Annotated in this window: 54 protein-coding genes (1 of these 54 cut by a window edge); 8 read left to right on the forward strand and 46 right to left on the reverse strand. The window is 41.4% G+C overall.

All coding sequences use genetic code 11. From position 1 onward, the window contains the following. From ABT997_RS00295 to lepA, 25 genes are all read right to left on the reverse strand, one after another. A partial coding sequence (locus ABT997_RS00295; RefSeq protein ID WP_350018482.1) for a CshA/CshB family fibrillar adhesin-related protein occupies window positions 1–3859 on the reverse strand: 3859 nt, incomplete at its 3' end. A gap of 237 nt (window positions 3860–4096) precedes the next feature. Beyond that, window positions 4097–4936, reverse strand: coding sequence for a thymidylate synthase (locus tag ABT997_RS00300; protein ID WP_350018483.1), 840 nt, complete (start codon window positions 4934–4936; stop codon window positions 4097–4099). A 94-nt stretch (window positions 4937–5030) separates the two neighbouring features. Beyond that, on the reverse strand, window positions 5031–5990 hold the full coding sequence (locus ABT997_RS00305; protein ID WP_048716086.1) for an ROK family glucokinase: 960 nt from the start codon (window positions 5988–5990) through the stop codon (window positions 5031–5033). 135 nt (window positions 5991–6125) lie between these two features. Then, window positions 6126–6656 (reverse strand): DUF308 domain-containing protein, encoded by a 531-nt coding sequence (locus ABT997_RS00310; protein WP_223363723.1) that lies wholly within the window; start codon window positions 6654–6656, stop codon window positions 6126–6128. Window positions 6657–6666: 10 nt separating this feature from the next. After that, window positions 6667–8538, reverse strand: a complete 1872-nt coding sequence (locus ABT997_RS00315) for an ABC-F family ATP-binding cassette domain-containing protein (RefSeq protein WP_350018484.1) — start codon at window positions 8536–8538, stop codon at window positions 6667–6669. Further along, window positions 8535–9755 (reverse strand): CCA tRNA nucleotidyltransferase, encoded by a 1221-nt coding sequence (locus tag ABT997_RS00320; RefSeq protein ID WP_350018485.1) that lies wholly within the window; start codon window positions 9753–9755, stop codon window positions 8535–8537. Before ABT997_RS00320 ends, ABT997_RS00315 begins: the two co-directional genes overlap by 4 nt. Next, a complete protein-coding gene (gene dapB, locus ABT997_RS00325) occupies window positions 9752–10519 on the reverse strand; it encodes a 4-hydroxy-tetrahydrodipicolinate reductase (RefSeq protein ID WP_154852992.1) in 768 nt (255 codons plus the stop codon). The genes ABT997_RS00320 and dapB overlap by 4 nt, the downstream gene beginning before the upstream one ends. 9 nt (window positions 10520–10528) lie before the next feature. Next, the gene (locus ABT997_RS00330; protein ID WP_154852995.1) at window positions 10529–11377 is read right to left on the reverse strand and encodes a DegV family protein; all 849 of its coding nucleotides are present in this window, start codon (window positions 11375–11377) and stop codon (window positions 10529–10531) included. A gap of 3 nt (window positions 11378–11380) precedes the next feature. Further along, complete coding sequence (locus ABT997_RS00335; RefSeq protein ID WP_006596301.1) at window positions 11381–11755, reverse strand: DUF1149 family protein; 375 nt, start codon at window positions 11753–11755, stop codon at window positions 11381–11383. 297 nt (window positions 11756–12052) lie between these two features. Next, the gene (locus tag ABT997_RS00340) at window positions 12053–14023 is read right to left on the reverse strand and encodes a PTS fructose transporter subunit IIABC (RefSeq protein ID WP_154852998.1); all 1971 of its coding nucleotides are present in this window, start codon (window positions 14021–14023) and stop codon (window positions 12053–12055) included. Next, window positions 14020–14931, reverse strand: a complete 912-nt coding sequence (pfkB, locus tag ABT997_RS00345) for a 1-phosphofructokinase (RefSeq protein WP_154853000.1) — start codon at window positions 14929–14931, stop codon at window positions 14020–14022. Before pfkB ends, ABT997_RS00340 begins: the two co-directional genes overlap by 4 nt. Beyond that, entirely contained in the window at window positions 14928–15671 is a 744-nt protein-coding gene (locus ABT997_RS00350) for a DeoR/GlpR family DNA-binding transcription regulator (protein ID WP_006596298.1), read from the reverse strand. The genes pfkB and ABT997_RS00350 overlap by 4 nt, the downstream gene beginning before the upstream one ends. Before the next feature lie 234 nt (window positions 15672–15905). Beyond that, complete coding sequence (locus tag ABT997_RS00355; protein WP_350018486.1) at window positions 15906–18113, reverse strand: coiled-coil domain-containing protein; 2208 nt, start codon at window positions 18111–18113, stop codon at window positions 15906–15908. A 132-nt stretch (window positions 18114–18245) separates the two neighbouring features. Next, window positions 18246–18962, reverse strand: a complete 717-nt coding sequence (trmD, locus tag ABT997_RS00360; protein WP_154853006.1) for a tRNA (guanosine(37)-N1)-methyltransferase TrmD — start codon at window positions 18960–18962, stop codon at window positions 18246–18248. Continuing rightward, the gene (gene rimM, locus ABT997_RS00365) at window positions 18952–19470 is read right to left on the reverse strand and encodes a ribosome maturation factor RimM (RefSeq protein WP_023023341.1); all 519 of its coding nucleotides are present in this window, start codon (window positions 19468–19470) and stop codon (window positions 18952–18954) included. The genes trmD and rimM overlap by 11 nt, the downstream gene beginning before the upstream one ends. Window positions 19471–19506: 36 nt before the next feature. Next, complete coding sequence (locus ABT997_RS00370; protein WP_350018487.1) at window positions 19507–20289, reverse strand: alpha/beta fold hydrolase; 783 nt, start codon at window positions 20287–20289, stop codon at window positions 19507–19509. Window positions 20290–20364: 75 nt separating this feature from the next. Next, a complete protein-coding gene (locus ABT997_RS00375) occupies window positions 20365–20697 on the reverse strand; it encodes a MazG nucleotide pyrophosphohydrolase domain-containing protein (RefSeq protein WP_154853013.1) in 333 nt (110 codons plus the stop codon). A 42-nt stretch (window positions 20698–20739) separates the two neighbouring features. Beyond that, window positions 20740–20979 carry an RNA-binding protein KphA gene (gene kphA / locus ABT997_RS00380; RefSeq protein WP_003001620.1) on the reverse strand — a complete coding sequence of 80 codons (240 nt, stop codon included), beginning with the start codon at window positions 20977–20979 and terminating at the stop codon, window positions 20740–20742. A gap of 19 nt (window positions 20980–20998) precedes the next feature. Beyond that, window positions 20999–21271 carry a 30S ribosomal protein S16 gene (gene rpsP / locus ABT997_RS00385; protein WP_006596292.1) on the reverse strand — a complete coding sequence of 91 codons (273 nt, stop codon included), beginning with the start codon at window positions 21269–21271 and terminating at the stop codon, window positions 20999–21001. A gap of 123 nt (window positions 21272–21394) precedes the next feature. Continuing rightward, window positions 21395–22144 (reverse strand): hypothetical protein, encoded by a 750-nt coding sequence (locus ABT997_RS00390; RefSeq protein WP_154853016.1) that lies wholly within the window; start codon window positions 22142–22144, stop codon window positions 21395–21397. A gap of 50 nt (window positions 22145–22194) precedes the next feature. Next, window positions 22195–22881: a pyrimidine 5'-nucleotidase PynA gene (pynA, locus tag ABT997_RS00395; protein ID WP_154853019.1), complete on the reverse strand. Its 687-nt coding sequence runs from the start codon at window positions 22879–22881 to the stop codon at window positions 22195–22197. Further along, window positions 22881–23375 carry a YkgJ family cysteine cluster protein gene (locus tag ABT997_RS00400; RefSeq protein ID WP_154853022.1) on the reverse strand — a complete coding sequence of 165 codons (495 nt, stop codon included), beginning with the start codon at window positions 23373–23375 and terminating at the stop codon, window positions 22881–22883. Before ABT997_RS00400 ends, pynA begins: the two co-directional genes overlap by 1 nt. A gap of 257 nt (window positions 23376–23632) precedes the next feature. Next, complete coding sequence (locus tag ABT997_RS00405) at window positions 23633–24274, reverse strand: hypothetical protein (RefSeq protein ID WP_006596288.1); 642 nt, start codon at window positions 24272–24274, stop codon at window positions 23633–23635. Window positions 24275–24557: 283 nt separating this feature from the next. Further along, the gene (locus ABT997_RS00410) at window positions 24558–25217 is read right to left on the reverse strand and encodes a hypothetical protein (RefSeq protein WP_350018488.1); all 660 of its coding nucleotides are present in this window, start codon (window positions 25215–25217) and stop codon (window positions 24558–24560) included. Window positions 25218–25356: 139 nt separating this feature from the next. Then, window positions 25357–27180, reverse strand: a complete 1824-nt coding sequence (gene lepA, locus ABT997_RS00415; protein WP_350018489.1) for a translation elongation factor 4 — start codon at window positions 27178–27180, stop codon at window positions 25357–25359. 192 nt (window positions 27181–27372) lie between these two features. Here lepA and ABT997_RS00420 point away from each other — a divergent pair, with 192 nt between their 5' ends. The 3 genes from ABT997_RS00420 to pepT are packed head-to-tail and all read left to right on the forward strand — an operon-like array spanning window position 27373 to window position 30175. After that, window positions 27373–28125 (forward strand): LexA family transcriptional regulator, encoded by a 753-nt coding sequence (locus tag ABT997_RS00420; protein ID WP_350018490.1) that lies wholly within the window; start codon window positions 27373–27375, stop codon window positions 28123–28125. Further along, window positions 28122–28940 (forward strand): Cof-type HAD-IIB family hydrolase, encoded by an 819-nt coding sequence (locus ABT997_RS00425; RefSeq protein WP_350018491.1) that lies wholly within the window; start codon window positions 28122–28124, stop codon window positions 28938–28940. The genes ABT997_RS00420 and ABT997_RS00425 overlap by 4 nt, the downstream gene beginning before the upstream one ends. Window positions 28941–28954: 14 nt before the next feature. Then, complete coding sequence (gene pepT / locus ABT997_RS00430; protein WP_350018492.1) at window positions 28955–30175, forward strand: peptidase T; 1221 nt, start codon at window positions 28955–28957, stop codon at window positions 30173–30175. Between the two features lie 208 nt (window positions 30176–30383). Here pepT and ABT997_RS00435 read toward each other — a convergent pair whose 3' ends face one another. The 16 genes from ABT997_RS00435 to ABT997_RS00510 form a co-directional block, all read right to left on the reverse strand. Then, window positions 30384–32108 carry an ATP-binding protein gene (locus tag ABT997_RS00435; protein WP_350018493.1) on the reverse strand — a complete coding sequence of 575 codons (1725 nt, stop codon included), beginning with the start codon at window positions 32106–32108 and terminating at the stop codon, window positions 30384–30386. Continuing rightward, entirely contained in the window at window positions 32105–33202 is a 1098-nt protein-coding gene (locus ABT997_RS00440) for a carbamoyl phosphate synthase small subunit (protein WP_350018494.1), read from the reverse strand. Before ABT997_RS00440 ends, ABT997_RS00435 begins: the two co-directional genes overlap by 4 nt. Window positions 33203–33292: 90 nt before the next feature. Beyond that, entirely contained in the window at window positions 33293–34210 is a 918-nt protein-coding gene (locus tag ABT997_RS00445; RefSeq protein ID WP_350018495.1) for an aspartate carbamoyltransferase catalytic subunit, read from the reverse strand. Window positions 34211–34303: 93 nt separating this feature from the next. Continuing rightward, window positions 34304–34825 (reverse strand): bifunctional pyr operon transcriptional regulator/uracil phosphoribosyltransferase PyrR, encoded by a 522-nt coding sequence (pyrR, locus tag ABT997_RS00450; RefSeq protein WP_006596278.1) that lies wholly within the window; start codon window positions 34823–34825, stop codon window positions 34304–34306. A 244-nt stretch (window positions 34826–35069) separates the two neighbouring features. Further along, window positions 35070–35708 carry a Pr6Pr family membrane protein gene (locus tag ABT997_RS00455; protein ID WP_350018496.1) on the reverse strand — a complete coding sequence of 213 codons (639 nt, stop codon included), beginning with the start codon at window positions 35706–35708 and terminating at the stop codon, window positions 35070–35072. Window positions 35709–35757: 49 nt separating this feature from the next. After that, complete coding sequence (locus ABT997_RS00460; protein WP_154853060.1) at window positions 35758–36093, reverse strand: zinc ribbon domain-containing protein YjdM; 336 nt, start codon at window positions 36091–36093, stop codon at window positions 35758–35760. A 128-nt stretch (window positions 36094–36221) separates the two neighbouring features. Beyond that, window positions 36222–36974, reverse strand: coding sequence for an HAD family hydrolase (locus ABT997_RS00465; RefSeq protein ID WP_350018497.1), 753 nt, complete (start codon window positions 36972–36974; stop codon window positions 36222–36224). Continuing rightward, window positions 36949–37353: a PaaI family thioesterase gene (locus tag ABT997_RS00470; RefSeq protein ID WP_350018498.1), complete on the reverse strand. Its 405-nt coding sequence runs from the start codon at window positions 37351–37353 to the stop codon at window positions 36949–36951. The genes ABT997_RS00465 and ABT997_RS00470 overlap by 26 nt, the downstream gene beginning before the upstream one ends. Before the next feature lie 105 nt (window positions 37354–37458). Then, window positions 37459–37926 (reverse strand): 8-oxo-dGTP diphosphatase, encoded by a 468-nt coding sequence (locus ABT997_RS00475; RefSeq protein ID WP_433916219.1) that lies wholly within the window; start codon window positions 37924–37926, stop codon window positions 37459–37461. Window positions 37927–37952: 26 nt separating this feature from the next. Continuing rightward, window positions 37953–38384, reverse strand: a complete 432-nt coding sequence (locus ABT997_RS00480) for a hypothetical protein (RefSeq protein WP_350018499.1) — start codon at window positions 38382–38384, stop codon at window positions 37953–37955. A 19-nt stretch (window positions 38385–38403) separates the two neighbouring features. Further along, window positions 38404–38757, reverse strand: coding sequence for a diacylglyceryl transferase (locus tag ABT997_RS00485; protein ID WP_350018500.1), 354 nt, complete (start codon window positions 38755–38757; stop codon window positions 38404–38406). 103 nt (window positions 38758–38860) lie between these two features. After that, window positions 38861–39484, reverse strand: a complete 624-nt coding sequence (locus tag ABT997_RS00490; protein ID WP_350018501.1) for an NAD(P)H-dependent oxidoreductase — start codon at window positions 39482–39484, stop codon at window positions 38861–38863. A 12-nt stretch (window positions 39485–39496) separates the two neighbouring features. Then, window positions 39497–41485, reverse strand: coding sequence for an excinuclease ABC subunit UvrB (gene uvrB, locus ABT997_RS00495; RefSeq protein ID WP_350018502.1), 1989 nt, complete (start codon window positions 41483–41485; stop codon window positions 39497–39499). A gap of 446 nt (window positions 41486–41931) precedes the next feature. Continuing rightward, window positions 41932–42621 carry a hypothetical protein gene (locus ABT997_RS00500; protein WP_350018503.1) on the reverse strand — a complete coding sequence of 230 codons (690 nt, stop codon included), beginning with the start codon at window positions 42619–42621 and terminating at the stop codon, window positions 41932–41934. After that, window positions 42605–43414 (reverse strand): hypothetical protein, encoded by an 810-nt coding sequence (locus ABT997_RS00505; protein WP_350018504.1) that lies wholly within the window; start codon window positions 43412–43414, stop codon window positions 42605–42607. The genes ABT997_RS00500 and ABT997_RS00505 overlap by 17 nt, the downstream gene beginning before the upstream one ends. Before the next feature lies 1 nt (window position 43415). Then, window positions 43416–44126 carry an ABC transporter ATP-binding protein gene (locus tag ABT997_RS00510; RefSeq protein WP_129299205.1) on the reverse strand — a complete coding sequence of 237 codons (711 nt, stop codon included), beginning with the start codon at window positions 44124–44126 and terminating at the stop codon, window positions 43416–43418. 158 nt (window positions 44127–44284) lie between these two features. Here ABT997_RS00510 and ABT997_RS00515 point away from each other — a divergent pair, with 158 nt between their 5' ends. Both ABT997_RS00515 and ABT997_RS00520 read left to right on the forward strand, forming a co-directional pair. Then, on the forward strand, window positions 44285–44956 hold the full coding sequence (locus ABT997_RS00515) for a response regulator transcription factor (RefSeq protein WP_350018505.1): 672 nt from the start codon (window positions 44285–44287) through the stop codon (window positions 44954–44956). After that, complete coding sequence (locus ABT997_RS00520) at window positions 44941–46014, forward strand: sensor histidine kinase (RefSeq protein ID WP_350018506.1); 1074 nt, start codon at window positions 44941–44943, stop codon at window positions 46012–46014. Before ABT997_RS00515 ends, ABT997_RS00520 begins: the two co-directional genes overlap by 16 nt. A 107-nt stretch (window positions 46015–46121) precedes the next feature. Here ABT997_RS00520 and ABT997_RS00525 read toward each other — a convergent pair whose 3' ends face one another. Then, entirely contained in the window at window positions 46122–47069 is a 948-nt protein-coding gene (locus tag ABT997_RS00525) for a CPBP family intramembrane glutamic endopeptidase (protein WP_350018507.1), read from the reverse strand. Window positions 47070–47334: 265 nt separating this feature from the next. On the opposite strand from ABT997_RS00525, the gene ABT997_RS00530 reads away from it, so the two are divergent. The 3 genes from ABT997_RS00530 to ABT997_RS00540 all read left to right on the forward strand — a co-directional run bounded on the left by ABT997_RS00530 (window position 47335) and on the right by ABT997_RS00540 (window position 51742). Next, window positions 47335–49539 carry an ABC transporter substrate-binding protein/permease gene (locus ABT997_RS00530; protein WP_350018508.1) on the forward strand — a complete coding sequence of 735 codons (2205 nt, stop codon included), beginning with the start codon at window positions 47335–47337 and terminating at the stop codon, window positions 49537–49539. After that, window positions 49539–50279: an amino acid ABC transporter ATP-binding protein gene (locus tag ABT997_RS00535; RefSeq protein ID WP_350018509.1), complete on the forward strand. Its 741-nt coding sequence runs from the start codon at window positions 49539–49541 to the stop codon at window positions 50277–50279. The genes ABT997_RS00530 and ABT997_RS00535 overlap by 1 nt, the downstream gene beginning before the upstream one ends. Before the next feature lie 308 nt (window positions 50280–50587). Then, window positions 50588–51742 carry an MFS transporter gene (locus ABT997_RS00540; protein ID WP_350018510.1) on the forward strand — a complete coding sequence of 385 codons (1155 nt, stop codon included), beginning with the start codon at window positions 50588–50590 and terminating at the stop codon, window positions 51740–51742. A gap of 38 nt (window positions 51743–51780) precedes the next feature. Here ABT997_RS00540 and ABT997_RS00545 read toward each other — a convergent pair whose 3' ends face one another. From ABT997_RS00545 to asnS, 4 genes are all read right to left on the reverse strand, one after another. Further along, entirely contained in the window at window positions 51781–53517 is a 1737-nt protein-coding gene (locus tag ABT997_RS00545) for an ABC transporter ATP-binding protein (RefSeq protein ID WP_350018511.1), read from the reverse strand. Further along, entirely contained in the window at window positions 53514–55250 is a 1737-nt protein-coding gene (locus tag ABT997_RS00550) for an ABC transporter ATP-binding protein (protein ID WP_350018512.1), read from the reverse strand. Before ABT997_RS00550 ends, ABT997_RS00545 begins: the two co-directional genes overlap by 4 nt. Window positions 55251–55366: 116 nt before the next feature. Further along, window positions 55367–56566: an MFS transporter gene (locus ABT997_RS00555; protein WP_350018513.1), complete on the reverse strand. Its 1200-nt coding sequence runs from the start codon at window positions 56564–56566 to the stop codon at window positions 55367–55369. A 224-nt stretch (window positions 56567–56790) separates the two neighbouring features. Further along, window positions 56791–57671, reverse strand: partial view of an asparagine--tRNA ligase gene (gene asnS, locus ABT997_RS00560; protein WP_023023415.1) — the 3' portion only. It continues 463 nt past the right edge of the window; the window shows 881 of its 1344 coding nt (coding positions 464–1344); its start codon lies off the right edge, out of view; its stop codon occupies window positions 56791–56793.

Here is a 57671-nt window from a genome sequence, read left to right on the forward strand (position 1 = left end):
CTGGTACAAATGTAACAGTACCGTCTGGAGCTACTGTGTATGTACCAACACCTTCAACGGTCTTAGTTGTTGAACCGTCATCGAATGTTGCTGGAACATCTTCGTTGATTTCAACAGTCTTTTCAACGCCATCAACCGTTACAGTTCCACCCTTAAATTCAGGTTTACCTGTTTGAGTAGCACCTTGGATGTCTTTTGTTTCAGCTGGTGTTGCAGTTGGTGTTACTGGAACAATCTCTGGAGTGTAAGTTGTATCAACCTTGATTCCGTTTGAGCTTTCAGCTTGAACCTTAACAGGCGTTACTTTACCTGTGTAAGACTTATCAGTTGGTGTGAAGGTTACAGTTCCAGTTGCTGGGTCGATCGTGAATGTACCGATTGGTGTTGTTCCATCTTCCGCGTAAGCTGTTGTAGTTGAAACTTCGTTACCATCTTTATCCAAAAGTTTGTAGCTGTTATCTTTAATAGTGATTTCTTTGTCTTCACCATTTACAGAAACAGTTGTACCCGCAAAGGTTGGTTTACCTGTTTGAGTAGCACCTTGGATATCTTTAGATGTAGCTGGATCTGCTGTTGGCACAGCTGCTTTTACAGTAGGTGTGTAGCTTGCATCAGAAGTGATAGTTGCAGTTTTACCATTAGCATTTGTAACAGTCGCAGTTGCTTGGACTTTAACACCTTTAGCAGTTCCGACAAAGTCTTTCTCAGGAGTGAAGGTTACCGCACCTGTAGTAGGATCAATTGAATATGTTCCTTCACCTTCTACTGTCACAGTAGTTTCATCAGTAGGTTGACCAGTTGCTGGATCTACCAATTTCTTACTTGTGATTTTCGCAGTCTTGTCGTTGCTCAACTCAAATGTAGGAGTTTGAGTTTGTGGAACATTTTGGATATCCTCAGAAACCTTGTCTGTTGGAGTGATGGCAATTGGAGTTACAGTTGGAGTGTACTTAGCTGTAGCTGTCTTGATGTATTCCGCTTGAACCTTACCGTCTTTATTGCGACCAACTGGCGCTGACAATGTAACTTCCACACCTTTTGCAGTACCAGTGAAGCTAGGATCTGGAGTAAAGGTTACTTCGCCCGTTGTAGGATTGATCGTATATGTTCCTTCTCCATCTACTGTTACAGATGGTGCATCAGTAGAAAGTCCTGTTGCTGGATCTACTAACTTAGCAGGGTATTCTGCACTTGGAGTGACCGAAATCTTATCTCCATTTGCGTTAGTTTCAGTTGTGTTAAAGGTTGGTGTTTCTTTTTGAGTTGCACCTTGAACATCAGTCGATGTCTTGTCAACAGCTTCAATATCAATAGGAGTAACTGTTGGGATGTAAAGACCATCCATGGTATTCAATTGACCATCAATGTTTGGTTCTTGGTCTGGGAATTTTGTTGACCAACCAGTATCATAGCCATTATTATCTGAACGACGGATAGAAATACCATCTGCAGTTCCAAGGAAGTTATCTTCTGGGATAAACTCAACATCTACGTCTTTACCGTTGGCAGTTATCTTGTATTTCCCTTGACCTGGAACTACGTAATAACCATCCGCATCAAGGGTTGCACGATTGCCATCTTTATCAACGATGTATGGTTCTACAGTTTCGTCGATAACTGCCTGAGAGTTACGTTGATACTTGTGTTCTCCTCGTGCTGTAAAGGCTACAGTTGCTGTTTGTTTGGCACCTTGAGGGCCAGAAGTTTCCTTGAATTCCCCTTTTGGTGGGTGGGTGATTTGAGTCTTGAAGTCTTCCACTTCCCCTGAGAAAGCCATACCCGTTGGGCTTTCAATCTCAGTTGCTTTCTTAGCAATCCGGACACGAGCACCTAATTCGTTGATACTTGGATCAATAAAAGTCTTACTGTTTGCGAAGGTCAACTCAACAGTGCCATCTTGTGTGATTGTAGCGAGATTTGAGCGTTCATCCTCATCGAATTTACCATTTTGGTTAAAGTCTACCCAACCATAGATATTTGCTTCTGAAGCTCCATCCAAATGGGCTTGAACTGACATTTTGTAGTTCCCTGGGCGTGTACGATCCATCTTGATCATCTCATTGGTTGTCCCTTTGAGTTCATCTGGAAGTAATTGGTCAATTCCTTCATCGGCCGTAGTTGCCTTATCATCACCGAACCAGTCAAGAGTCGTGTTTTCATCCATATCAGGACTCACGTTACCAAGATACGGTTGATTTACTTTAGCTCCAGTAACACCGTCAACAGTTGCAATGGTATGGACTGCTTTACCATATGACTCAGGAGCATCCCCTTCATCAAGTGGGAAGAACCCTAGCATAGCAGACTGTTTACCACCCGAAGCGATGTAAAGTCCCACTTCAGATGCTCCACGCGTCATAACAAGGGGAACAGAGGAAACGCCTGCAGAAATATTTGGCCCAAAGACACCAGTCCCAAGACCACCAGTTACTTGGTCAGGGTTTCCAAAATACTTCCAAGCGACTGGTTTCTTATCTGGGCCAACTAAAGTAGACCCGCGAAGTTGGTTAAGGTTAATTCCGTAGAATGATTTACCATTAATAGTAGTAGTAGGGTTAGGGCCAAAAAGATTATCCGTATCTTGTATCATGTACGGTACACTATCTCTTTTATAATCTTTTTTCCATTCTCCAAGATGTTGCCAACCTTCTCCGTTGGTAGTGAACATAACAAATTCACCAGGGTTGGCAGACTCTCCATCAGCCATAACAATAGCTGGCTTAACTGTCTTACCACGGAAGGTTGCAGAGATTTCAAACTGAACTCCGATATTTCCACCATTTATCGCTGAAGCAATGGTTGTCTTCTTGGCTTTGGTATCAATTCCTTCATGTCTAATTTCGGTATAACCATTTTGAGGCTCTGCGGTAATCATGGCCTCATCACCGTTATTGAAATGTAACTTAGAAGTAGGTGAACTTGAATTATTGACAAAACCGTTTCGAGCATTTGGATCATAGGTTGCTTTTTCTGCGTCAGTAGCTCCTTGGCTTTCTAGTCGCTTCTTATAGATTTCTGTTGCTTGGAAGGGTTTCAAAGACTTAACTTTGATGGTTACCACATATCCAGGCATGATTTCCTTAGTATAGGTAGCCCCAACTTGAAGAGCCATTTTCTCTTGTAAGTTTTCAGTTGGTTTAGTTTCGGCGGCAGGTACTAATGTCGTAGTGGTTCCTGTCCAGTTGGCTACATCTCCAAAGTCCAACCATGTAATCTGGCTAGTCAAAGATTTTGCGTCAAGGTCTGTTGTATATCCTGGTTTTTCAACCTTTGGAGTTGATGTTGCGTCTTCAACGTCATCCCCAATCAAACTTGGATCATTTGCGTCACCGAGAGCACGACGAGTACGGCGTTTGCCAGAAGTTTCTGCTGTTACAGCAGGAGTTTCAGTAGCTGGAGCTGCGACACCTGCAGCCACTTCTTCTTTCTTATCTGTTGCAGCTGCTTCAGTTGCCTTGTTGTTAGGGTTTGTTGAAGCTTCTGTTGCTGCAGGAGTTGCTACAGCCGCTTTATCTTCAGTAGTAGCTGCAGTTGTTGGTTCAGTAGTTGTTGCTGGTGCAACACCTGCTGCAGTTACTGGTGCTTCAGCTTTATAAGTTGTAGCTGAAGTTGGAGCTTCACTTGTTGTAGCGGGTGCTTCAGTTGTCGTAGAAGCAGCAGCTTCTGTTGTTGTAGCAGGTTGAGCCCCTTCTTCTGTAGCCTTTGCAACAGTTGCTGGGTTCTCTGCGTTTTCTTCGGCTGCAACGCTAGACGCTGTACCAACCATAACGAGTGTTCCTAAAAGGACAGAGCAAACTCCGACATTCAATTTACGAATCGAAAATCTGCTAATGCGATCATTAAATAAATCTTTGCCCATATTTTCCTCCATAATTTTTTACAATTAATAAGCTAATTTATTGGCCTATATTTTAAACCTTATATATTCTATCAAATTAGTTAAAAATATCAAAGTGAAATGACTCAAAAAACTAATCATTTTTAAAATTTTTGATGATATTACTAATCATTAAATTTAAATAATAGGAAGTATGGTTCATTTTTATGAAAAACCTAAACTTTCTTCCTATCTAAATAGTGATTATTTGTTTAAAGCCTAAATAGCCAAATCAAACTTCAATTGAGGTTTGACTGGATCATAATCTTCCAAAACAAAGTCCTCGGCTTTAATCTCAAAGAAATTGGTGCCATCTGGTACATTCAATACCAAACGAGGCTGGCAATCAGATGGCTCGCGCCGAAGTAATTCTTCTGCCTGTTCGAATTGGTTATCATAGATGTGGAGGTTGTTAATAAAGTAAAAGAACTTGCCAACCTTCCAGCCAAAGTGCTTGGCAATCATCATTTGAAGAGCCACGTATTGCATGGCATTGATATGGTGAGCCACCAACATATCGTTGGAACGTTGGGTCAAGGTCGCATCCAGATAGATTTCCCCATCTATACGGCGCACATCAAACATGGTTTGAAAAGCACAAGGTAAGAGTCCTTCGCTCTCCTCAAAGGCTTGGTAGTCCCATAGAGAAATGATATTACGACGATTCCAGGGATTGGCTTCCAGCTGTTTGAGAATTTTGTTGATGATGTCGTGCTTTTTAACGACCGCACCATAACGCTCTCCAATCGTTCCCGTATCCCCAACTTCCCAGTCATTCCAATAATGAACTTGGTACTTGTTATTTAGGAGTTCCAGACTATTGGACTGGTCCTGGTAGATCCAGAGCATCTCCTTGATGGCTGACTTGATGGCGATAGGACGAAGGGTCGTAATAGGGAACTCGCCCTTGGCCAGATCAAACTCCATAAAAGCTCCAGTGATGTACTTGGAATTGGCTGTTGTGCCATCCTTGTACTTGGGCCGAGCTTGCTCAGACCAGACGCCTTCTTCCATAATTCTTCGAATATTTTCTTTAAAAAGGATATCTGCTTTTGTCATTCAATCTCCTTAAATACTGTAATACCTACATTATAACACAGGATAAAAGAAAAGAGTTCCAAATAATTCAATTTAGAACTCTTTCTGTATGATTCTATTGTAGGACAAGTGACGCAGCTCCAATGACACCTGCATCATTTCCAAGATTAGCAAGCACCAATTGGGTTGACGTACGGACTTGTGGGAAGGTATTCTCGTCAAAGACCTTTTGAACCCCATCCAAGAGGAATTGGCCTGCTGCTGATACACCACCACCGATGACAATGTTGGCTGGGTTCAAGACACTAGCGATGTTGGCGCAAGCAATACCCAAGTATTGAGAGAAATGACGGTAGACAATCAAGGCTAACTCATCTCCATCTTTAGCAAGATCAAAGACTGTCTTAGCTGTGACTTCTTCGCCATCATCAATGAGACGTTTCAAGGTCGCATCTCCTGCGTATTCATCTGCATAACGGCGGGTCAAATTGACAATACCAGTCGCTGAAGCTACTGTTTCCAAGCAACCTTTCTTCCCACAGGTACAATCAAATGGACGATCAAAATCAACTGTGATATGGCCAAGTTCACCAGCAACACCACCTGCACCGTGCAAGAGTTTTCCTTCTGCTACGATACCGCCACCAACACCAGTTCCAAGTGTCATGAAGACGACATCCGGTTGGTTTTCACCAGCACCTTTCCAACGTTCACCAAGGGCAGCTACGTTGGCATCATTATCGATGAAGAAAGGAATTCCCAAGGCAGATTCAATATCTTTCTTGATAGGCTGTACAGTTTTCCAGTTGAGGTTGTAGGCTCCAACAACAGTTCCTTCAAAACGATCCACTGCACCAGGAGATCCCATACCGATTCCAATAAAATCTTCTGCGGATAAGTTTAACAACTCCAAGCGGTGTTTGATGGAAGCAATGATATCAGGAACGATGTGACTTCCTTCGTCAAGGATGTTGGTCTTGATAGACCACTTCTCTTGAATCTCTCCTTCTTGCGTTAAAATGGCAAATTTGACAGATGTTCCACCTAAGTCAATACCAATAATTTTTTTGGACATTTTATACTCCTTTGTTCCTATTCTCTTGACACTAGTATACCAAAATGTGAAAAGGGTTTCAATTGTTTTTCAAGAATTCTCTCAATTTCATTTGCAAAAAAAGAACCCTGTCTGCAAAAACACAGACAGATTTCTTTACTCTTCGTTATGTAGTTTTAAAAAGAGTCTCAAGGATTGAACGCCAATTATGAAAAAGAACAATCCCAAAATATGTAACAAGAAGACACTAATAGATAGAGGACTAACAATGAGAAACAATCCTGTAAACAGTTGAATCAACCCCCAAAAAGTAAACTTCTTGGATAATTCTTCAGATCGTTTGGAAAGATAGTGAGCCTTACGCAAACTCAAAGCAGACTTATATAAGAGCCAAATTCCAAGTGTAATCGGAAAGACAATCGGCAAGGTCTTATAGCCATATAACAAGAGATAGACTGCAAAGACTAGCGAAACCACACTTTGAAATAAATAGGGATCCGACAAGGTCGCTTGGGTCCGTAGACGGTAGTAACGTGATAAGCGCGAAACGGAAATCAAGAAAAAGCCCAGAGAAATCAACCAACTAAAGGTGGCAATTTTTTCGATTGGATTCACAAAGAGAATAAAACCAATGCCACAAAATAAAAATGATGACAATAACAGACTGTATTTGCTAATATGATGCATTCTTCCTCCTTTAGTTTTCTGCCAACTCACTCAAGTACTCATACCGTTCATACTTGGCTAAGAGCCGCTCGTTTTCTTCATCCATCTGACGTTGGAGACTGGCCAACTTACCGAAGTCAGAACCATTCTCATTCATCTCAGTCTCAATGGCTGCGATTTTGTTTTCAATCTCTTCAATCTCACTCTCAATGGTCGCCCACTCCTGCTTTTCTTGGTAGCTCATCCGTTTCTTTTCTTCGCGGATTTTGACCACCTTTTCTTTTTCAGGTTTGCTACTTTCGGCAACCATTTCTAGCTCAAACTTTTTCTCATCTAAGTAATCCGTATAATTTCCAAAAAACTCACGAATGACACCATTTTCAAAAGCTAGAATCTTAGAAGCAACCTTGTCTAGGAAATAACGGTCGTGACTAACCGTGATGACCGGACCGCCGAATCCTTGTAGGAAGTTCTCTAACACTGTCAAGGTCGCGATATCCAAATCATTGGTTGGCTCGTCTAAGAGCAAGACATTTGGTTTTTCGATGAGAAGTTTCAAGAGATAAAGACGCTTCTTCTCCCCACCAGAAAGTTTCTCAATCAAGGTGCCATGGGTCGAACGCGGAAAGAGAAATTGTTCCAGCAGCTCCGCAATCGATGTAGATCCCGCACTAGTCCTGACTTCTTCTGCTACTTCTTGTAGGAAGTTAATCATCCGCTTACTTTCATCTAAACCTTCGATCTGCTGCGAGAAGTAAGCAATTCGCACCGTTTCTCCGATAACGACCTTTCCAGCAGTCGGTTGGAATTTCCCGGCAATCAGATTGAGCAGAGTTGATTTCCCAACACCATTATCACCCACAATTCCAATCCGATCCTTGTTTTGAACCAATAGGTTAAACTGCTGCAGAATCGGCCCTTGGTCATAAGCGAAATCGACATCTTGAAATTCAATGACTTTCTTACCGATCCGACTGGTTTCAAAGGACATTTCCAAATCTGTTTCTGTCGTCTGGTGAGATAAATCCTTCTTGAGGTCGTGGAAACGATTGATCCGCGCCTGTTGCTTGGTAGCACGCGCCTGCGGTTGCCGACGCATCCAGGTCAACTCTTGCTTATAGAGCTGCTGCTTCTTGTGAAGAAGAGCCGCATCTCGTTCGTCCTGCTCAGCTTTCAAGCGGACATAATCCTGGTAGTTCCCTTGGTATTCAACTAATCCAGCACGATCCAATTCGAAAATACGAGTTGAAATATTATCCAAGAAATAACGGTCATGGGTGATGAAAAGAACGGTTTTCTTAGAGTTCTTTAAAAAATTGGTCAACCATTCGATGGTATCAATATCCAAATGGTTGGTCGGCTCATCTAACAGCAACAAATCATGGTCTCCCAGGAGAACCTGTGCCAGCTGGACACGACGACGCAAGCCACCCGATAAACTACCAACCCTAGCAGATAGATCCTGAATGCCCAGTTTGGTCAGGACTGTTTTGACCTGGCTTTCGATTTCCCATGCATTGAGAGAATCCATCTCCGCCATGACTTTTTCCAGTTTCACTTGCTGACTTTCATCGTACTGGCTCGTCAACAGTTCATACTGACGAATCAATTGGAGTTCTTTCACATCTTCTGACAACACTGTATCGAGGACCGTCTTGCTATCATCAAATTGAGGTTCTTGGGTCAGATAACCAATCTTATAATCATTCTTTGCAGAAAAAGGAGAACGATCTCCGTCATAGCCTGAACGACCAGACAAAACATCTAAGAGAGTTGTTTTCCCTGTCCCATTGACCCCGATTAGTCCAATCCGGTCCAGCTCATGAATGATAAAAGAAATCTCTTTAAAGACCGTCTTATCCCCGACGGACTTGGTTAGTTTTTCAACAATAAAATCGCTCATACTTCCCCCTTCTTGGCTTCAAGATAGCGACTCAAAAAATCTCCAATGGCTTGTTTGTCGTTCTCTAATTCGCCATCTACAATGGCCCATTCAATGGCAGATAGCACTTGTCCTAGACTTGGACCTGGTTTTAAGTCGTATTCCTTCATCAGCATCCCACCATTGACTACAATTTCGTGCTTATCATGAATAGCTAGACTATCATACAATTCTTCGATGACTTGGAAATCTACGGGCAAGCCATGAGCCTGACGTAGTTCTTCCGCTGACAAGAGGAGATTGCGATCGTAACGATACACATCCCGGCGATTTAAGCTGGCCTTTTCACGTAAGCGGTAGATTTCAACCAGCTGTTCTACCTTCTTAGCAAAGTCTCGTGACGTTTTCCATTTCTTGAAAAAAGCAGCAACCTTATTCTCATCTAAGGTTAAGAGTAAGGCAGCCCAAGCTTGTTCTGAACTCGTGAAGGTATAGTCCATCTTCAGTTGGAAAAGTTTCTCTAGTGACAATTGGCTATTTTGTAAGAGAGGTAGATACTGATAGCTCTGGCTAGCAATCACACCCTCCAAGCCCTTGCGCCAAAAAGGAGCTAAGAGGAGCTTATCCAATTCAATAAAGATACGCTCGACAGAGATTTTCTCCAGCAAGGGGGCGCAATCTGCCATGGCCTTAAAGGTCTCTTCTTCTAGATCAAACCCAAGACTGGCCTGAAAGCGAAAACCACGCATGATCCGAAGGGCATCTTCGTTAAAACGTTCTGTCGCTATACCTACAGCTCGTAAAACCCGATTCTCCAAATCTTCTAGTCCGTTGAAGAGGTCAATAATTTCCCCTTCCTCACTCAACGCAAAGGCATTGACTGTAAAATCGCGACGTTTAAGATCTTCCTCCAAGGAACGGACAAAATTAACCGCACTTGGTCTTCGAAAATCGACGTAGACATCCTCTGTCCGAAAGGTTGTAATTTCATATTCTTGATGATTTTCAAGAACCAAAACCGTCCCGTGTTCAATCCCGACATCAATGGTTCGCTCAAAAATAGCCTTGGTCTCTTCTGGGTAAGAGGAGGAAGCGATATCGACATCGTGGATGGGACGACCTAAAATGGCGTCTCTCACAGAGCCACCGACAAAATAGGCTTCATAACCAGCTCTACGAATCTTTTCTAATATTGTCAAAGCCTCCTGAAATTCAGAAGGCAGTTTTTTTAATCTCATAATAGATGTTCTAAACCATAGACAAGCTCATGACGCTTGACTACTTCTTTTACTCCTAGATTGACCCCTGTCATGAAGGACACCCGATCGTAAGAATCGTGGCGTAAGGTCAATCCTTCTCCTTGACTACCGAAAATCACTTCTTGATGGGCTACCAGACCAGGCAAGCGAACCGAATGAATATGCATGCCTTGGTAGTTGGCACCGCGTGCACCTGGAAGGCTTTCTTCTTCATCTGGCGCTCCCTGCTCTTGTGGTTGACGAACCTGACTGATTAGCTCAGCTGTCTTCACAGCAGTCCCACTCGGTGCATCCTTCTTCTTATCGTGGTGCAACTCGATAATCTCTACATTTGGAAAGTACTTGGCTGCTTGCGCTGCAAATTGCATGAGCAATACTGCTCCAATGGCAAAGTTTGGCGCAATGAGACCTCCAAGATTCTTCTCACGAGACAATTCAATCAAGTCAGTGATTTCTTCCGTTGTAAACCCTGTTGTCCCAACTACAGGTGCTAGTCCATGCTCCAAAGCAAAGCGGGTATGTTCATAAGCTACTTTAGGAATGGTGAAGTCAATCCACACATCCGCATCAAGGGACAAAATCCCTTCCTTGGTGGTAAAGATTGGAACACCTGCTAGTTCTTTTTCAGACGCATGGGGATCAATCAAGCCGACTAATTCTAGCTCAGGATCCTCTAACACCATGTGATAAGCCGCTTGGCCCATTCGCCCTTTAAAACCAGCAATCACTACTTTAATCGGCATGTTTTCTCCTTATACTTTCGGTACAAAACTAATAGCAACGCTGTGATTTCCTAAGTGTGTACCAATGACACTGCCAAAAGTCGCAAATGGAATCTCACCAGCAAAACCGTCTTGATGAAGAATATCGCGAAGTGTTTCTGCTTTATCCAGAGCATTTCCGTGAATGATAATGATCTGATAGTCTTTATCCGCAGTTCCTTCTTTGACAATCTCGGCTAAACGTTTGATCGCTTTTTTCTCAGTACGAACTTTCTCATACACTTCAATCACGCCTTCCTCGTTAAAATAGAGGATGGGCTTGATGCTGAGAAGATTCCCAAGGATTGCAGCTCCATTAGAAAGACGGCCCCCTTTGACCAAATGATTGAGATCATCCACCATAATATAGGCAGAAGTCCCATCGATTTGTATCTGAATATTGGCCAGGATTTCATCGAATGATCGACCTTCATCTGCCCATTTGATAGCTTCTTCGGCCATCCACCCAAGTGGGGCACTAGTAATCTTAGAATCTGGAAAAGCAATAGTTAGATTCGGAAACTCTTCCTTCAAATACTGAATATTCTGATAAAATCCAGAAATGCCAGAAGAAAGGAAAATCCCTAAAACATGTGTATAGCCTTTAGCTTCTAGTTGCGGTAAGAGTTCTTCTAATTCCGCGATACTAGGTTGGCTAGTTTTCGGAAGTTCAGACGAAGCTTCCATCTTTTGATAAAACTCTTTTGCTGTCAGGTTTTTACCTTCTACGTAAGATACTCCATCAATGACAACTGGAATATCTAGGACAAATAAATTATCGTGTCCTCTTGATTCATCTGATAGATAGGCAGACGAATCTGTGATGACTGCTAATTTCATGCATTAAAACTCCAAATTGATTCCTGGTAAATCAAGGGCGATTTCAGTAACTTCATAGGTCAGACGGTTCAGCATATTCAAGCAAGGACGGGCTAGTTCTTCTACTTCTTCCTTGCTGAATTCGCTTGGCTCACTGACTAAACGATTGTGAATGTGGTTGATTTGGGTAATGGTCCCGCTGATGACAAAGCCATCAAAGACAATCATATAAGTCAAAATAACGATTAAAGAGGTTGTCTTTAACTCTGTATCACGTTGAATCAATTGAAAGTTGACGTCTACTTTTGTCTCGGGAGTTCCATTTTCTTTTTCCCATTCAAAGTTACGAGCATCATAATGATACTGGCTGACAAATTCTTTTTCACGTTGGATATCCATACTTGTTCTCCTAAAAATAAGCGTTATGAAAATTATACCACAAATTAAATCAAGATTCTATTGCAGAACTATGTCTTTTCACTCTGTTTTCTATCACAGAAAGAAGAAAAGAGAGTGGGACAGAAAGCGGTAATTCGTTAGAATTCGATTTCGTCGTCCCACCTCCGCACAGTTGAGTAGGGCTGTAAAAGCTGATGAAATCAGCGTAGTAGAGCCCACTCAACCACTGCGTCTTGCTCTACAATCAAAAGACAATTGAAAGGCTAGGACTTTTGTCCCAGCCTCTGTTAGATATGATTAATTTTTAGGTTTGCGAAGCAATCCGAACAAGATACCACTTACGACTGCACCGATCAATACAAACAAGATGTAAAGAAGCGGATTTGATGTAAGGGCGATAACGAAGATTCCTCCGTGAGGAGCCATGAGTTTCAATCCTGCAAGACCAACAAGGGCACCTGTCAATGCTGAACCAGCGATGAAGCTTGGGATGGCACGAGCTGGGTCAGCCGCACCGAATGGAATGGCACCTTCTGTGATGAAGGAAAGACCCATGATAATGTTTGTCAAACCTGAGTTGCGCTCTTCTTCTGTAAATTTGTCTTTGAACAAGACAGATGCTACAAAGACTGCCAATGGAGGAACCATACCAGCTGCCATAACGGCCGCCATAACGGTTGAACCACCACTAGTAAGAGCTGAAGCTGTCAACGTACTTGTACCAAATACATAAGCTGCTTTGTTGACTGGTCCACCCATATCGACAGCCATCATACCACCAACAAGGAGACCAAGAAGAACTGCAGAGCTACCTGACAAGCTAGTCAAGAAGTTGTTCAAAGAGGTATTGATCGCTGACATTGGAATATTAATAAGGAACATCAAGAATCCTGTCAAACCAACACCAAGTAATGGCAAGAGAAGGATCGAGCGGATACCTTCGAGTGAACGTGGAAGACCTGCAAGGGCTTTGCGTAGGAAGAGAACGACTCCACCCGCAAGGAAACCACCTACCAAAGCTCCAAGGAAACCAGATGATACGGCGGCTGGCAATTCACCTTTAGCAGCACCGAAAGCGATGTTACCAAATGCTGAACCTGAGCTCGCAATGGAACCAGCAACGAAACCTGCTACAAAACCAGGTTTTTCAGCGATGGAGAATCCGATGTACCCTGCAAGTACAGGAAGCATGAAGCTAAAGGCTGCACCACCGATTGTTTTAAATTGAGCTGCTAATTCATGGTATGAACCAAGTTGAGACAATTGATCTTGAGGCACCCCAAGAATTTGGTCGATCAAGAAGGCAAGGGCAATCAAGATACCACCACCGATAACGAATGGAAGCATTTGAGAAACCCCACTCATCAAGTGTTTGTAGAAGGCTCCACCCAAGCTCAATTTTTCTTGGCTTGCGCTAGCTTCTGCAGCATTTTCTGCGTGGAAGACTTCTGCTTTGCCATCTAAGATGGTTTGGATCAATTCTTCGGTTTGACGGATACCAGCTGCGACTGGTTTAGAGATCAATTTTTTGCCATCGAAACGAGCTGTTTCAACTGCCTTATCAGCTGCAATGATCACTCCTTCAGCTTTGGCGATTTCTTCAGCTGTCAAGCGGTTGCCGACACCGGATGCCCCATTTGTTTCAACACGAACCGTAACACCCATTTCTTCACCTTTTTTGATGAGGGCTTCCTCTGCCATGTAAGTGTGGGCGATACCAGTTGTACATGCTGTAACCGCAACGATCAGCGGTTTGTCAGATGTTGCTGCTTCTTTTACTGCTTCTGCTTTTTTGGCTTCTTCTGCTGCAGCTACTTGCTCCTCCGCATCAAAGGCTGCGATCACTTGCTCAGGTGTGCTTGCTTGGCGCAGTTTATCCGCAAATCCTGGTTTCATCAAGTACTTAGACAATTCAGCAAGGGCTGCCAAGTGAGTGTCGTTTGCTCCTTCTGGAGCTGCGATCATGAAGAACAAATCAGTCGGTTGGCCATCCAGTGATGCGTAATCAACACCTTTGTTTGATTTTGCAAACAAGACCGTTGCTTCTTTGACTGCTTCATTTTTGCTGTGGGGCATGGCAATTCCGTCACCCAAACCAGTTGAAGTTTGTGCTTCACGGTTCATGATACCAGTTTTGAAGGTTTCAAAATCTGTCACCACACCATTATCAACGAGCGATTGGACCATCTCATTGATCACGCCCTCTTTATCTGTTGCCTGAAGATCAAACAACATCACGTTTTTATTTAAAACGTCTTGAATTTTCATAGTTTTTCTACCTCTACTTTTTCATAAGTTTCTTTAATATAGTCAGCTGTCGCTAAATCATCTGAGAAGGTGGTCGCTGTTCCACAAGCCACTCCCCATTTGAAGGCATCGATGACATCTCCTGTCGTTGCGAGCTTCCCAGTGAAGCCTGCTACCATAGAATCGCCAGCTCCGACTGAATTCTTCACTTGACCCTTGATTGGTTTTGCGAAGTAAGTGCCGCTTGGACTGACCAGAAGAGCACCATCACCCGCCATGGAAATAATGACGTTTTGTGCACCCTTTGCCAAGATTTCTTTGGCATAGCGTTCAATTTCTGGCAATTCCGTCAAGGTCACGCCAAAAATATCTCCCAACTCATGGTTGTTTGGTTTGACCAATTGCGGATTAAACTCCAAGGAATCAATCAAAGTTTGCCCTTCAAAGTCGCAAACGACTTGTGCACCTGTCGCACGAGTTGCTGCGATCAATTGTTTGTAAACGGCATTTCCAAGTGAGGATGGGGCAGATCCTGCAAAGACTACCACATCATCTGTCGTTAAGCCTGATAGGATGCTTATCAATTCTTGCAACTGAGCTTCCGTCACTTCTGGGCCATTGCCATTGATCTCCGTTTCCTCATCGGCTTTGATTTTGACGTTGATCCGGGTATCTTGGTCCACTGTCACAAAGTTGGTTGAAATGGCTTCGCTGGTCAGTACGTCTTCTATGAAGCGTCCTGTGAATCCACCGATAAATCCTGTCGCTGTGTTCTCGATATCAAGCCGCTTCAAGACACGACTAACATTGATTCCCTTACCACCGGCAAATTTATCTTCCGAAGCCATCCGATTGACCGCCCCAGTCTCTACATGATCGAGACGGACGATGTAATCAATCGCTGGATTTAATGTAACTGTATAAATCAAACCTCTATAACCTCCGTTTTTTCTTTTAATTTAGAAAGGATTTCCGTATCTGAAGCATTGGTAATGATGGTTGCTCTCTTAACCGGAGCTACCTTAACAAAAGATGTCCGTCCAAGTTTCGACGAGTCTAGAAGAATGTAAGTATTCTTTGCATTCTCTAGAATAGCCCGTTTGACAGCCCCCTCTTCAAGATCCGGTGTACTGTAGGACTCTAGGTCGACGCCATTCATCCCAATAAAAGCTCGATCGAAGCTCAACTGGCCGATTTGATTCAAGGCTATTCCTCCGATGCTAGCGTCAGTCGACGTTTTGACCATCCCGCCGATGATGACCGTCGGAATATCTCTCTCCACTAAACTCGCTGCATGGTGAATGGAATTGGTCACTACTGTAACGGTTGGATTGGCCAATTCATGAACCAATAATTCATTGGTAGTTCCCGCATCGATAAAGACAACTTCAAAATCTTTGATTAATTCTGCTGCTTTTTTTGCAATAGCAGATTTTTCCTGCACGTTTTTGATTGCTTTATCTTTATTGCTTTCTTCTTCCTGCAAGGAATGAAGACTTTCAGCCCCACCGTGAATCCGTCTCAGTTTATTCTCAGCTTCTAATTCATCCAAATCACGTCGAACCGTTGATTCTGAAGAGTTCAGCTCCTGAACCAAATCCTCGATAGAGACGATTCGCTCTTTGATGACCTTTTCTAAAATGATGTGTTTTCGTTCAGATTTTAACATATAACCTCCTTTCGGAAACGATTACAAGGACTATTATACTCTCTTATCTTTCAAAGTCAAGCACTAAATATCATTTTCTTTCATTTTCTATCAATTTCTTCAAAATCGTCCATTATTCTTTGTTATAATTTAGAATGACAGATTTAGCTAGCTTACTTATGTATTTTATGCTGTTTTAACAAGTATCTAGAATTAAGAAAAAGAGAGAGAAGAAATTTTCTCTCTCTTTAACAACTATTCTTCTTTTTTTAATCCAAGTCTTCTAAACCATCTGGATAATCCTTTTCTACTTTTGTGTTCGTCTTTTCCAGTAGCTTTCTCAAGATCATCTTCGACTTGCAAGTGTTCTTCTGATTGAGTAGAAGCCAGCAATGAAACTTGGGCCTGATCAGTTGCTCCTTCCTCTCCTGCTACTGCAGATTTGTTTCCATCCTCATTTGACTGAATTTTCTCTATCCGACTCTTGAAATCACTGGCCTCCTTTTGGTAAGCCATAAAGGTTGCAAAGGATGACTCAAATTGTACTTTTTTCTCTTCGAGTTCAGTTTTTGCGGAAGCCACCAAGGCCTGGGCATCAACTAGCAGTTCAGATGAATTGGTAAACAGTTGTAGATGACCTTTGGCTTGTGTTAATTGATTTTGAGCGATTTGAAGTTGGGCATGTGCTCCTTCAAGCTTAGATGCAGTCTCTTTCGCTGCATTCTGTAAAACTTCTAATTGCTTTTTATCTTCTTCTAATGCTAGAACAACATTTTTCAAGGCTTCTTCTTTTGGGCTAATACTACCTTGTATCCGAGCCCGTGATACTGCCAGTGAGTTTTCGGCTTCCTTGACTTCTATCGACGCAGCCTGCCATTTTTTCATCGCTGAAGCTAGGTTGCCTTGAGCACGCGCCAATAGTTGCTCATGACTTGCAAGAGAATTCTTAACATCGAATAAATGACCAGAAAGGATATTGATACGAGATTCTTGGTTAATCTTTTCGACCTTTAGGCTCTCCAATGTATTTTTTACAGCCTTCACATCTGCTTTTGTCGTCCTTGCATCGGCAACTTTTCTCATCCACTTGGTCAGTTCTTCACTGGTATAAAGGGATGCTCCTTCCTCAAAGAAAGCTACTTGAGATACTTCTAAATCTGGATTATAGGTAACTGAAATGGCCTTGTATTGATTCCCCATCATGTGGATATAGTGTCCAACCTTAGCAAATAGCTCCGGTCCTACTTTTCTGTAAATCTGTCTAGGATCTAGCTGACTTTCATCTGTCGGTAAATCATATTGATGAGCCAGTTGATGATAGAGGTCTTTTTCACTATACCATAAGGCAACAGCCTCCCTAGGCCGATAGCCCCAAGCAACATTTTTATTCTCTGGGTAACTGGACAGGCCTTGTCGATCGTTTAGATAGTATTCTGTTTGGAGGTGACCAACCAGTAATTGATAGGGATCCACCAAAAGATCCTCTAAACCTGCCTGGCGCCGATACTGATTAATGGTATCTACAATTTCTAATGCTTTTAGGACGTTATCTAATCTAGTAGCTTTTCCACCTGTCAGTTGGTCCTCTTCACGCCCACGACGGTATAGAGACAAGGCTTCGACAGCGCTTTGGTCACCAGCCGTGGCCCACTCTTGTAGCAAGGTCTCATAGCTTGCCTGTTGAAGATTGATGGGACTTAGCAATGCAGCTTCACGGACTTGTTCTAACTCTACTTCTTTTAGGGAAATTTGATGGGCTAATCGCTCAATTTTCTCCTGTGCACCAGCAATCTCACTGGAAACCTGCTTTAAGACCTGAGGCACATTAGCATGTGTTTCTTTCAGATTGGCGACTAGGGCTTGAGCCATTTTTAATTCGTTTTGCGCCTGCCCCTCTTTTAGCTGTGCGTTGGCTAATACTACTTCATCATTCTGGATGGGTTGTTTGGCTTTTCTTAATTCATTACCTGCGATATCAACGAGCAACTGTTGGGCAGCAATTTTATTCTCTTGATTTTTTATGGCAAAACGAACTTGGTGATCCGCTTCTGTTGCTTGGCGTACCTTCTCTTTTTCTAAAGTAACAACTGCTTCAGCAACCGCAACTTCATTTTCAGTTTTGCCAAGAGAGCTTTGATTGGAGTCTTGAATCCTTGTTTCAGTGATTTGCAGGTTAGCTTCCGCAGCTTCAAGACCAGACTTGGCTACATTGTATTCAGATTGAGCTTGATTCAAGCACAAACGTTGGTCTTCTACTCTTTTTTCAGCTTTTAACAACTGTTCATTTAAGATATCCATATCCATAAAACTTGTATCCATTCCAGTCACATCCGTCGATTGCTGATCAGCAGTATCCTTCTGGGCGATCTCCTCTGCTTGCGCCTTATGTCCAGCCATACCTGAAAAGAGGGTTGTCGCAGCGACACCCGTTGTAAAGACTGTTTTTCCTATTTTTTTGCCCATTGCAAACACCACCAAAACTTTTTCATATCTGTTCTCTCTCCACTTTAGAATACCACATTTTGTTACCAATAACTAGTAGGATGAGGAAGATTTTTTATTATTTTTAGGGCAAAAGAAAAACAGCAAAGGCTGTTATTCTTCTTGTTTAATTTTCTCCAATATCTTCTCTTCTTCTGCTGTCAATTCATAGTTTTCTAGTAGGTCAGGGCGACGCTCCAAGGTCTTTTTCAAACTCTGATAAAGACGCCATTGACGGATATTTTCATGGTGGCCACTCATGAGGACATCAGGAACCGTCATTCCTCGATACTCATAGGGCCGAGTGTATTGAGGATACTCTAGAAGCCCAGATGAGAAACTATCATCCTGGTGGCTAGACTCTTTTCCGATCACCTCTGGAATCAAGCGAACTGTCGCATCAATCATGGTCATGGCAGCTAGCTCACCACCGGTCAAGACATAATCGCCGAGAGAAATCTCATCTGTCACTATGGTCTTGATCCGTTCGTCGTAGCCCTCATAGTGACCGCAGATAAAGATCAATTCATCTTCTTGAGCTAATTCTTCTGCGTAACTTTGATCAAAGGTCCGACCTGCTGGATCAAGTAAGATCACGCGCGGGTTCTTTTTCTCAATGGCATCAAAGGCATCGAAAATGGGCTGAGCACGTAAGAGCATACCTTGCCCCCCACCATAGGGTTCATCGTCCACATGCCGCGCCTTCTCAGCATTTTCACGGAAATTATGGTAGTTGATCTCAAGGAGTCCCTTTTCACGCGCCTTTCCGACAATCGAATGCTCCAAAGGTGAAAACATCTCTGGAAAGAGAGTTAAAATATCAATCTTCATCGTCTAACCCTTCTAAGATGTCTACATCCACCCTATTTCCTGGGATATCAATATTGAGGACTACTGGTGGGATATAAGGCAGGAGAAGGTCACGTTTTCCTTTGCGTTTTACGACCCAGACATCATTGGCACCCGGTTGAAGAATTTCCTTGATCTGGCCGATCAGTTGGTCATTTTCGTATACATCAAGTCCAATGATCTCGTGGTAATAAAACTCACCCTCATCCAAATCCGTCAAGTCTTCTTCCGCAACCTTGAGGCTAAAACCCTTGAACTTTTCGATAGCATTGATATGGTACATATCCTTAAACTTGATGATATCAAAGTTCTTGTGCTTGCGGTGACTAGCAATGGTCACCGTTTGGACAAACTGATCCTTCTCATCAAAGAGAGCCAATTCTGCTCCTTTTTTAAAACGCTCTTCCGCAAAGTCTGTCACAGACAAGACACGCATCTCTCCTTGTAAGCCTTGGGTATTGACAATTTTCCCAACATTAAAGTAATTCATTTTATTCTTTACATTCCTCTTTTAATTAATTTATCTCTACAGTTCTCTAATAAGAGCTGCAATTTTTTCCGATTCTGACCACTGTAGATAGTGGTGGTTTCCACCTAGAATGAGTTTTGAATTAGAATTCCAATATTCTGAATCTCTGTACTCTTTTTCTCTGTACGCCTGACAAAATACGAAAACAGGAATATTATCTGCTAAGGACAAACTATCAAAATCTTCAGAAGTAATATTTACAGATATCTGAAATCCAGGAACTTGCTTTTCCAATTCTAAGCCCTTTTCTTCCATCAATTCCCAAATCAGTCTATCAGTTTCAGGTTCAAATGTTGCTTGAGTTAGTCCCTTAAAATAATTCTCCGGTCCACATTCTTCGATCATTCTCATTTGCTCTTCCATTTTTGGATAAGGATTTTTTGAAAAATCAGCAAACATTATATTTTTTGTTGTTGGTTCAATTGCTATCAAGGCTTGACACTTAATTGGTTGACTCATTAACTTTAAAGCCAAAACACCACTTAAACTATGAACACAAAGTATATAATTGGAAATTTCCAATCCTTTCAAGATTTCGTATACCGCTTCAACAAGATTATCCAAATTAATTCCTGTTTGACTATGAATCTGACTCCTACCTGTATTCGGAAAATCAATCGTAAGGTAACCTATTGAGGAAGGAAGTTTTTCAAGTATTGGTAGAAAATTTTCATAACTCGGTATCAAACCAGCACCATTTAAACAAACTAGTACTTTATTTCTCTTTTTATAAGTAACAGAGAAACAACCAATCTTTGTAGTTACTTCAAATCGGTTCATATCAAAACAACTCTTTCTAAACAACGATTCACTTAACAACCATACGTTTTATTTTATCACGTTCATAGGATTTTCTCAAATGCTCTTTTCTGCTAGAAACTGCTCTAAATCCTTCTCGTGCTGGTATTTGACAGCTGCTGTTTTATCCTTTTCAAAGATGGTTTTAGTGAGGTGGATGTCATTGATAGCTGCGATAGCGACTGTATAGTGAATGATATCAGCTAGTTCTTTGGCCAATTCTTCATTTGAGTCCTGAACCCCTTCTTTTCGTCCAGAACGCCCATTTAAGACCTCGGCCACTTCCCCAACCTCTTCGACAAGCTTGATAAACAGCCCCTCTTCTGTCCGAGTATTCTGGTAATGTTCTTTTAAATAGGCTTGCAATTGGCCAATGGTCACTTCTTTCATAACTTCTCCTTGTAACAAAAAAACGGGACAGAGTCCCGCCTTTTATTTTTCGTCAATAACGATTCTTACTTTTTTATCTTCAGTTGGGACAGAGTAGACAATCGTTCTTATCGCAGAAATCGTGCGACCTTTCCGACCGATCACTCGACCAACATCGCTAGGATCAAGGTCAAGGTGGTACTCCAAGAATTCAGGAGTATCTTCGATCTTGATGGTTAAGGCATCCGGTTGTGAAATCAAGGGTTTCACAATTGCAATAATAAGATTTTCAATCGTATCCATACATCAACCTACTTTATGATTATTTTGAGAATTTAGAATCGTGGAATTTCTTCAATACACCTTCTTTTGAAAGGATGTTGCGAACTGTATCTGAAGGTTGAGCTCCATCAGCCAACCATGCAAGAACGCGGTCTTCTTTCAAAGTTACTTGGTTTTCTTCAACAAGTGGATTGTAAGTTCCAACTGTTTCGATGAAACGTCCATCACGTGGTGAACGTGAATCTGCTACGTTGATACGGTAGTAAGGTTTTTTCTTAGATCCCATACGAGTCAAACGAATTTTAACTGCCATTTTTATAAGTCTCTTTTCTATATTTTAATTTTCGGTGAAATAGACAAGCTATTTAGCACATGATCTATTATAACACATTTTATAGACCTGTCAAGAAAAAAACTTGACACTATTAAAATTTTTTTAATCTATCTCAAAGTAATAAGATCCTTCATTTTTGGAATCCGATTCAATCACATAGTTCCCAGGAGGAAGACCGGATACATCCAAGTGCTTCCCTTCATATTCTTTGGCGAGGGAAGTCACTGTAATGGTAAAGGAAAATCCCTTAATTTGGCGGTAGGTAGCATAATCCAAGGTCAGAATCCCTCGAAGATCCGTTTCTCCTGCTTTCTCGGTAGCTTGTAAGTCTGTTGCCAATTGATTTTCGAATTCGGGATTTTGGATTGGTAACTGAAGACGAACCTCGCTTACCTCGAGGCCTTGTTGATGAAATCGCTCTTTTATCTCTTGCTTTAATTGTTGAAATCCTTGAGATTCCGTAAAGGCTCTTTCGAAGAACGGAGCTACTAACCAACTGTTGTAATGTTGAGCCAGTTCTTCAGCCGTGTCATAATTTCTCCCAATTTCTTCTTTGGATAGGAGGCTTGCATAGGGAAAGTCAAACTGAACTGTCTTTCCCTGAACTCCTTCTTGATAGCTATAAGCATATTTGGTCGAGATGCCATGGAGTTCAGCTGCTTTAAAACTTACGTCACCTTTAAATCCCGCTTCCTGATAAAAGCCAGAAATTTGCTCTTGGATTTTCTTTTCTTCTTGATTAGTAAAATAAAAGAGAAAACAAATCAAGAGAGCGACCACTGTGAAGAATGCACGAACCAGGTAGCCGACCCATTTCTTGATGTTGAATGGTATTTGTTTAAATATATTCATTTATCCATAATAACAAAAAACTAGCCCGAGAGCTAGTTTGTAATAAATCTTTACTTAAGGATATCCAATAACTCTTGATAGTCAGCAACGACATAGGTTGGCACTGCTTGACTGGTATTTTCTTTGTGATCCGGATTGTACCAGACGGTATCAATCCCTCCAGCATTGCCTCCAGCGATGTCCGCCGTCAAAGAATCCCCAATCATGAGAGCTTGTTCCTTAGCAAATCCTGGGATCAGGTTCCCAATCTTTTCGTAAAAGGCCACTTCCGGTTTTTGAGTTCCTAATTGTTCAGAGATGAAAATTTCTTTGAAATAAGGGGTGATGGCTGATTGCTTCAAACGCCCTTGCTGAATGGCAGTAACGCCGTTGGTAGCACCGTAGAGCTGGTAACCTCTTTCTACTAGCTTGGCTAACAAGTCTTCTGCTCCTGGGAAAGTCTGTCCCTGTTGACTAATGTAGTCCTGGTAGCGCAAGGCCATCTCTTCACCATCTACTTGTCTTCCAAAATGGGCAAAGGCGATGGCAAACCGGCTGTTAATCAAGTCTTTCTTGCTAATCTTCTTTTGCTCCAAATCTTTCCAGAGCCCTTGGTTCATGGGTTTGTAGTAATCCTTAAAGGCTTGAATATCTTGAACCCCCTGATCTTGGAGAAATTGTGTTAAGGCCACTTCCTCCGCTGTATCAAAGTCCAACAAGGTGTGGTCTAGGTCAAAAAGTAAAAATGTATATGTCATTACAAACGATCCTTCAATTTTTCTACAAATAAATAGGCTGCTGGGCAAGTGAGGGTATTCTTGATAGTCAGATGGTTGATCTGGTAGATTTTCTTTCGGTCTGTATGAGGAAATTCTCGACAAGCCTTAGGACGCACATCGTAGATGGAACAGAGATTATCACCACCCAAGAAAGGGCAAGGCATGGATTTAAAAACCTTATCTCCATCTTCATCGACTTGAAGAAATTCCGTCTCAAAAGCGGGAAGCTTCATCTTGAAATACTTGGCGATGCGCGTGATATCTGCTTCCTTAAAATCGGGTCCTAGGGTCTTACAGCAGTTGGCGCAGGCGGTACAATCAATTTCTTGAAAGACTTCATCGTGAATCTCTTGCGCTATTTTATCTAGATTTTTAGGGGGCTTCTTTTTCAGATTCGCCAATACCTTGCGATGCTCCTTTTGCTTTTGGAGCGCTAACTGATGGTATTTTTCTAAGTCAATTTCTTGAGTCATAAACTACTTTCTAATTGCTAAATGGATAAGAGCATTATACCATAGAGGCCGTAAAAAAGGGAGTGGGACAGAACTCCGAGAAATTTAAAGAGGTTGAAAAGGTTCCCCAAACCTTTTCAATCTTCCCACCCCCGCACAGTTGATTAGGTTATCTTTGGAGCTAAAAAGCGAACAAAGATGCCAATCAACCACTGCGTCATGTAGTTATTTCTATTAAACATTAATGACTGAATAGTTTAAGCCAAACTCTCACTTGATTAATCCGTCACGGCACCTGTTCCATCAAGGCTCCAAGTGTCTTCTACATAGGAGGTTAATTGAGCTAATGTTTTTTCATCTCCAAGACAGGCAATGTAATACAACTTCCCATCTATTTGAAAAAACCAGCAAGTAACATATCGACCCGACTTAAGAATCATGTTTAATTGGATGGCTACATTTCCTCCAACTTTGCTAGTAGATCTCCACGATTTTACTACTTTATTTATTTCGTTCAAGTCATTCTCAAATCTTTGAGCCATCACTTCATTAAAATCTTCTTCTTCGGCGACACCCGCTCTTTCTCTAGTAGTAGCGTTCAAAATAATCGCATTATCCACGCTTTTATCTGAGTATTGGATATTATCTCCACCTTCTTCATTTGTATATTTTACCCAGTCACTTGGAATATTGACATACCCTTGATCTGCTGATCCAACTCGTTTCGTTTCTGCGAAACTCTTATCATGATCTGATATTTCTTCCTTTACCTTGCTACTTGATTTTGTTGTTTCTTTTGCCACATTCGTGGAACTAGATGGTGCTGACGATTTACTAGACTCTTTCTTTGGACTAGTACAAGCAAAGAGACTGACAACAGACAAAAACGTAACTGACGCCAGTAAGAACTTATTTTTCATCTTTCTCTCCTCTATGATAGATTATATACACTAGTCTAACATCTTATACTTTATTTTAAAAGGACCAGTTTAATTTCTTACCAAAAAAAGAACTAATTCAAACTGACGAACTGTTTGAATTAGTCCCTGCTTTCTTAAGGATATACAACCCGAGAGATTCTTTGCTAACCAGGTTGTAAGAAGTTAATTGTTCCAAGAAATAGAACTTAATGACTGCGTCCAAATCTTATTCTATCATGTATTGAAAATTGGTGATAATAGAACCAACTTCCTCACGAATGCATTAGGCTTTTGGACCTTTCTCATCCAAACTCCAAGTTTCCTCAATGTATGGAATGAATTGAGCCAAGGTCTCTTTATCCCCTTCAAAAGACATCAAGTATACCTTATCATCCTTTTGGAAGACCCAAGTAATGAGGTACTGTCCAGATTTAAGGATAATATTCAGCTGCAAGGCTTCATTCCCTGATACAGTGGTCTTCGCTCCCCACATTTTCTCTACTTCTTTATTGTCATTCCAATAGTAAGCAATTCGGTTCGCAATCAACTCTGCGTTGAAGACTTCCCCTTCACCGACATTTGCTTTCTCTTTGGTATACCCATTCATAGTAACGATATTATAAGCACTTCCATCCGTAAATTGAATGCTGTCTCCACCATCTATATCTGTAAATTTAATCCACTTACTTGGGATATCGATATAGCCATAATCGGCAGAACCAACCCGTTTGGTTTCGACAGAACTCTTGGTATCATCCGATGATTTTGACTCTACCTTACTAGATGTTTTTTTGCTAGATGATTTTTTACTCTTTTTCACCACCTCAGTGGAACTAGACTCAGATGACAATGGTTTTCTAGACTCTTTTTTAGGAGTGCTACAAGCTACAAGAGCAACAGCTGACAAGACCGAAACAGTCGCAAGTAAGAACTTATTTTTCATCTTTCCTCTCCTTTGTGATGGATTTTGATACCTCTAGTTTATCACGTTCTACTTAGATTTGAAAGCACTATTTGTCTAGCCCGATAGAAAAACGTCCCTAGCGGGACGTTCCATTTGTTCTATTATTCCAAAGAAAGGCTTATTCCTCATCCATTGATAGAACTGACAAGAAGGCTTCCTGTGGTACTTCTACTGAACCGATAGCTTTCATTCGTTTCTTACCGGCTTTTTGTTTTTCAAGAAGCTTCCGTTTCCGTGAGACGTCCCCACCATAACACTTGGCCAAGACGTTCTTCCGAAGGGCCTTGATATCTGTACGGGCCAAGATCTTATGACCGATAGCTGCTTGGATAGGCACTTCAAACTGTTGACGAGGGATAATCTTCTTGAGCTTCTCAACGATCAATTTACCACGTTCATAAGCAAAGTCCTTGTGAACGATAAAGCTGAGGGCGTCGACAGTATCGCCATTGAGGAGGATATCCATTTTGACCAATTTAGAAGGACGGTATTCAGACAACTCATAGTCAAAGCTCGCATAGCCACGAGTAGAGGATTTCAATTTATCAAAGAAATCAAAGACAATTTCCGCCAGTGGGATTTGATAGATGACATTAACTCGATTTTCATCGATGTAGTCCATGGTCACAAAATCACCACGTTTGCGTTGGGCCAATTCCATGACAGCTCCGACAAACTCTTGTGGCACCATGATCTGCGCCTTTACATAAGGTTCTTCAATCGAAGCGATCTTGGTTGGATCTGGGAACTCAGATGGGTTAGACACATCTAGTGCTTCGCCATCTGTCAAATTAACCTTGTAGATAACAGACGGTGCTGTCATGATCAAGTCAATATTGAACTCACGTTCCAAGCGTTCCTGGATAACATCCATGTGAAGTAGTCCCAAGAAACCACAACGGAAACCAAAACCGAGTGCTTGAGAAGTTTCCGGCTCAAATTGAAGACTGGCGTCATTCAATTGCAACTTCTCTAAAGCTTCACGAAGATCGTTGTATTTGTTGGATTCGATCGGGTAAAGACCAGCAAAGACCATTGGGTTCATCTGCTTGTAACCATGAAGAGGCTCACTTGCTGGATTGGTAGCCAAGGTCACCGTATCCCCGACACGGGTATCTGCAACGGTCTTGATAGAGGCTGCAATATAACCAACATCTCCTGTAGCAAGGAAATCACGACCAACTGCTTTAGGAGTAAAAATCCCAACCTCAGTAACATCAAAGGTTTTGCCATTGCTCATGAGCTGGATCTTATCACCTGGTTTGACCATTCCATTGACCACCCGTACTTGAAGGATCACCCCTCGATAGGCGTCATAGACGGAGTCAAAGATCAAGGCTTGAAGCGGTGCTTCAACATCACCAGTCGGAGCAGGAACCTTCTCAACGATCTGTTCCAAAATCTCTTCAATCCCGATACCAGCCTTGGCAGAGGCTAGGACTGCCTCGCTAGCATCCAAGCCGATCACATCTTCTACTTCTGTGCGCACACGTTCTGGATCTGCAGCTGGTAAGTCAATTTTGTTAATGACTGGCAGAATCTCCAAATCGTTGTCCAAAGCAAGGTAAACATTGGCTAGAGTCTGGGCTTCAATCCCTTGAGCGGCATCCACTACGAGAATCGCACCCTCACAGGCAGCCAGTGAACGCGAAACCTCATAGGTAAAGTCCACGTGTCCCGGTGTGTCAATCAAGTGGAAAATATAAGTTTCCCCATCTTTAGCCGTGTAGTTCAACTCGATGGCATTAAGCTTAATAGTGATTCCACGTTCCCGTTCCAGGTCCATACTATCTAAGAGCTGGGCTTGCATCTCGCGACTAGACACGGTTTCGGTTTTTTCTAAGATTCGATCGGCCAAGGTTGACTTTCCGTGGTCAATATGGGCGATGATCGAGAAGTTCCGAATCTTCTCTTTTCGTTTCTTTAATTCTTCTAAATTCATTTTTTCATCCTTATAAAACTATTCAGTATATTATAACAAAAAGGCTGATTCTTGGCTAGTTTTAAGGAATCAAATCCAGTAATTTATGATTTATATCGAATTTGTTTTAATTCTTCGTTTATGTAAGGTTTTTGTTTACTTTTTCGATTTAATTCGCTATAATGAGATGTAATGTAAAAGGAGGTGAAGCTCTTGGCAAGAGGACGTGGAAAAGCAAGCCCACAGGATAAAGAGGCTTTGCGTATTATTTCCGAAAAAATAAGAGAACTATTGAAGGTTCAAAATAAGAAACAGGTCGATTTATCTCGTACAACCGGTATTCCAGCCAGTACTTTAACAGGCTATGTGAAAGGCACTTCTCTCCCAGTCAGTGAGAACTTAGAAAAGATCGCTAGCTTCTTTGAAATCCCCATCTCTGATTTAGATCCTCGTTATGGTCAACCAGATACCTTGGAGGATTCTAAGATTGAGTTTATCTATAAGCAACTGGATGAGGATTTTCAAGATACACTCTTAGAGGAAGCCAATCGCTTATTGGTTTTACAAGCGGAACGCAAACGGATTGAGAAGAAATACACACCCTATACAGTCTTTGACAGTTATGCTGCTAGTCAAAGTGCTTCTAAAGGAGATTTGGTGTGGTTTGATCAAAAACTGGCCTATGATCTAGCTCTTTGGATTCATACTGACTCGTTAGAACCTAAATATCCAAAGGGATCTGTTGCCTTAATTAAGCAAACTTTCTACGATACTGCTGGTGCCATCTATGCTATTGAGTATGATGGGCAAACCTTGATCAAGCGTGTCTTTCGTGAAGCTCAAGGGATCCGTCTTGTCTCTCTCAATAAAAAGTATAGTGACAAGGTCATTCCGCTAGAAGAGGAACCGAGAGTCATAGGAAAAGTCATTGCTAGCTTTCTACCAGCTAAGGAGGACGAGCTATGATTCGATTAGTTGCTATTGATTTAGATGGGACTCTTTTATCACCAGATAAAACCATTAGTCCTGCTAATAAGCAGGCACTTTTGGATGCTGAAGCTGCTGGTGTTCACGTCGTCATCTGTACAGGTCGCCCACTATCTGGTGTACGTCCAATTTTTGAAGAAATTGGCTTCAAAAGTAACCACTCCTACTCGGTGATTAATAATGGTTGTACAACTGTCAACTCTTCTGATTGGTCTGTCATCAGTTATGATGCCTTATCTGAAGAAGATTTGGTTTATCTCGATCAGTTGACGGAGGAGATCCATCCTCAATTAAGTTTATTCGATTTAAATCGCTATATCATTTTGAATCAGGAACCTTCCGAAATAGCCATAATGGATGCCGGTATTGTTTCTACAGTACCCGTACCACTTGGCTTAGAAGAAGTCCTTGAGGCCCAACCAATTTTCCAAGGGATGTTTATTGATCAGAAAGAGCAAATTGATGACTTCCAAAAGACCTATGAAGATGCATTAGCCCAACGCTTCCATACCATTCGCTCTCAGCCTATTCTCTTTGAAATTCTTCCAAAAGGCGTAAACAAAGCTACTGGTTTAAGAGCCCTTGCGGACTACCTGGGTATTTCTAGAGAGCAAGTCATGGCTATTGGCGATGAGAACAATGATATTGAAATGATTGAATACGCAGGTCTTGGAGTTGCTATGGGCAATGCTTCAGATCCTATCAAAACCTTGGCTGATGTCACAACAACTTCTAACGAAGAAGACGGTGTCGCTACTGCTATCAAGCGCTATGTTTTACAAGCACAGAACTAGAAAAGGAAAAACAAATGAAATACCCAACATTATTAGAACGATTTTTAACCTACGTCAAAGTCAACACTCGCTCTGATGAGACTTCAACAACAACTCCTAGTACAGCTTCTCAAGTAGAGTTTGCTAAGAATGTACTCCTTCCTGAAATGGAACGAGTTGGACTTCAGAATGTCTACTATCTTCCAAATGGTTTTGCCATTGGAACTCTTTCAGCAAACGATCCAAGTCTCACCCGAAAGATTGGCTTTATCTCACATATGGATACAGCTGATTTCAATGCGGAAAACATCAGTCCTCAAGTCATTGAAAACTATGATGGTGGCGCTATTTCTCTTGGTGATTCCGGTTATTCACTAGATCCTGCTGACTTTGCTAACCTCCTTAACTACAAAGGTCAAACCTTGATTACGACTGACGGTACGACCCTTCTTGGTGCAGATGATAAATCAGGGATTGCTGAGATTATGACAGCCATCGAATACTTGAATGCTCATCCAGAAATCAAACACTGCGAAATCCGAGTTGGCTTTGGACCGGATGAAGAAATCGGAGTCGGAGCAGATAAGTTTGATGCAGAAGATTTCAATGTTGACTTTGCCTATACAGTTGACGGTGGTCCTCTTGGTGAATTGCAATACGAAACCTTCTCCGCTGCAGGAGCTGAAATTACCTTCAAAGGCCGCAATGTGCACCCTGGTACTGCTAAGAACCAAATGGTGAATGCACTTCAGTTAGCAATTGACTTCCACAATCAACTCCCTGAAGAAGACCGTCCTGAAAAAACGGATGGCTACCAAGGTTTCTACCACTTGATGAATGTAGATGGTACTGTTGAAGAAGCACATGCTAGCTACATCATCCGTGACTTTGAGACAGAGAATTTCGAAGCTCGTAAAGCCATGATGGAAGAGATAGCAAGTAAGATGAACCAAGAACTTGGTGCCGAACGGGTTCTCTTGACTCTTAAAGACCAGTACTACAACATGAAACAAGTCATCGAGAAAGACATGACACCAGTCAACTTGGCTAAAGAAGTTATGGAAGATTTGGGTATTACACCAATCATTGAACCAATCCGTGGTGGGACAGATGGGTCTAAAATTTCCTTCATGGGAATTCCAACTCCAAACATCTTCGCTGGTGGCGAAAATATGCACGGTCGCTTTGAATATGTTAGTCTTCAAACCATGGAGCGTGCCGTTGACACCATTATTGGTATTGTTAGCCATTCTTAATTCCATATACTTAACAAAAATGAGGCTGGGACAAAAGTCCTAGCCTCTTAATTGTTTTTGGATTGTCGAGCAAGACGCAGTGGTTGAGTGGACTCTACTACGCTGATTTCATCAGCTTTTACAGCCCTACTCAACTGTGCGGAGGTGGGACGACGAAATCGAATTCTAACGAATTACCGATTTCTGTCCCACACTCTTTTAATTTCTTTTAATCCATGTATTCTACCCTAGCAAACTGTCCATCGATTTGACTCTGGTAACTTTCATAAACAGAAAGAGGAATTCGTAAGCAGGTATTAGCCACTTGACCAACGAAAGGTAGATTACTAAGAAGAACTACTTTTCTTCCAGCTTCCTTCTCTGTTCTCAGACGTTCAATGATTTGTAGAATCCTTCTAGGTTCGTCTGGAGATCCTCGATCAACCAACAAGGTCCAATCATTCCAGTCTAATGCCTCGTCCTCTCCACAAATAGAACTAAAGAAGGTCACTCCTTCTCCAACATGACCAAATCCAGCTGTCAAATCCAAAGGGTGAAACTTTAAAGAATGATTTATTTGGGGCTTTTCTTGTCTCTCGTATAAGTAGATATTATACAAGAACTGGAGATAGAAAGGATCCATACGACTCAAGTCACAAACTTCCTCCATTTCAAATCCTCTATGTAGAGCTTCTAAAATAGATGAAAATCTGTAGGGCATCCGTTTAGCAATCCGTTGAATCAATTCATCGTCCGAAACATCCTTTAGAATATTCTTAGGCCATTGGTCCGAACCAAAATTGTCAACAGCTTGCTGATAGGCTTCTTCTAGACTAGTCCCAAACCCATAGAGAGCACCGATTGAGTTAATCTGCGTATTGAGGACCCTTGAAACTTTCTCTATTGGAAAGACAGGGAGTTTAAAGAAAATTCGATCCAGAGTCGGTTCAAACAAGGCTGTTAATCCCTTCATTGTTGGATGGGGCAGGTCTAAGAGATGATCCCCCAACTTGAGGCACAAAGCTTGATGATAAAGCGAATAACCTAAGGCCATGGACATTGTCGAGAAGGAATCGGAGGCAAATGGATTGACCTCAAGGATATAAAATTGGTAACTCTTTGGGTCCAAGGCAAATTTGATAGAGGTCGCTCCAACCAATCTCAAATGTCGAACAATCGACAAAGCTGCTTCCCGCAAGGTCTGGTGCTCTGTATCCGTCAAGGTCAGACTAGGGATGACTTGATAGGAATCACTGGAATGGATCCCCACCGGGTCTACACTCTCAATATTTCCCGCAAGATAATAATTATCCTGTCGATCTCGGACTACGACGTATTCCAACTCCTTGAAACCAACTGTCGAGAATTCCAACAAACACTGACCTTGTGGCGATACTTCTAGCCCATTTTCGACAGCCTCACATAAATCATCCAAGTTATTAGCGATCCGACGGCCTTGCCCATGCTTGCTGGCAAGTGGCCAAACAACAATAGGAAATTGAATCTGCTCCGAAAACTCAATGGCCTCTCTGACTGTCGAAACCAAGGAAGAGGAAGGAACTTGATAACCCAAGTCCTGTAAAAATGACTTTTGGTCTGCCTGATGGTAAAAGGCTCTGTACTGCCTAAGCGAAGTTCCTAGAATACGGATCTTGTGCTCCTTAAGAAACCCAATTTCCTCCAATCGGAATAATAAACCAAGGAGTTGCTTGTCCGCAAAAGACAGTAGTAAGTTTCTTGTATTTGTTGCTAGAAAGGCTTCTTTTAGACTATCCAACTTTAAACGAATAACTGAAACAGCGTCTCCAGCTTCTTTGGTAATCTCGTTCTCATCTCCACAATAGAGGATTTCTGTTTGGTAGCCACGTTCTTTTAATAAGGGACAAGAAGTGAGTGCTCCAAGCAAACTGACATCATTGAAGGATTCTGCACACAAAAGTGTTACTTGATTCATGACCATAACTCCTCCCTTCTTTCGTCTAATTTACTTTCAATCAGATCCATAAATTCATCATAGAAATAGAGACTTTCTCTTGATCCTGGACTGGACTCAATATGATAGAGGACACCAATCAAGGGAAGATAGCGGTGACGAAAAGCCTCGATAGAGTGATCATGAAGCTCCTCATGGGTAATCAGAAAATCACGTGGAAGGGTATCGCGTTCAATGTTGTACTGGTGATTCTGGCTAGTAATTTCGACCTTCCCAGTAGCAACCTCTTTTACTGGAATGTTGAGTCCTCGATGAGGCCTTTTTAGGTTGTTGAGGCTGCCTCCGTGGGCAAGGGCCAGTAATTCTGCCCCCAAGCCGATTCCCATAATCGGTATATGAGGATCAATTTTAGCAATGACCTGGCAAATACTATCAATATGATGGGGATTCCCTGGACCACTGGATAGAATGATCCCATCCGGCTGCAAATCCTTTAATTCTTTCAATTTAATCGAATAAGGAACGACCGTTACATTACATCCTCTCGCGATTAATTGACGTAAAACCGAATGACGTAAGCCCAAATCAATTAACACAATACTCTTACCAAAGCCAGGTGCAGCATAGGGGGTTTTGGTCGACACTTGACGGACTTGGTCAAAAGGTAGAACGGTTGCCCGAAGTTGATCTAGGATATGCTCAATCGCATCCCCTTCATTAACCACTGTAGCCTTCATACTCCCATACTTAGAAACAATTTTAGCCAGCCTTCTGGTATCGACTCCTTGAATCCCTGGAATGTTGTGTTTCTTCAGATAGGCATCCAAGGACAACTGTTTGCGCCAATTACTGGGATGGCTCGCTAATTGGTTCACTACCACAGCTAGACAACCTGGAAAAATCGATTCGTAATCATCTCGATTGATTCCTGTTGTTCCAATAACTGGAAAAGTAAAGGCTAATATTTGACCCTTATAGGATTGATCGGTAATCAATTCTTGATAACCCGTCATGGCAGAATTTAAGACCAATTCCCCACTGACATAGGTATCAGCTCCAAAACCAGTTCCTTCAAAAACCGTCCCATCTTCTAATACTAAGAGACGTTTTACCATAAATTCTCCTTACAGACTCCAAAAAGAAAAGTGAGAAAAGACCACCTTTTTGTAGACTCTCTCACTTCTCCTTTCTATTTTCTAACTCTATTATTTCCGTCCAGCTAAAACCGCTTCAATGATAGCCATGCGGACAAAGACACCGTTGGTCATTTGCTCCACGATGCGTGATTTAGGAGCTTCTACCAAGTGGTCAGCAATCTCCACATCACGGTTTACTGGAGCTGGGTGCATTAAGATAGCTGAATCTTTCATACGATCATAGCGTTCTTGTGTCAACCCATGCAAACGATGGTAGTTCTCTTTTGAGAAGAGAGACTCATAGTCATGACGCTCGTGTTGCACACGGAGGAACATCATGACATCGACCTCTTCAATGACTTCATCAATCGTCACAAAGGTTCCATATTCTTCGAACTCCGCACTTCTCCACTCGTCTGGACCAGCAAAGTAGAGGGTTGCGCCCAAGCGTTTCAAGATTTGCATATTGGATTTTGCCACACGTGAGTGATCTAAGTCACCAGCGATACAAACCTTCAAACCGTCAAAGTGACCAAACTCTTGATAGATGGTCATCAAGTCTAGTAAACTTTGGCTTGGGTGTTGACCAGACCCATCTCCCCCGTTGACAATAGAGGCTGTGATGGTTGGACTTTCAATCAATTGCTTGTAGTAGTCTACTTCTGGGTGACGGATGACGCAGATATCTACTCCGAGAGCTGACATGGTCAAAATCGTATCATAGAGAGTTTCACCCTTGTTTACAGAGCTCGTTTTCACATCAAAGTCAAGGAGATCACAACCCAATTTCAACTCAGCCACTTCAAATGCTTTGTGCGTACGTGTTGACGACTCAAAGAAGAGATTAGACACGATATGTTGCTCGTCATAATGAGTCTTTGCTCCATTTTTAAACTCAATTCCACGCTTAATCAAGGCCATAACTTCTTCGTTTGATAAAGCTTCCATTGAGACAAGGTTTTTAAGTGCGATTTGATTTGTAGACATGTTGTAACTCCATTCCAAAGATATGCATATGTGAAAACGATACAGGAAGCTCACTCAGTCGCTCCTGTATATAGCGACGATTTGAAAACTACCTTATTCACTCACCTCGATCAAGATACGATCTTGACCATCTAGCTCAGTCATTTCGACAATGATTTCCTCTGATCGACTTGTTGGAATATTCTTTCCAACATAATCTGGTCGGATCGGCAATTCTCTATGACCACGATCCACTAGGACAGCCAAGCTGACACGAGATGGACGTCCGCGACTGACAAGATTATCGATGGCTGCTCGAATGGTCCGACCTGTATAAAGGACATCATCAATCAGGATGACATCTTTGCCAGTAATATCTACTGGTAAAACGGTTGAATCTTCTGTTACTTTAATATCATCACGGAAAGGCTTGGTATCCAATTCACAGACTGGAACTTCTATTTGTTCTAGTTGTGCTAACCGTTCTTTGATGCGATTGGCAATGAATACGCCACGAGTTTTGATCCCTACCAAAACAATTTGGCTCAGATCCTTATTCCGTTCGATGATTTCATAGGTGATGCGAGTAATAGCCCGCTTCATGGTCAGATCATCAACGACTTCTTTGATCTTCATCTTTTCCTCCTAATTGATAGAAAAAAGCCTCCCTTTATCAAGGAGGCTTCAGAAAAATACTAAGAGATAAGACCTAGAACGCATCTAGTTCACCCCTTATTTTGATCAGACTCCTTGCCTGCCTCACGGGACAGGATTAAAGGACTATTTAATTATCCATACTATATCACAGTTTATAGAGGGATGCAAGAAAAAACTTATTTTTTTCTACTAATGTTCGGATTTTTATCAACAAATCTTCAATTTAATAATGATCTGTTCCTTTTTTACCAATCCTCTTCAGGGCAAACAGGCCACATCCAGCTAGTAAATAAGCGACAAAAATGATCGTCGCCATCTTAGCGACATAGAGCCAGCCAAAACGATTGACATTGATAAAGAAATAAGGGAAAGGACTGTCTTTAGCGCCAGGTACTGGCCATTTAAGGACCAAACCGTTTATCAATGCAAAGACCATATAGAGCAAAGGAAGCAAGGTCCAAGCTAACGGATCCGACTTACGGTACTGTTTGGGTTTATCAATCACCAGGGTATCAAAGAAGAACATCAAAGGAACAATATAATGACAGAGGAAGTTTTCCAAACGGTAAAACTTCTCAGGTGTCGCGATCGGTGCAAGCATAAAGTGGTAGATGACACAGGTGATCATGATAGACATGGTGACACCACCCTTCAAGCGAAGATAGCCCTGGGTCTGGGTCGAACGACCACGAAGCATGCGCCAAACCATATCTCCCATGAAGAACATGACCAACATGTTAGACAAAATGGTGTAATAAAGCATCATCCCAAAGCCACCATGTTTGGTGAGTTGCAGATAAACACCGATGACACTTAAGATAAACAATAGAAAACGATAACTAAACAATAGTTTGAATTTCATAGTATTCTCCTGAAAGAAAAGGGCTAAGCCCTTCTTCTTATTATTATTCTTAAATCTTCTTCACAAATTCTGATTTGAGTTTCATTGCGCCAAATCCATCAATCTTACAATCAATGTTGTGGTCGCCTTCAACGATGCGAATGTTTTTCACGCGCGTTCCTTGTTTCAAATCTTTTGGTGCACCCTTGACTTTCAAGTCTTTGATTAAGGTGACGGTATCGCCATCAGCCAATTTGTTTCCGTTGGCATCAATCGCTACGACACCTTCTTCTTCAACGATTTCAGCTGGGTTCCATTCATAAGCACATTCTGGACAGACCAAGAGGGCTCCATCTTCATAGACATATTCTGAATGACATTTTGGACAGTTTGGTAAGTTATTCATTTCAATCTCCTTAGCAAAATTAACTCCCATAGTATACCATGAAAGGGAAGTTTTGACAAATTCTGCTCAACTCTAGCATTTTGTATAAAACAGGAGGCAACTCGGCCTCCTAGAATCGATGATAAAGCTTAAACTTCTTGTAATTCCTGAATGTCTCGAATCACGCGCACGCCTGCTTGACTCTTATTCTGTAATTCTTCGTCCGAGTATGGCAAGGTATTGATCAAGATACTTTGCATGCCGATACTTTTCGCCACAGCCACATCTGTAGTGAAGTCATTCCCTACCATGACCGTTTTATTCGGATTCAACTGGTGATCTTTGATGACTTTCACGAGAAATTCGCGCTGAGGTTTGCGAATCCCTGCATCAGACGACAGATAAATGTCGTGGAAAATCTCTCTCAAGCCAACTAAATCAATCTCTGGGTTGGTAAAGTCCGCTTGTGCATTAGATAAGAGATAGAGCCGACAACCTGCAGCCTTCATATCTTCTAAGACTTCTTTCGTGTGTGGGTATAGCTCCAAGCGTTTGCGAGAGAGTACACGGAAGGTCCGAGCAATCAAACGCCCCCACTCTTTGAAATGATGGACACTGGCTCCTGTTGGATGACTTTCTAGATAGAGTTGAACAAAGATCACAGTCAAGTCAATCTCCGGATAAGTGACTTGTTTTTCCTTAGCGATACTTTCCTCAGCTTGCTGCACCAACTCCTTATAGCGTGCTTGCAAACTTTCCCCTGTATAATGAGCACCATAGGTCTGGTAGATTTGGGCCATGGTCTCCCACAAGACTGGACTCGACTCATCGGTTTCGATATCGACCAAGGTTCCATAAAAATCAAAAATATAGTTTTTAAATGCGTACTTTTGCTGATTCATCTCTTTCTCCCGTTACAAACATGGTAAAGGTAGCCTTACAGACATTGGCACCTTCCTGATTGGTAATATCGACATCAACAACCCGAGTTGTCCGCCCACTGTGGACACATTCCCCGTGAATCGTGAGGACATCTCCTAGGCGCCCTGCTTTCAAGTAATTGATGGAAGACTGCAAGGTCACACCATCTACTCCCTGTGAAATCACGACCAAGCCACTGATCTGGTCACACAGGGTAAAGAGATAGCCACCGTGCGCGTTTCCATAATAATTAAGAGATGATTCAATGACCTTCGTTGTTACAACAACATGGCCATCTCTCATGGTTTCGATCTCGTAATTTTCAAATGCAGCAATGGCATCAAAGTGAAAATCCTTCATGTTAAAACTTCTTCCCCCTATATAAGGTATTCCTAAACTCTTCCATCATACTATTTTTTTCCACTTCTTACAAGAATAAGAAAAGAGCTAGTGTTACCTAACTCCTTAATAGCGAAATTTTTCCCAACCATCATCTGCCCGTTTGCGATAATAGTACTCGGATAAATCTGGGTCTTCCATCACTTCCAGCAGAGGAAGCATATCGTAGGACAAGTCCAACTGATCTAATTGGTCCTTCTCAACCCAAGAAACTTCTCCTTCTTCAGACGATCTTAGTTGGCCGTTGAATTCTGTCGCTTTGTAACAAAAGACGATATAGCGGGTGCCATCCTCCAACTGCCAGTTTTTCACAGCTGCTAGCTGGGGATTAAAAATGGTGAGGCCGGTTTCCTCCTCAATCTCACGGATGACAGACTCGACCAAACTTTCTCCTTCTTCAATATGGCCTCCAGGAAAAGCATAGCCAGCCCAGTGAGTCTTTTCAGGTGAGCGGTATTGGAGGACTACTTTCCCATTTTCAAGATCTTCGACCATGCAAAGATTGCACAGTATAGCAGGCGTTGTACGTGACATATATTTCCTTTCTATGATATTGACAATTAATCAATATTAACTTTTTTCTTTATCTCTTTTTTCATCACAAAGGGATTCACCAGCTCATGGTATTCATCAAAGGCATCTAAAAGAGAACCTCTCTGAAAGACAATTGACTTCTCTTTTAAATAATACTCCGAGTGAATCGTTACCGAACCATGACCATCAAAACTAAAGAAAAACACAATGAATAGTACTAAGATCAAGCTAGCAAAGAGACTCAAAAGAACACTCTCAAGATTCTTCCAATTTGGAGCATGTTTTCGATAGAAGCGATACCAGATGTGACATAGAATCGTCCCAACCACTAAATACAACCAAGGATTCCACAGGAGCGGAGTAAAGGCGTAACCATTGTAGCATAATACAAAGTTCGCAAAAACAAAAAGTAAAAGAATAAGATACACGATCTTAAACAGGTTCATATACTTTCCCATGATGAAACTCTCCCTTACCTTAAATAATGATCAGTAGAATATGAATCCCCAAACGTAACCAATGATCAATGAGAGGCGTTTCCGGATTACTATTTTTACTATCTAAGTATAGGCTAAGAGATAACAAAAGCAAGGCAAGGGCGATAACTATTTTAAGAGATAGCATCATACCGCCAATAGCAAGAGTAGCTAGAAAGCCAAAAAATGGCAATGGGCTAAATAAAAATGACAAAAAACTGAAATAGAGCATAAACAAAGAGAGTATCAATAAGCCGTAAACAATCAACTTAGTGAAAATTGAGACTCTTTTACCTTCATTTTTCATTTTTGATAGTGAATAAATGACATAGATCATATAGATAAAAAGTAGCATATGGTATCATTCCTACATTTCATAGATTATATTGATAGTTTAACTAAAACCTATTCAAAATACAACTAAAGACACTAACTTATGAAAACAAACTGATGTTTCATCAGAGTTTCTTCACTTCTGCTGCTACCTTTTGGAGATGCTGTTCCCGTATGCTAGCGGTGTTCACATCCCGGCCGACTTCTCCCAAGATGCAGACGCGCTTGGTTTTAATCCCACAGTGGTTCAAAACTGCATTCTTCAAAACAGAGATGCCATAACTATCCGGAATGTTGAGAGAACCTGAAAAGATCTTATACCACCAAGTAGGCGCCATGGAGGTCGCATAAATACTGGCCGTTTTCCCTTTGAGCAACTTCTTGAATTGCTTGCCTCTAAGGTAATTCCAGATGAAACTTCCCTGATCATTTGCCGAGTAGGCAATACCCGGTGTAAAGACCCTATCGATCCAGCCCTTCATGAGGCTCGGCATACTACTCCACCAGATGGGATAGACAAAGATCAGGTGATCCGCCCACTGGATCCATTCTTGTGAACGAAGGATAAAGGGATCTTCCTCCATCCGTTTTCGATAGCCGTAGCGAAGAACTGGATCAAAGTCCTCTTCATTGAGATTGATCACTTTAAGCTCGTGGCGATTTGAGTCAATCGTTTCGACAATGGTTTGAAAAATAGCCTGACAGTAACTTTCCTTATCTGGATGCCCATTGATGACTAAAATCTTCATTCTTCCCTCCTACTAATCCAAGGCCTTGACTTCCAACATCATATCGCGGATTTGGGCTGCCAATTCGAAATCAAGCACTTCGACGGCTTCTTGCATCTGGCCTTGCAGTTTCTTGATCAGTTCCTTGCGCTCTTGGCGGTTGAGACTGGTGATATCCACTTCCTTGTCTTCTTCCTTGCTCACCGCCTTAGTAACAGAAATAAGATCTCGGATTTCCTTCTTAATGGTTTGTGGCACAATGCCATGCTCTTCATTATAGGCCATCTGAATCTGACGACGACGGGCCGTTTCATCGATGGCTTTTTGCATAGACTGGGTCATGGTGTCCGCATACATGATGACATGGCCTTCACTATTACGAGCTGCCCGTCCAATAGTCTGAATAAGACCTCGTTCATTACGGAGGAAACCTTCCTTGTCAGCATCGAGAATGGCAACCAGACTGACTTCCGGGACATCAATCCCTTCCCGAAGGAGGTTGATCCCAACCAAGACATCAAAGACCCCCAAACGCAAATCACGGATAATTTCCGTCCGCTCCAAGGTCTTAATGTCCGAGTGCATGTATTTGACCTTGACACCCATTTCCTTGAAGTAGTCCGTCAAATCTTCAGCCATCTTCTTGGTTAAGGTCGTGACAAAGGTCCGCTCTCCACGTTCCACACGCGCATTGATCTCGCCCAAGAGATCATCCATTTGCCCCATGGTAGGGCGCACTTCAACCTCTGGATCGAGTAGGCCTGTTGGACGAATGATCTGCTCGATGACAGTGTCCGTTTGTTCCATCTCATAGTCACCTGGCGTCGCAGAAACATAGACAATCTGGTGAACATGGCTTTCAAATTCCTCCCGACGCAGAGGCCGGTTGTCCAAGGCAGATGGCAAACGGAAGCCATAGTTGACCAACATCTCCTTGCGCGAGCGGTCGCCATTATACATGCCCTTTATCTGTCCCATGGTCATGTGGCTTTCATCGATCATGATGAGGAAATCTTCTGGGAAGAAGTCAAGAAGGGTGTAGGGTGGCTCTCCTTCACTCCGTCCGTCCATATGACGAGAGTAGTTTTCCACCCCATTAGTGTAGCCCATCTCTCGCAACATTTCGATGTCATACTCTGTCCGTTGTTTCAAGCGTTGGGCTTCCAAGAGCTTACCTTCTTTTTCAAAGACTTTTAACTGCTCTTCTAGTTCCGCCTGAATCTTGGCAATGGCTACTTCCATATGGTCGTCATTGGTCACGAAGTGAGTGGCTGGGAAGATCGCTAAGTGGTCCACATCTCCTAGAACCTGGCCGGTCAAAGCTTCAATCTCACGAATCCGCTCAATCTCATCCCCGAAAAACTCGACTCGAAAGGCATGCTCATCACGCGAAGCTGGGAAAATCTCGACCACATCCCCACGGACACGGAACTTGCCCCGTTGAAAATCGATGTCATTGCGCTCAAACTGGATATCCACCAGGTCATTGAGCAGTTTATCGCGAGAAATCTCGAGACCTGGGCGTAAGCTCACCACGCTGTCGGAATATTCCTTAGGCGAACCCAACCCATAGATACAGGAAACAGACGCTACAACGATGACATCGTTACGCTCCAAGAGCGCTGAGGTTGCTGAGTGACGAAGCTTGTCAATCTCATCATTGACCGAGCTATCCTTTTCGATATAGGTATCACTCGATGGTACATAAGCTTCTGGCTGGTAGTAATCGTAGTAAGAAACGAAGTACTCGACAGCATTCTCTGGAAAGAACTCCTTGAACTCCCCATAGAGCTGACCTGCTAGCGTTTTATTGTGGGCGATGACCAGGGTCGGTTTATTGACCTGGGCAATGACCTGGCTCATGGTATAAGTCTTCCCTGTACCAGTCGCCCCCATCAAGATTTGGGCCTTCTCGCCTCCCTCGATGTTATCTACCAACTGCTCGATGGCCTGCGGTTGGTCCCCTGACGGTTGGTATTTTGATACGAGTTTAAATTTGTTGTCTGTAATTCTATTAATCATCTCTTTGTCCTCACATATATAGACCTTATTTTACCATAAATCACTAGAATTCTCTGAGATGAGGAATGAAGAGAGAATCCAACATGTTACAGAACGATCCATTAAATTGGTACATGAGCGAATTACAACATCATTAATTGGACACACTTTAGAATGAAAACTAAACAAGACTCTCGCAATTACTTCGAAAGTCTTGTCTTTTATTCTAAAACCATGAAATACGTAACAAGAGGCTGGGACAAAAGTCATAGCCTCTTAATTGTTTTTGGATTGTTGAGCAAGACGCAGTGGTTGAGTGGGCTCTACTACGCTGATTTCATCAGCTTTTACAGCCCTACTCAACTGTGCGGAGGTGGGACGACGAAATCGAATTCTAACGAATGACCGATTTCTGTCCCACTCTCCCAAAATTAGAAAAGTTTGCTCATCAGTATCATTTTTATTTATTACTTAACTTCTTGATTCCTTACCAAGAGGTAGAGAGTTGCTCCAAGTGAACATACAAATCCAATAACGTAAGTACAGAGTTGCAAATTGGAAGCACTACCTAAAATTGTATCCGCAACAATATTATAAAATAGATAACTAGTCAATGGTTCCACTACTCTTTCTATAAATGGTTGTACCAAAATAGGAAATAGCAGCAAAATAGCTAAACTCCCCATTGGACTTTTAAAACAATAACTTAAGAAGTAAGAAATCAAAAAGTATTGGATGGAGCCAATCAAATAGAAACTGAAAATTTCTAAACTGACACCATTTTTGCTACTAAAAAAATGAAACCATATTAGCAGTACAATGAAATTTAAGGTTGATTGTAGTACTACATCACATAACTCTACGAACAGAATTCGAATTGAACTTAAGATCCTTTTTCCACTAACCAAATAAACTAGTTTTGTTTCGTGTGATTGTAACTCAACAAATGCATTAACACTCCCAATACCAACAGAGAGCATTGATGCAAAAACAAGAGCTTGCTTTAAAGATAATTCTACAATTGTACCATTGATTGCAACTGGTAAAACACTTAAGAGACACAAAAAACCTATCAAAAGTGACTGTATGGTTATCTGGTACTTTACGGGTTTTAAACTATATTTTTTGACGATAAGACTTCTAAATAGACTTGCCATTCTTCCTCCCCATTCGAATCTTTTCTACAACCATTATGAACACCAAGAACAAGATCCCTTCTACTATTAAAAGTGTAATTCCATACAATTGGCTCGTTTGAGTCCCTTCAATTCGGCCAAAAGCAAATGATTTTGCTCCAATCAATGGCAATAGATTTTCTATTTTAGAGGAAATTCCTCTTAGAATACCTGATAAACTGATAACCAATAATAAAACATCTGCAATTAATGCAGTCATTGATTTTTTCGTTACGATTACGAAAAGTAAAGCTAATAAAGTAAGAACGATTGCAAATATCATAACTCTTACCGTGACATCTAAGAACAAGGTCAATTCTAAATGATTCTTTAGAGTTGAATCTAGAAAAATGAGTAAGATAACAGCATTTACTATAGAAAATATTAAAGTAGAGAGTAACGATAGGACAATCGAACTTGCAATAAACCCAGTAAGACGAACTTTCCAGTTAGGAATCAATAACTGGCTAAAATAATCATCACCAAATTGATAATGGGTTGAATAAACAAGTGAAACAAGAATTGGCAAGAAAATAACACTTGCTTGGTAGGGGGAGGATAAGAGAGCATCCCTGACTGTATACACTGGATTCGATGATAACATAGATGGATCAAGGTTAACCGCTTGTCCATTTCCTTCTACTAAGGCATTTATCACCTGGATATTTTGAATTGAAAAAAATATGCTGACTCCCAAAATAAGAAAAAAAGTAACTTTAAAAGTAGGTAAACTACTATATTTATAAAGGTCACTAAAAAAGGAACGCTTCAACATATTATTCACCTTCTTTCCCTTCGAGTGCTTTAAAATATGCTTCCTCAAAAGAGCCAAACTGTTTCAAAATATCTTTTGTAGGAGCATCAATTACAATTTTGCCATTAGAAATACCAACCAAATGATCTACAGTTAATTCTAACTCACTCATATAATGACTTGTCATTAATACAGTTTTACCTTCATTGACAAAAGATTGTAAAAAATTACGTACCCAGCGAATTCCTTCTGGATCTAGTCCATTGATTGGTTCATCTAAAATTAAGATGTCAGGATTTGCTAATAAGGCTGTTGCTAAACCAAGACGTTGCTTCATCCCTAATGAATAGTCTTTTACTTTTTTATTTTTAGCTTCACTTAACCCCACCAACTCTAAACATTCCTTGCACCTATTTCTATCAACCCCACAAGCCAAGCCAATCCACCGAAGATGCTGAAATCCAGTTCTGGTTGGGTAAGGTTGACAACTATCGAGAAATGATCCAACAATACAAAAAGGATTATCTCCCAATTGAGAGTATTTTTTTCCATCGATCAATGCCATTCCCATTTGACTATTTTCTAAACCAAGTAAAATTCTAATTAAAGTTGATTTTCCGGATCCATTCGGTCCAATCAATCCAGTAATCTCACCTTTCTTGGCTTTGAAAGACACGTTTTGAAGGACAATTTTATTATTATATTCCTTATGTAGCTTTTGAATTGTTATCATTCATTCTTTTTCCTTTCTGACTTTTAGTGAAATTCCACCTTCACTTGAAGCAAGTATAACAGGAGAAAATCAGGAAAATCTCAGAATAATAATTTTTTTCATTTCTAACAAATTGCATTCCATATTTGCTATAATATGCTCATATAATTGGAGGAACTATGAAGTATAAAATTTTAGCCATTGACGATGATGAAAAAATCTTACGATTAATAGCGAATGCATTAAGAGCGAACAACTTCCACGTGGAAACTCGTAAATATATAGAGGAAATCAATATCTGTGACTTTACTGGATTCGATCTAATTTTACTTGACGTCATGATGCCTATTTCTGGTTTAGAAATCTGTCGCTCCATTCGTTCACAAATTGCTACCCCAATCCTATTTCTAACCGCTAAAGATTTTGAAGAAGATTTACTAAAAGGGATTCAAGCTGGGGCAGATGATTACATCACAAAACCATTCAGCATTAAAGAATTCATTGCAAGAATTCAAATGCATCTTCGTAGAGAAGAAAGATCTCACCCTGCCTCTAAAGAAGAAATGAATTCAGATATTACTTTTTATCGAGATCGTCAAGAAGTTTATTATCAATCAAAGAGAATTTCATTAACTAAGCGAGAGTTTGATTTACTTTATCTTTTAGCAAAAAATGAGAACCGAATATTTAGCATAGAAGAACTTTACAATTACCTCTATCCTGTAGACTCTGATGCACAACTACGATCCATTACTGAATACATCTATCAAATCAGACAAAAATTTAAGATTCATCAAATTGATCCTATTAAAACAGTATGGGGAGGAGGATACAAATGGAAAAAGAATTGACAATCAAGCAACTCATTAAGCGTACCTACCTTAAAATCATTTGGCAATTTCTTCTATGTCTGATACTTTTTTACGTAGTTCCAGCTCTTCTATCTTCTGTATCTGGAATTAATGAGAAAAATGCCAATCACTTTGCTTTATTTTTTAGCGTCAGTTCTTGGATTTATCTTTGCATCATTTTAATTTTTATCATTGTAATAAATATTAGACGGTTATTAACCAAGATTCAAAAAGAAATGAACATGGTTTATCATAGTGGTCTATATTTCACCAAAAATGAACATCACCATTTGCAGATTAAAGAATTCATTGAAACAAACGATCTGATCGAAAAAATGCAATCTGAAATAAAAAATAGAATTCAAAATGAAAAAGATCAAAAAAAAGAACTCATGTTTCAAGTATCTAGCGCTGCACATGATCTTCGTAGCCCTCTAACTGTTATCAGAGGAAATGCTGAATTCTTACAATCCACTGAGCAAACACCTCAAACAATGGAATGTCTAAAAGATCTTGAGCAAGCAAGCATTCAGTTAAACGATTATTTTAACCACTTTATCCAATATTCCAAAACCTTTTACGACCATGATATTCAACTTGAAAATATATCGATTCAACAATTAACTCATCAATTGAAGGAACATATTACTCCGTTACTCCCTAGAAGTACACAATTTGTTTTTTCAAATACAGTAACTCCATCAACACAAATTGCCATTCATTCCAATCTATTTTTTCGAGCAATCACCAATATTATTAATAATGCAATACAACATCAAAAAGAAAATGATGCAAAGATCCAGCTAACAATGTCACAAGAAAATAATCGATTAGTTCTAACCATATGGAATAATCAATCTACTTTTTCAAAAAATGTATTACACCATGCTGGAAATCTTTTCTATAAAGAGGACCAAGCAAGAACACCCTCTCAAGAAAGTCACTTTGGACTTGGTTTATCTTTCGTGAAACGCGTCATGAAACTTCATAATGGAACGATGCATTTAGAAAATATTAGTAATGGTGCACAAGTCAAGCTAATTATTCCCATTATATAAAACAAGCCGAACTCATCATTAGGTGTTCGGCTTGTTTTATATGATTGATAAAAAAGACCGGCACTTTTGCCAGTCTTCGTTTTTATTTTCATTTCCTATCAGCCATTTCACACTTGTTCATTAACAACTTTTTCTCTTCTTTCACCTAAGCGGTAAACAATCACGACGGATAATAGAAGAACCAAAGTGGTAATGATCGATCCTTCTGCACCAAATGCTCCTCCTGTTAGCCAGTCAGGTCCTGATCCCATGCTAAAGCTAAAGATAGACGCATCTGCCCCCGTCCCACTGACTTGAAAACCAAGGAGATTTCCTTGTACATAGTTCCAAGTACCGTGTTGAGCGACCACTAGCCAGATACTATCGGTGTAGACAAGGAGCAGACCAGCTAGCACCCCATCAAGGACAATATTCAGTACGGATAAGAAGGTCACTCCTGAATTTCCCAGATGGAGAAAGCCAAAGAGACTACTAGAAATCGCGATTGCTAAAGGCAAATTAGTTCTTGCTGCAATCCGAGTGAGGAGCCAACCCCGTGTCGCTACTTCTTCAGTTCCTCCTTGAAGGAGCCAAAATGGAAATAAACCGAGAATAAAGAGAATGGGTTCTAAACTTAATTCATTAAGCTCAAAAGATCCAATACCACCCAACTGGTAGACAAGGGCAATCACTCCCATTTGAAGAAGAGAAAGCAAGATCCCCCAACCTAGATACTTAAGCCAATTCCTTTTTACAAAACCTAAAGTCGATAGAGGATTCTTCTCAATGAACTTCACCCAAAAAATAAAGAGTAAAAGAATAAATACAAAACTGAAGAGCTGATAATAGAGAATATAATGGTAGAAAAATTCTTGGACACTTGCTCCCCCATTGCCTGGTGAAAAGAGCTCTACTAGAAACCCTAATCCAATTGAAAAAGGTCCAAGTAATTCACTCCCAAGCCAAAGCCCTCCTTCGACAAATAGATAGGTTAAAAACACATAGAATAGTGTAGAAACAAGTACTGGCCATGAGGTGTTAGTTTTTATATCTTGAATAATGTTACCTTTCTTCATTATCTTCCTCCTTTTATCTTATAGTTTTATTGTAGCAAAGAAAATCAGAGACTGCAATATTTAACGATGTTAGAAAACCTAACATCGACTAGTTAAAATTCTTGATTTTAATATTCATTTGTGGTATGATAAATCTTGTAAAAAATAAATGATTGAAATTCATACTTGTTTTCAGTATGAATTCTTTGTTTTTTTAAAGCCCTCTTAGGGTATCCCTTCCATTGCTCTTCTCGAGACCAGTGGATTAGATATAAAGGAGAACGAAATGAAGAAAAAACTAGTAGCATGTTTGCTTTTCTTATTTCCACTATTCGCCTTTGCGAGCCAAGCACAGGCTGAAACTGTTAAGGTCGTTTTCGATACGGCATATGCACCCTTCGAATTTAAAGACTCAGACCAAGTTTATAAAGGAATTGACGTTGAAATTTTGGACAAGGTCGCTGAAATCAACGGTTGGACATTAGACAAGTCTTTTCCAGGCTTTGATGCGGCTGTCAACATGGTCCAATCCGGCCAAGCCGATGCCATTATGGCAGGGATGACCAAGACCAAAGAGCGCGAACAAGTCTTTTCTATGTCCGATACCTACTATGATACAAAAGTCGTGATCGCGACTAAGAAAGCTAACAAAATCACTTCCTATGATCAACTTAAAGGCAAAACAGTCGGAGTCAAAAATGGAACAGCTGCGCAACGTTTCCTTCAAAAGAACAAGGACAAGTACGGCTATAACATTAAGACCTTCGACACCAGCGATCTGATGAATAACAGTCTATCAACTGGTGCAGTGGATGCCATTATGGACGACCAACCTGTTATCGAATACGCCATTAAGCAAGGACAAGACCTTTCTATTAATATGGAAGGAGAAGCTGTTGGAAGCTTTGCTTTTGGGGTCAAAAAAGATGGGTCCCATGAAAACCTTATTAAACAATTCAATACTGCCCTTGCTCAAATGAAAAAAGATGGTACGCTAGACCAAATTATCGAAAAATGGACTGGCAGCAGCCAATCATCATCTTCAACAACGACTACCGCCAGCACTTCTGCTATTCCAGAAACGAGCACTGAAGCCGGCCAAAAGGCGACTCCTAAGAAGAAAAAATACAAAATTTCTAGTGATTCCTCTTTTGCTCCCTTCGTCTTCCAAAATGATCAAAGTAAATATACTGGGATTGATATGGAATTGATTAAGGCGATCGCTAAAGATCAAGGCTTTACTCTAGAAATTAGCAATCCCGGATTTGATGCCGCGGTCAGTGATGTTCAGAACGGAAATGCGGACGGAATGATTGCCGGCATGACTGTGACAGATGCGCGTAAGGCAACCTTTGACTTCTCTGACCCATACTATACAACAAATTCGATTCTTGCTGTTCAAGAGAGTAGTAACATTTCTTCCTACGAAGATCTAAAAGGAAAAACAGTTGGTGTCAAAAATGGTACTGCTTCTCAAACTTTCCTCGAGGAAAACAAGAGCAAGTATGGCTACAAAATCAAAACCTTCTCAGACGGGGCTTCTATGTATGACAGTTTGAACTCAGGTTCTGTAGCTGCCATCATGGATGACGAACCTGTGATCAAATACGCCATTAAACAAGGACGTAAATTCAAAACACCTATCGAAGGTACTCCAAGTGGTCAAATTGCCTTTGCTGTCCAAAAAGATTCGAACCCTGAATTGATTGAAATGTTCAACAATGGTTTGGCCAACTTAAAAGGAAGTGGCGAATACCAAAAGATCTTGGAAAAATACCTTTCAAGTGATAGTGATGAAACCACAGAATCTACTTCAGTAGATGAAACGACTATCTGGGGCTTGCTCCAAAACAACTATAAACAATTGTTAAGTGGACTTGGTGTCACTATTGCACTAGCACTTCTTTCATTTGCGATTGCAATGGTGATCGGAATCATCTTCGGAATGTTCAGTGTGAGTCCTTATAAATGGCTTCGTTGGACTGCTGAGATTTTCGTCGATGTCATCCGTGGTATCCCACTGATGATTCTTGCTGCCTTTATCTTCTGGGGAATTCCTAATTTGATCGAGTCCATGACGGGTCACCAATCCCCAATCAATGACTTCCTTGCAGGTACGATTGCTCTCTCACTCAATGCTGCTGCTTATATTGCTGAGATTGTTCGTGGTGGGATTCAAGCCGTACCAGCTGGACAGATGGAAGCTAGTCGAAGCCTCGGAATCTCTTATAGCAAGACTATGCGCAAGATTATCTTGCCTCAAGCAACCAAACTCATGCTTCCAAACTTCGTCAACCAATTTGTCATTGCACTGAAAGATACAACCATTGTGTCAGCTATCGGTTTGGTCGAGCTCTTCCAGACTGGTAAGATTATCATTGCTCGAAACTACCAAAGTTTCAAGATGTATGCGATCCTTGCCGTCTTTTACCTCGTCATCATTACCTTATTGACACGCTTTGCAAAACGATTAGAAAAGAGGGCTAACTAATGGCAAAATTAAAAATTGATGTCCATGACCTCCATAAATATTACGGTGAAAATGAGGTCCTAAAAGGCATCTCAACAAAATTCTACGAAGGAGATGTGGTTTGTATTATCGGTCCATCTGGTTCTGGTAAATCAACCTTCCTACGCAGTCTTAACCTTCTTGAAGAAGTAACCAAGGGACAAATTACTGTGAACGGTTATGACTTGACTGATCCAAAAACCAACATTGATATCGTTCGTGAAAATGTCGGGATGGTTTTCCAGCACTTTAACCTCTTCCCTCATATGAGTGTTATTGAAAACATCATGTTTGCTCCTTTGGAGCACAAACGCATGAGTCGTGAAGAAGCTAGAGAACTAGCAATGGAACTTTTGGAAAAGGTTGGACTGGCAGACAAAGCTGACGTCAGTCCTGATAGTCTATCAGGTGGTCAGAAACAGCGGGTGGCCATTGCGCGTGGTTTGGCAATGAAACCAGATGTCATGCTCTTCGACGAACCTACTTCTGCCCTTGACCCTGAGATGGTCGGAGATGTACTGAACGTTATGAAAGATTTGGCTAAGCAAGGGATGACCATGATCATCGTCACACACGAGATGGGATTTGCTCGCCAAGTGGCCAATCGTGTTATCTTTACAGCTGATGGTGAATTCCTCGAAGACGACAAACCAGACCAAATCTTCGACAACCCACAACACCCACGATTGAAAGAATTCTTGGATAAAGTGTTAAACGTGTAATAGAAATATAAGAGGCTGGGACAAAAGTCCTAGCCTCTTAATTGTATTTGGATTGTCGAGCAAGACGCAGTGCTTGAGTGGGCTCTACTACCCTGATTTTCATCAGTTTTACAGCCCTACTCAACTGTGCGGAGGTGGGACGACGAAATCGAATTCTAACGAATTACCGATTTCTGTCCCACTCTCTTTTTTCTTCTTCCAAAGATGAAAAATATTAAGAAATTTCATTTAAATAACTTGCTAAATGAAGCAAAAAACTATACCATAGTAGAGTGTCTTTTGACTAAATATGTGATTAAAGGATGATTATGAAAAAATTATTAGAAAAGGTTAGTATCCTTTCTTTATCTCTTGTATTAACGACGTCTTTTTCGATTTCTAGTGCTCTTCCTTATATGTTCGAATACTATAAGGATCTCCCAAAAAGTCAAATCGAACTCTTGGTATCCCTTCCATCCGCTGGGATTATGGTCACCCTCTTCCTCAACACCTTTATCGAACGCTTCTTAGATGAGAGAAAGATGATTATCACCGGTCTATTAATCCTCTCAATCTTTGGAATGGTCCCTTTCTTTAACCAAGCCTATCCTATCCTTTTCATCTCTCGTTTCATCTTTGGGATGGGAGTCGGATTGATCAATGCTAAGGCTATTTCAATTATCAGCGAACGCTACCAGGGACGAGAACGAATCCAAACTCTTGGATTTCGTGGTTCTGCTGAAGTCGTAGGGACAGCACTCGTCACTTTATTGGTCGGCTTCCTCCTCCAATTTGGCTGGACTTCTAGCTTCCTAGCCTACGGGGCAGGATTAATCGTTCTCTTTCTCTTCATGACCTTTGTCCCTTACCACCAGCAAGAAGAAAGTCAACATATCCACGCCAATCATAAAGAACCACTCCAAAAAGAAGAATGGAAGTTGACTATTATTTTAGCCATTGTAGCCGCTATGATCGTTCTATGCAACGTCGGAGTAACTCTTCGCATTCCTAGTATTGTCGCCTACACTTTCAAGGATCAGCATAATTCAGCCAGCTTCATTCTAAGCGCTATGCAATTGATTGGCATTCTAGCTGGTCTCACCTTCTCTGGTCTTGTTCATTTGTTCAAGAGCAAATTGATTACTTATGCCGGGATTGCTTACGGAATCTCAATGATGGCTGTAGCCCTTTCACCAAGTATCCCTCTTCTGGCTCTTTCCGCCCTCTTCTCAGGCTATACATACAGTACTGCTCTTACCATGGTTTTCCAAATCTTGTCAGCTAAGATTCCTGCTAGACGATTAAACCAGGTGACCTCAGTAGCCGTCTTGGGCTGTAGCTTCGGAGCGGCCATTACACCTTTCGCCCTCAATACCATCGGTCTTATCTCCGACAGCAACTCTTTTATCTTTACTGTATTAGGTATTGCTATGGCTCTCCTAGCCTTCTCTCTTCTCTATCTTTTAAAAGATCATCACGAATAAACAAAAAGACTGGAAAAAACATCCAGTCTTTTTGTGTCTTAATTACTAGAAAGTTGGGCAGTTTGCATTTTGTAATAAATACCTTTTTGTGCCATCAACTCCGAATGATCCCCATGTTCAACGATATTTCCATCTACCATGACAAGAATCAAGTCTGCATTCTCAATCGTAGACAGGCGATGGGCGATCACAAAGCTGGTCCGACCTACCATCAGCTTATTAAAGGCATCCTGGATGAGCAACTCCGTCCGCGTATCAATGGAAGATGTTGCCTCATCTAGGATCAGAATCTTAGGCACTGCAAGAAAGACCCGAGCAATGGTCAGAAGCTGTCTTTGGCCTTGAGAGAGGGAGTCTCCCGCATCTGCTAGATAGGTATCATAGCCATCTGGAAGCTGTTGAATAAAGAAATCAGCATTGGCAGCCTTAGCTGCTTGAATCACGTCTTCCCGACTAGCATCCGGGCATCCAAATGCGATATTTTCATGAACCGTTCCCACTTTGAGCCAAGTCTCTTGAAGGACCATCCCAAACTGCTTACGGTAACTAGCTAAAGTATAGCTAGTTACAGCTTCTTGGTCTAAGAGCAAGCGTCCTTGATCGACCTCATAAAATCGCATGAGAAGGTTAATCAGTGTGGATTTCCCAGCCCCAGTTGGACCGACAATGGCTACCTTGCTAGCCGGCGGGATGGAAACGGAGAGGTCCTTTATGAGAGGCTGATCAGGGCGATACCCAAAGCTAATATGATCAAATTGGACAGCTCCTTCTACAGCCTCTTCTTGCAAGTCTTTCTTGCCACTTTCTTTCACTTCCTCTTGATCCAAAACACTATAGAGCCGTTCAGCACAGGCCAAGGCACTTTGCAACTCAGCAAGAACAGAGGAGATGTCATTGAAGGGTTTGGTATACTGATTGACATAGTTGAGAAAGGTCACCAACTGGCCAACAGTAAAGCCAGTACCCGATAGGATTCGGAAGGCTCCAAATCCCGTCACCAACGCATAAATCAGGGCATTGACAAAGCGCGTCGCTGGATTAACGGTAGAGGAATAAAAAATCGCCTCTTGAGAATAACCAGCATAGTCGCCATTGATCTCAATAAACTTGTCTTTAAACTGACCCTGTGCATTAAAAGCTTGGAGTAAGCTTTCTTGACTGAGAGATTCTTCAATCATCTGTGTCTGAGCCCCACGTGCTTGGGTCTGCATCCGAAAGAGATGATAGGAACGCTTGGCAATAAAACGAGCGATAAAGAGAGATAAAGGAGTCAGGATCAAAACCATTCCCATCATCATCCAATCCAATCGGGCCATACTAGCGATGGTCACTAAAATCGTGAGAAGACCAACAAAGAACTGATTAAAGACCATGAATAGACCATTGTTCAGTTGTTCAACGTCCGTGGTCAAGCGACTGACCAAATCCCCAGTACCTTGACGATCCAGGTAAGATAAAGGAAGGACATGGACTTTCTGGATGACCTTCTCTCTTAAGTCTTTACTGTAGCGATAGATCATCTGATTGTAAACCAAGGGATTCAACCATTGAATCAGACTTGAAAAAAGAATTACTAGACCCATTTGTAAGATAAGTGGGAGCAAGAGATGTGCTGCATCAGGGAGCACCACTAAGTCTATTGCCTGCCCGATTAGGATAGGGATATAGACGGTTAACAAGACTTGTAAGATGGTTCCCAGACTGGCTAAGATGAGCCAGATGGGCTGTTTGCCTATATCAGCAAGCAAGCGCCGTAAATAAGTCTTCTGTTTCATTCTGCTCCCTCCTCTCTCTTCTGTTGGGAGAAATGAATCTCTTGGTATAAAGGATTGGTTGCCACCAAGTCTTCATGACTTCCCAAGCCGACCTGTTTGCCTTTATCTAAGACGAGAATTTGGTCAGCTCTTTGCAGACTATTGGTCCGTTGCGAGATGAGGATGAGACTGGTTTCCGTCAACTCCTCTTTAAAAGCCTGTAAGAGTCGTGCTTCTGTCAAATAGTCCAAAGCCGAAGTGGAATCATCCAACACCAAAAATGGAGCTTTGCGAAGGACAGCTCGAGCAATGGTCAACCGTTGCCGTTGACCGCCGGAAAAATTTCGTCCAAATGCTTCTACCAGAGCGTCTAGCCCCCCTTCTTTCTCACGGACGAAATCAGCTGCTTGCGCAACTTCCAAGGCCCACCACAACTGCTCTTCATTCGGTTCCTCGTTTAATCCTAGCGTTAAATTCGAACGAATGCTTCCTTTAAAGAGCTCTGCTTTTTGAGGAACTACTGCTATCCAGTCACGCCACTGACCAAGAGTCTTGGGACTCTGTCCATCTTTAAAAATGATTAGATTTCCTTGACTTGGGCCATAAAGATATCCTAACAATTGAACCAGGGTAGATTTCCCTGATCCTGTCCCTCCAATGATTCCTAAGGTTTGTCCCTTGTTCAAAGATAAGTGAATGCCTTCTAAAGACGGTTTTGCTGCTAAGGGATAGGTAAAGACAAGATCTTTGATCTCAAGAGCCAGTTGAGGATTTGAAGCAGATAGCTCATCTAACTCTTGATCAAAATCTTCACTCTTCTCATCAAATACTTGGACAATCCGACCAGCAGCAATATAGCTTTGGTTGAGCGAGGTCACCAACATGGCTAACTTTAGTAATTCCGTTAAAATTTGAAGCAGATAATTGACCAAGGCTACCAACATTCCTTGACTGAGTGTCCCCATTTGAATGGAGGCTTGTCCCTGCCAAAGAATACAAATCAAAGTTCCATTCACGACTAAGAAGGTCATAGGACTGATCAAACTAGACCATTTGGATACTAGTAATTGCCATTTGGTATAGTCTTGGTTAACCTCATTAAACTCTGCTTCTTCATGAGCTACCTGCCCAAAAGCGCGGATAACCCTCATTCCTTGTAACTGCTGACGCGTGATGGTAACCATTCGGTCCGTAATTTTTCTTATGCGTGCATAAAGAGGATTGACCAGACGAGACATGACGACAATGATCAGGGTCAAGAGAGCAACCATTCCAATAAACCACATTGTCAGTTGCGGACTAATAGTGAAGGCCATAAAAATAGAGCCAAAAACGACAATTGGCGCTCGGAGGAATAGACGTAAAAATAGATTAATTCCTGTTTGAATTTGATAGGTATCACTGGTTAGTCGCGTCACGAGACTTGAGCTGGTTAGGCGATCCCTCTGCTCCTTAGATAAGCTGAGAATTTTCTCATACAAATCATTGGTCAATTCCTTCGTAAAACCAACGGCTGCTTTTGATGAATAATATTGGGCCGTGATCGCTACAAGAACGCCAAAAGTAGCAAAAACAAATAAGAGACCAACCACCCCAAGCATTCCACCTTGGTCCTGACGGGGAATCAGCTGATCGACAAGCTGGGCAATTAAAAGTGGAACCAGTAATTCAAAACTTGCTTCTAACAACTTGAAAAACGGTCCCAGTATGGTTTCTTTTTTATAATTCCTGAAGTATTTCAATAAGTCTTTCATACTACTAGTTTCTCTTTCTAATGGATGTACTCATTTTACCACAATTTAGAAAGAGAGAAAAACTCTCCCTGCAAAGCAGAGAGAGTTGAAAAACGACCCAATGTACGTCAGGAATATTATTCCATCTTTGTCCCCTTATTTAATAGCTTGCCCATTTTCCCTAATCCAATCAGTAAAAGAGGGAAAGATAGGAGGGTCACAAGACCTAATACAAGAAAAACAGCTACAAATCCACAAGTATCGATAAACCAACCAGTCAGTGGGAAGATAACGATCATGGATAGACTAAACATCATCGAATTGATACTAAGCATGGTTGCTCGAACACTAGATGGTAAATAGCCTTGTAAATCATTGTAGTAAATGGGTTGATAAACCGCGTATAGGGCATTGGTTAGAAGATAAACACTCAGATAGGCCAATGGAGTATTCAACCCTACCAAAAACAAGGCCAGACCTGTCAGTGCAACTAAAATTGGAAAGACTTGATTGCTATTCCATTTTTTTCCGATTTGACTAGCCAGATAAACCGCTAGAAGATTTAAGAGACTACCAACAAGCATGATGAGCGCTACTTGCCAACTGGCTAGGTCACTGATTTTCTGTTGGTAGTAAAAATAAAACATACACATGATGGTTCCTACCAGCTGAAAGGTGAACATCCAGTAAAACAAGACTGGTTTCTCCTGCCATTCTTGTTTCACTACCACCAATATCCGTTTTAAGGTTAAGTGATTTCTTTCACCACTCTTGCTCTCTGGCTCTTTCATTAGAAAAATCAAGAGAATGGATAGCGATGAAAGGCCAATAGCAATCAAGTAGGTCCAAGCTAATGCTCCGTGAATAAAGAAGCCTGCCACCACTGTCCCTAAAGTTCGGGTGACTTCAGCCACACCAGACAAAAAGCTAGAAATCTGAAGATAACGGTCCTTTCGACCTGCTTCAACCGCCGAATCATATAAGAAAGCGGTACTGGTCCCCGAGTCAAAATTGTAGGACAAAGCATTAACCATCATGGCAATCGCATAAATCCAAAAACTCCCCTGACCAAACAAAATCAAGATAGAGGACACAATACTAGCCAAGCGAGCCAAATAGAGATTGGTTTTGTAACTAAATCGATCGGCCAACATACCAGAGGGGATTTCACACAAGAGACTGGTCCCATGAAAGATACTTTCTAGTAAACCGATTTGAAGCAAGGATAGACCATTTTGGATAAAAAATAAAATCCAAAAACTGGTAATCCCAAAATAAGATGTGAATTCCAGACCTGCTAGGAGTGGAATATTGCCTTTGTAAGTTCTTTTAAACATTGTTTTCTCTCTTTCAATATGTAGTATGACTGTTTCTAAAAGACTTACTGAGAGTTGCCTACATTTTCTCCACCTCTTTCATTTAAAGTAATACTCAATGAAAATCAAAGAGCAAACTAGGAAGCTAGCCGCAGGCTGTACTTGAGTACGGCAAGGTGAAGCTGACGTAGTTTGAATTTTATTTTCGAAGAGTATAAAAACGCCAGACGGCGTTTTTATGGCTATTAAGGTTTGATACGGTGCAACATACGTGGGAATGGAATGGCTTCACGGATGTGTTTAGTTCCAGCTGCGAAGGTTACCATACGCTCGATACCGATACCAAATCCACCGTGTGGGACTGTACCGTATTTACGAAGGTCAAGGTAGAATTCATACTCTGTAAGATCCATACCAAGTGATTCCATCTTAGCGACAAGGGCATCGTAGTCTTCCTCACGCATGGAACCACCGATGATTTCTCCGTAACCTTCTGGTGCAAGCAAATCTGCACAAAGCACGCGATCTGGGTTCCCAGGAACTGGTTTCATGTAGAAGGCCTTGATGTCTGCTGGGTAGTTAATCACAAAGGTTGGTACACCAAAGTGATTTGAAATCCAAGTTTCGTGTGGTGAACCGAAATCATCTCCATGCTCTAGATGTTCATAGTCAGCGTCTTCATCATTTTCATGTTCTTGCAAAAGATCAATGGCTTCATCGTAAGTAATGCGTTTGAATGGCTCTGCAATGTAGCGTTTCAAGAGCTCTGTATCACGTTCCAAGGTTTCCAAGGCTTGAAGAGCACGATCTAGAACACCTTGAAGCAACGCTTTAACATAAGCTTCTTGCAAGTCAAGTGACTCGTCGTGTGTCAAGTATGAGTACTCCGCATCCATCATCCAGAATTCAGTCAAGTGACGACGAGTTTTTGATTTCTCCGCACGGAATACTGGACCAAAGTCAAAGACACGACCAAGAGCCATAGCCCCAGCTTCAAGATAAAGCTGTCCTGATTGGCTCAAGTAAGCTGGTGTTCCAAAGTAGTCTGTTTCAAAAAGTTCTGTAGAATCTTCTGCAGCATTTCCTGAAAGGATTGGGCTATCAAATTTCATGAAGCCATTCTTGT

This window comes from Streptococcus australis, assembly GCF_040226615.1.
GTDB lineage: Bacteria > Bacillota > Bacilli > Lactobacillales > Streptococcaceae > Streptococcus > Streptococcus australis_E.

What these genes read in the sequence shown, in the direction of transcription:
- ABT997_RS00435 (WP_350018493.1), bottom strand. Translation starts at nt 32,108, where the DNA reads ATGAATCAAGTAACACTTTTGTGTGCAGAATCCTTCAATGATGTCAGT.
- rimM (WP_023023341.1), bottom strand. Translation starts at nt 19,470, where the DNA reads ATGAATTACTTTAATGTTGGGAAAATTGTCAATACCCAAGGCTTACAA.
- ABT997_RS00350 (WP_006596298.1), bottom strand. Translation starts at nt 15,671, where the DNA reads ATGTTAAAATCTGAACGAAAACACATCATTTTAGAAAAGGTCATCAAA.
- ABT997_RS00540 (WP_350018510.1), top strand. Translation starts at nt 50,588, where the DNA reads ATGAAAAAATTATTAGAAAAGGTTAGTATCCTTTCTTTATCTCTTGTA.
- ABT997_RS00475 (WP_433916219.1), bottom strand. Translation starts at nt 37,926, where the DNA reads ATGTCACGTACAACGCCTGCTATACTGTGCAATCTTTGCATGGTCGAA.
- ABT997_RS00535 (WP_350018509.1), top strand. Translation starts at nt 49,539, where the DNA reads ATGGCAAAATTAAAAATTGATGTCCATGACCTCCATAAATATTACGGT.
- ABT997_RS00480 (WP_350018499.1), bottom strand. Translation starts at nt 38,384, where the DNA reads ATGGGAAAGTATATGAACCTGTTTAAGATCGTGTATCTTATTCTTTTA.
- ABT997_RS00525 (WP_350018507.1), bottom strand. Translation starts at nt 47,069, where the DNA reads ATGAAGAAAGGTAACATTATTCAAGATATAAAAACTAACACCTCATGG.
- ABT997_RS00510 (WP_129299205.1), bottom strand. Translation starts at nt 44,126, where the DNA reads ATGATAACAATTCAAAAGCTACATAAGGAATATAATAATAAAATTGTC.
- ABT997_RS00410 (WP_350018488.1), bottom strand. Translation starts at nt 25,217, where the DNA reads ATGAAAAATAAGTTCTTACTTGCGACTGTTTCGGTCTTGTCAGCTGTT.
- ABT997_RS00370 (WP_350018487.1), bottom strand. Translation starts at nt 20,289, where the DNA reads ATGAACCGATTTGAAGTAACTACAAAGATTGGTTGTTTCTCTGTTACT.
- ABT997_RS00355 (WP_350018486.1), bottom strand. Translation starts at nt 18,113, where the DNA reads ATGGGCAAAAAAATAGGAAAAACAGTCTTTACAACGGGTGTCGCTGCG.
- pepT (WP_350018492.1), top strand. Translation starts at nt 28,955, where the DNA reads ATGAAATACCCAACATTATTAGAACGATTTTTAACCTACGTCAAAGTC.
- ABT997_RS00320 (WP_350018485.1), bottom strand. Translation starts at nt 9,755, where the DNA reads ATGAGATTAAAAAAACTGCCTTCTGAATTTCAGGAGGCTTTGACAATA.
- ABT997_RS00485 (WP_350018500.1), bottom strand. Translation starts at nt 38,757, where the DNA reads ATGCTACTTTTTATCTATATGATCTATGTCATTTATTCACTATCAAAA.
- ABT997_RS00515 (WP_350018505.1), top strand. Translation starts at nt 44,285, where the DNA reads ATGAAGTATAAAATTTTAGCCATTGACGATGATGAAAAAATCTTACGA.
- ABT997_RS00330 (WP_154852995.1), bottom strand. Translation starts at nt 11,377, where the DNA reads ATGAAATTAGCAGTCATCACAGATTCGTCTGCCTATCTATCAGATGAA.
- uvrB (WP_350018502.1), bottom strand. Translation starts at nt 41,485, where the DNA reads ATGATTAATAGAATTACAGACAACAAATTTAAACTCGTATCAAAATAC.
- ABT997_RS00440 (WP_350018494.1), bottom strand. Translation starts at nt 33,202, where the DNA reads ATGGTAAAACGTCTCTTAGTATTAGAAGATGGGACGGTTTTTGAAGGA.
- ABT997_RS00460 (WP_154853060.1), bottom strand. Translation starts at nt 36,093, where the DNA reads ATGAATAACTTACCAAACTGTCCAAAATGTCATTCAGAATATGTCTAT.
- ABT997_RS00555 (WP_350018513.1), bottom strand. Translation starts at nt 56,566, where the DNA reads ATGTTTAAAAGAACTTACAAAGGCAATATTCCACTCCTAGCAGGTCTG.
- ABT997_RS00500 (WP_350018503.1), bottom strand. Translation starts at nt 42,621, where the DNA reads ATGGCAAGTCTATTTAGAAGTCTTATCGTCAAAAAATATAGTTTAAAA.
- ABT997_RS00465 (WP_350018497.1), bottom strand. Translation starts at nt 36,974, where the DNA reads ATGAATCAGCAAAAGTACGCATTTAAAAACTATATTTTTGATTTTTAT.
- lepA (WP_350018489.1), bottom strand. Translation starts at nt 27,180, where the DNA reads ATGAATTTAGAAGAATTAAAGAAACGAAAAGAGAAGATTCGGAACTTC.
- ABT997_RS00315 (WP_350018484.1), bottom strand. Translation starts at nt 8,538, where the DNA reads ATGAGCGATTTTATTGTTGAAAAACTAACCAAGTCCGTCGGGGATAAG.
- ABT997_RS00310 (WP_223363723.1), bottom strand. Translation starts at nt 6,656, where the DNA reads ATGCATCATATTAGCAAATACAGTCTGTTATTGTCATCATTTTTATTT.
- ABT997_RS00405 (WP_006596288.1), bottom strand. Translation starts at nt 24,274, where the DNA reads ATGAAAAATAAGTTCTTACTGGCGTCAGTTACGTTTTTGTCTGTTGTC.
- ABT997_RS00445 (WP_350018495.1), bottom strand. Translation starts at nt 34,210, where the DNA reads ATGTCTACAAATCAAATCGCACTTAAAAACCTTGTCTCAATGGAAGCT.
- ABT997_RS00390 (WP_154853016.1), bottom strand. Translation starts at nt 22,144, where the DNA reads ATGAATATATTTAAACAAATACCATTCAACATCAAGAAATGGGTCGGC.
- ABT997_RS00340 (WP_154852998.1), bottom strand. Translation starts at nt 14,023, where the DNA reads ATGAAAATTCAAGACGTTTTAAATAAAAACGTGATGTTGTTTGATCTT.
- ABT997_RS00375 (WP_154853013.1), bottom strand. Translation starts at nt 20,697, where the DNA reads ATGAAAGAAGTGACCATTGGCCAATTGCAAGCCTATTTAAAAGAACAT.
- ABT997_RS00400 (WP_154853022.1), bottom strand. Translation starts at nt 23,375, where the DNA reads ATGACTCAAGAAATTGACTTAGAAAAATACCATCAGTTAGCGCTCCAA.
- kphA (WP_003001620.1), bottom strand. Translation starts at nt 20,979, where the DNA reads ATGGATACGATTGAAAATCTTATTATTGCAATTGTGAAACCCTTGATT.
- pynA (WP_154853019.1), bottom strand. Translation starts at nt 22,881, where the DNA reads ATGACATATACATTTTTACTTTTTGACCTAGACCACACCTTGTTGGAC.
- ABT997_RS00490 (WP_350018501.1), bottom strand. Translation starts at nt 39,484, where the DNA reads ATGAAGATTTTAGTCATCAATGGGCATCCAGATAAGGAAAGTTACTGT.
- dapB (WP_154852992.1), bottom strand. Translation starts at nt 10,519, where the DNA reads ATGCCGATTAAAGTAGTGATTGCTGGTTTTAAAGGGCGAATGGGCCAA.
- ABT997_RS00425 (WP_350018491.1), top strand. Translation starts at nt 28,122, where the DNA reads ATGATTCGATTAGTTGCTATTGATTTAGATGGGACTCTTTTATCACCA.
- ABT997_RS00530 (WP_350018508.1), top strand. Translation starts at nt 47,335, where the DNA reads ATGAAGAAAAAACTAGTAGCATGTTTGCTTTTCTTATTTCCACTATTC.
- ABT997_RS00505 (WP_350018504.1), bottom strand. Translation starts at nt 43,414, where the DNA reads ATGTTGAAGCGTTCCTTTTTTAGTGACCTTTATAAATATAGTAGTTTA.
- ABT997_RS00300 (WP_350018483.1), bottom strand. Translation starts at nt 4,936, where the DNA reads ATGACAAAAGCAGATATCCTTTTTAAAGAAAATATTCGAAGAATTATG.
- ABT997_RS00470 (WP_350018498.1), bottom strand. Translation starts at nt 37,353, where the DNA reads ATGAAGGATTTTCACTTTGATGCCATTGCTGCATTTGAAAATTACGAG.
- pyrR (WP_006596278.1), bottom strand. Translation starts at nt 34,825, where the DNA reads ATGAAGATCAAAGAAGTCGTTGATGATCTGACCATGAAGCGGGCTATT.
- rpsP (WP_006596292.1), bottom strand. Translation starts at nt 21,271, where the DNA reads ATGGCAGTTAAAATTCGTTTGACTCGTATGGGATCTAAGAAAAAACCT.
- ABT997_RS00335 (WP_006596301.1), bottom strand. Translation starts at nt 11,755, where the DNA reads ATGGATATCCAACGTGAAAAAGAATTTGTCAGCCAGTATCATTATGAT.
- ABT997_RS00305 (WP_048716086.1), bottom strand. Translation starts at nt 5,990, where the DNA reads ATGTCCAAAAAAATTATTGGTATTGACTTAGGTGGAACATCTGTCAAA.
- ABT997_RS00455 (WP_350018496.1), bottom strand. Translation starts at nt 35,708, where the DNA reads ATGAAATTCAAACTATTGTTTAGTTATCGTTTTCTATTGTTTATCTTA.
- ABT997_RS00545 (WP_350018511.1), bottom strand. Translation starts at nt 53,517, where the DNA reads ATGAAACAGAAGACTTATTTACGGCGCTTGCTTGCTGATATAGGCAAA.
- ABT997_RS00550 (WP_350018512.1), bottom strand. Translation starts at nt 55,250, where the DNA reads ATGAAAGACTTATTGAAATACTTCAGGAATTATAAAAAAGAAACCATA.
- ABT997_RS00520 (WP_350018506.1), top strand. Translation starts at nt 44,941, where the DNA reads ATGGAAAAAGAATTGACAATCAAGCAACTCATTAAGCGTACCTACCTT.
- trmD (WP_154853006.1), bottom strand. Translation starts at nt 18,962, where the DNA reads ATGAAGATTGATATTTTAACTCTCTTTCCAGAGATGTTTTCACCTTTG.